The sequence below is a fragment of the Niastella vici genome, from assembly GCF_002077945.1.
In the GTDB taxonomy this organism is placed as follows: Bacteria; Bacteroidota; Bacteroidia; order Chitinophagales; family Chitinophagaceae; genus Niastella; species Niastella vici.
On sequence record NZ_LVYD01000047.1, the window covers coordinates 1 to 57671 of the forward strand.

The 57671-nt window shown below is 44.3% G+C and carries 48 protein-coding genes (1 of these 48 running past the window's edge); 35 read left to right on the forward strand and 13 right to left on the reverse strand.

The window, feature by feature from the left end:
• Nucleotides 1-354: hypothetical protein (locus tag A3860_RS17685; RefSeq protein WP_245843561.1), on the reverse strand; the 354-nt coding region annotated here is incomplete at its 3' end.
• 235 nt (nucleotides 355-589) lie between these two features.
• Nucleotides 590-775 (reverse strand): hypothetical protein, encoded by a 186-nt coding sequence (locus tag A3860_RS17690; protein ID WP_081148070.1) that lies wholly within the window; start codon nucleotides 773-775, stop codon nucleotides 590-592.
• A gap of 76 nt (nucleotides 776-851) precedes the next feature.
• On the opposite strand from A3860_RS17690, the gene paaA reads away from it, so the two are divergent.
• From paaA to A3860_RS17720, 6 genes are all read left to right on the forward strand, one after another.
• On the forward strand, nucleotides 852-1823 hold the full coding sequence (paaA, locus tag A3860_RS17695) for a 1,2-phenylacetyl-CoA epoxidase subunit PaaA (RefSeq protein WP_245843562.1): 972 nt from the start codon (nucleotides 852-854) through the stop codon (nucleotides 1821-1823).
• Between the two features lie 41 nt (nucleotides 1824-1864).
• On the forward strand, nucleotides 1865-2254 hold the full coding sequence (gene paaB, locus A3860_RS17700; protein ID WP_081148072.1) for a 1,2-phenylacetyl-CoA epoxidase subunit PaaB: 390 nt from the start codon (nucleotides 1865-1867) through the stop codon (nucleotides 2252-2254).
• Nucleotides 2255-2271: 17 nt separating this feature from the next.
• Nucleotides 2272-3039 (forward strand): 1,2-phenylacetyl-CoA epoxidase subunit PaaC, encoded by a 768-nt coding sequence (gene paaC, locus A3860_RS17705; protein WP_081148073.1) that lies wholly within the window; start codon nucleotides 2272-2274, stop codon nucleotides 3037-3039.
• Nucleotides 3040-3126: 87 nt separating this feature from the next.
• Nucleotides 3127-3642, forward strand: a complete 516-nt coding sequence (gene paaD, locus A3860_RS17710) for a 1,2-phenylacetyl-CoA epoxidase subunit PaaD (protein WP_081148074.1) — start codon at nucleotides 3127-3129, stop codon at nucleotides 3640-3642.
• Nucleotides 3643-3686: 44 nt separating this feature from the next.
• Nucleotides 3687-4463 (forward strand): enoyl-CoA hydratase-related protein, encoded by a 777-nt coding sequence (locus A3860_RS17715; protein ID WP_081148075.1) that lies wholly within the window; start codon nucleotides 3687-3689, stop codon nucleotides 4461-4463.
• Nucleotides 4464-4481: 18 nt separating this feature from the next.
• Nucleotides 4482-4907, forward strand: a complete 426-nt coding sequence (locus A3860_RS17720; protein ID WP_081148076.1) for a hotdog fold thioesterase — start codon at nucleotides 4482-4484, stop codon at nucleotides 4905-4907.
• A gap of 22 nt (nucleotides 4908-4929) precedes the next feature.
• Here the strand turns inward: A3860_RS17720 and A3860_RS17725 are convergent, their stop codons facing one another.
• A complete protein-coding gene (locus tag A3860_RS17725) occupies nucleotides 4930-5937 on the reverse strand; it encodes an aldo/keto reductase (protein WP_081148077.1) in 1008 nt (335 codons plus the stop codon).
• 192 nt (nucleotides 5938-6129) lie between these two features.
• On the opposite strand from A3860_RS17725, the gene A3860_RS17730 reads away from it, so the two are divergent.
• The 5 genes from A3860_RS17730 (at nucleotide 6130) to A3860_RS17750 (ending at nucleotide 13084) form a co-directional block, all read left to right on the forward strand.
• Complete coding sequence (locus A3860_RS17730) at nucleotides 6130-6726, forward strand: acyltransferase (protein WP_081148078.1); 597 nt, start codon at nucleotides 6130-6132, stop codon at nucleotides 6724-6726.
• A 27-nt stretch (nucleotides 6727-6753) separates the two neighbouring features.
• On the forward strand, nucleotides 6754-7767 hold the full coding sequence (gene obgE, locus A3860_RS17735) for a GTPase ObgE (protein ID WP_081148079.1): 1014 nt from the start codon (nucleotides 6754-6756) through the stop codon (nucleotides 7765-7767).
• A gap of 139 nt (nucleotides 7768-7906) precedes the next feature.
• Nucleotides 7907-10183: a patatin-like phospholipase domain-containing protein gene (locus A3860_RS17740; RefSeq protein WP_081148080.1), complete on the forward strand. Its 2277-nt coding sequence runs from the start codon at nucleotides 7907-7909 to the stop codon at nucleotides 10181-10183.
• Between the two features lie 110 nt (nucleotides 10184-10293).
• Nucleotides 10294-12459, forward strand: coding sequence for a S46 family peptidase (locus tag A3860_RS17745; protein ID WP_081148081.1), 2166 nt, complete (start codon nucleotides 10294-10296; stop codon nucleotides 12457-12459).
• 151 nt (nucleotides 12460-12610) lie between these two features.
• A complete protein-coding gene (locus A3860_RS17750) occupies nucleotides 12611-13084 on the forward strand; it encodes an RDD family protein (protein WP_158085291.1) in 474 nt (157 codons plus the stop codon).
• Between the two features lie 56 nt (nucleotides 13085-13140).
• On the opposite strand, the gene A3860_RS17755 is transcribed toward A3860_RS17750, so the two are convergent.
• The 4 genes from A3860_RS17755 to A3860_RS17770 all read right to left on the reverse strand — a co-directional run bounded on the left by A3860_RS17755 (nucleotide 13141) and on the right by A3860_RS17770 (nucleotide 20005).
• Complete coding sequence (locus A3860_RS17755; protein WP_081148083.1) at nucleotides 13141-14448, reverse strand: NAD(P)/FAD-dependent oxidoreductase; 1308 nt, start codon at nucleotides 14446-14448, stop codon at nucleotides 13141-13143.
• Nucleotides 14449-14716: 268 nt separating this feature from the next.
• Nucleotides 14717-17788: a PAS domain S-box protein gene (locus tag A3860_RS17760; RefSeq protein WP_081148084.1), complete on the reverse strand. Its 3072-nt coding sequence runs from the start codon at nucleotides 17786-17788 to the stop codon at nucleotides 14717-14719.
• Nucleotides 17778-18917: an FIST signal transduction protein gene (locus A3860_RS17765; RefSeq protein ID WP_081148085.1), complete on the reverse strand. Its 1140-nt coding sequence runs from the start codon at nucleotides 18915-18917 to the stop codon at nucleotides 17778-17780. Before A3860_RS17765 ends, A3860_RS17760 begins: the two co-directional genes overlap by 11 nt.
• Before the next feature lie 320 nt (nucleotides 18918-19237).
• Nucleotides 19238-20005, reverse strand: coding sequence for a patatin-like phospholipase family protein (locus tag A3860_RS17770; RefSeq protein ID WP_081148086.1), 768 nt, complete (start codon nucleotides 20003-20005; stop codon nucleotides 19238-19240).
• Between the two features lie 191 nt (nucleotides 20006-20196).
• On the opposite strand from A3860_RS17770, the gene A3860_RS17775 reads away from it, so the two are divergent.
• The 6 genes from A3860_RS17775 (at nucleotide 20197) to A3860_RS17800 (ending at nucleotide 25063) form a co-directional block, all read left to right on the forward strand.
• Entirely contained in the window at nucleotides 20197-20982 is a 786-nt protein-coding gene (locus A3860_RS17775) for a hypothetical protein (protein ID WP_158085292.1), read from the forward strand.
• 940 nt (nucleotides 20983-21922) lie between these two features.
• The gene (locus tag A3860_RS17785) at nucleotides 21923-22558 is read left to right on the forward strand and encodes a DUF6266 family protein (RefSeq protein ID WP_081148089.1); all 636 of its coding nucleotides are present in this window, start codon (nucleotides 21923-21925) and stop codon (nucleotides 22556-22558) included.
• Between the two features lie 777 nt (nucleotides 22559-23335).
• A complete protein-coding gene (locus tag A3860_RS17790) occupies nucleotides 23336-24136 on the forward strand; it encodes a polysaccharide deacetylase family protein (protein WP_081148123.1) in 801 nt (266 codons plus the stop codon).
• 62 nt (nucleotides 24137-24198) lie between these two features.
• Nucleotides 24199-24546 (forward strand): VOC family protein, encoded by a 348-nt coding sequence (locus A3860_RS17795; protein WP_081148090.1) that lies wholly within the window; start codon nucleotides 24199-24201, stop codon nucleotides 24544-24546.
• Nucleotides 24547-24575: 29 nt separating this feature from the next.
• On the forward strand, nucleotides 24576-24713 hold the full coding sequence (locus tag A3860_RS41130; protein ID WP_158085293.1) for a hypothetical protein: 138 nt from the start codon (nucleotides 24576-24578) through the stop codon (nucleotides 24711-24713).
• A gap of 23 nt (nucleotides 24714-24736) precedes the next feature.
• On the forward strand, nucleotides 24737-25063 hold the full coding sequence (locus tag A3860_RS17800) for a lipid A-modifier LpxR family protein (RefSeq protein WP_081148091.1): 327 nt from the start codon (nucleotides 24737-24739) through the stop codon (nucleotides 25061-25063).
• Here A3860_RS17800 and A3860_RS17805 read toward each other — a convergent pair.
• Entirely contained in the window at nucleotides 25060-25578 is a 519-nt protein-coding gene (locus A3860_RS17805; RefSeq protein WP_081148092.1) for a 3'-5' exoribonuclease domain-containing protein, read from the reverse strand. The two genes, A3860_RS17800 and A3860_RS17805, sit on opposite strands and share 4 nt — an antisense overlap.
• Nucleotides 25579-25598: 20 nt before the next feature.
• Nucleotides 25599-26330, reverse strand: a complete 732-nt coding sequence (locus A3860_RS17810) for a protein phosphatase 2C domain-containing protein (protein ID WP_081148093.1) — start codon at nucleotides 26328-26330, stop codon at nucleotides 25599-25601.
• Nucleotides 26331-26430: 100 nt separating this feature from the next.
• Here A3860_RS17810 and A3860_RS17815 point away from each other — a divergent pair, with 100 nt between their 5' ends.
• The 5 genes from A3860_RS17815 to A3860_RS17835 all read left to right on the forward strand — a co-directional run bounded on the left by A3860_RS17815 (nucleotide 26431) and on the right by A3860_RS17835 (nucleotide 34461).
• The gene (locus A3860_RS17815) at nucleotides 26431-27264 is read left to right on the forward strand and encodes a hypothetical protein (protein WP_081148094.1); all 834 of its coding nucleotides are present in this window, start codon (nucleotides 26431-26433) and stop codon (nucleotides 27262-27264) included.
• A gap of 122 nt (nucleotides 27265-27386) precedes the next feature.
• Entirely contained in the window at nucleotides 27387-28253 is an 867-nt protein-coding gene (locus tag A3860_RS17820) for a helix-turn-helix domain-containing protein (RefSeq protein ID WP_081148095.1), read from the forward strand.
• Nucleotides 28254-28356: 103 nt separating this feature from the next.
• Nucleotides 28357-29469 carry an alkene reductase gene (locus A3860_RS17825; RefSeq protein ID WP_081148096.1) on the forward strand — a complete coding sequence of 371 codons (1113 nt, stop codon included), beginning with the start codon at nucleotides 28357-28359 and terminating at the stop codon, nucleotides 29467-29469.
• A gap of 295 nt (nucleotides 29470-29764) precedes the next feature.
• Nucleotides 29765-32893, forward strand: a complete 3129-nt coding sequence (locus A3860_RS17830) for a SusC/RagA family TonB-linked outer membrane protein (protein WP_081148097.1) — start codon at nucleotides 29765-29767, stop codon at nucleotides 32891-32893.
• A 20-nt stretch (nucleotides 32894-32913) separates the two neighbouring features.
• Complete coding sequence (locus A3860_RS17835; protein ID WP_081148098.1) at nucleotides 32914-34461, forward strand: RagB/SusD family nutrient uptake outer membrane protein; 1548 nt, start codon at nucleotides 32914-32916, stop codon at nucleotides 34459-34461.
• Between the two features lie 103 nt (nucleotides 34462-34564).
• Here A3860_RS17835 and A3860_RS17840 read toward each other — a convergent pair whose 3' ends face one another.
• Nucleotides 34565-37519 carry a triple tyrosine motif-containing protein gene (locus A3860_RS17840; RefSeq protein ID WP_081148099.1) on the reverse strand — a complete coding sequence of 985 codons (2955 nt, stop codon included), beginning with the start codon at nucleotides 37517-37519 and terminating at the stop codon, nucleotides 34565-34567.
• Nucleotides 37520-37761: 242 nt separating this feature from the next.
• On the opposite strand from A3860_RS17840, the gene A3860_RS17845 reads away from it, so the two are divergent.
• The 6 genes from A3860_RS17845 (at nucleotide 37762) to A3860_RS17870 (ending at nucleotide 50038) form a co-directional block, all read left to right on the forward strand.
• Nucleotides 37762-39462, forward strand: a complete 1701-nt coding sequence (locus tag A3860_RS17845) for a cellulase family glycosylhydrolase (RefSeq protein ID WP_245843564.1) — start codon at nucleotides 37762-37764, stop codon at nucleotides 39460-39462.
• Between the two features lie 356 nt (nucleotides 39463-39818).
• Entirely contained in the window at nucleotides 39819-42941 is a 3123-nt protein-coding gene (locus tag A3860_RS17850) for a SusC/RagA family TonB-linked outer membrane protein (RefSeq protein WP_081148101.1), read from the forward strand.
• A 25-nt stretch (nucleotides 42942-42966) separates the two neighbouring features.
• The gene (locus A3860_RS17855; RefSeq protein ID WP_081148102.1) at nucleotides 42967-44481 is read left to right on the forward strand and encodes a RagB/SusD family nutrient uptake outer membrane protein; all 1515 of its coding nucleotides are present in this window, start codon (nucleotides 42967-42969) and stop codon (nucleotides 44479-44481) included.
• A gap of 126 nt (nucleotides 44482-44607) precedes the next feature.
• Nucleotides 44608-46038, forward strand: a complete 1431-nt coding sequence (locus tag A3860_RS17860) for a glycoside hydrolase family 30 protein (RefSeq protein ID WP_245843565.1) — start codon at nucleotides 44608-44610, stop codon at nucleotides 46036-46038.
• Between the two features lie 17 nt (nucleotides 46039-46055).
• Nucleotides 46056-47510, forward strand: coding sequence for a glycoside hydrolase family 30 protein (locus A3860_RS17865; protein WP_081148104.1), 1455 nt, complete (start codon nucleotides 46056-46058; stop codon nucleotides 47508-47510).
• A gap of 194 nt (nucleotides 47511-47704) precedes the next feature.
• The gene (locus A3860_RS17870; RefSeq protein ID WP_143774161.1) at nucleotides 47705-50038 is read left to right on the forward strand and encodes an ABC transporter permease; all 2334 of its coding nucleotides are present in this window, start codon (nucleotides 47705-47707) and stop codon (nucleotides 50036-50038) included.
• Nucleotides 50039-50065: 27 nt separating this feature from the next.
• Here A3860_RS17870 and A3860_RS17875 read toward each other — a convergent pair whose 3' ends face one another.
• Entirely contained in the window at nucleotides 50066-50950 is an 885-nt protein-coding gene (locus tag A3860_RS17875; RefSeq protein WP_158085294.1) for an XRE family transcriptional regulator, read from the reverse strand.
• A gap of 117 nt (nucleotides 50951-51067) precedes the next feature.
• On the opposite strand from A3860_RS17875, the gene A3860_RS41135 reads away from it, so the two are divergent.
• From A3860_RS41135 to A3860_RS17890, 4 genes are read left to right on the forward strand one after another with little or no spacing between them, the layout of a single operon-like run.
• Nucleotides 51068-51271 (forward strand): hypothetical protein, encoded by a 204-nt coding sequence (locus tag A3860_RS41135; protein WP_158085295.1) that lies wholly within the window; start codon nucleotides 51068-51070, stop codon nucleotides 51269-51271.
• An 11-nt stretch (nucleotides 51272-51282) separates the two neighbouring features.
• Nucleotides 51283-51681 carry a hypothetical protein gene (locus A3860_RS17880; protein WP_143774163.1) on the forward strand — a complete coding sequence of 133 codons (399 nt, stop codon included), beginning with the start codon at nucleotides 51283-51285 and terminating at the stop codon, nucleotides 51679-51681.
• The gene (locus tag A3860_RS17885) at nucleotides 51678-52115 is read left to right on the forward strand and encodes a hypothetical protein (RefSeq protein WP_081148108.1); all 438 of its coding nucleotides are present in this window, start codon (nucleotides 51678-51680) and stop codon (nucleotides 52113-52115) included. Before A3860_RS17880 ends, A3860_RS17885 begins: the two co-directional genes overlap by 4 nt.
• A gap of 49 nt (nucleotides 52116-52164) precedes the next feature.
• On the forward strand, nucleotides 52165-52689 hold the full coding sequence (locus A3860_RS17890) for a host-nuclease inhibitor Gam family protein (RefSeq protein WP_081148109.1): 525 nt from the start codon (nucleotides 52165-52167) through the stop codon (nucleotides 52687-52689).
• Between the two features lie 54 nt (nucleotides 52690-52743).
• Here A3860_RS17890 and A3860_RS17895 read toward each other — a convergent pair whose 3' ends face one another.
• Both A3860_RS17895 and A3860_RS17900 read right to left on the reverse strand, forming a co-directional pair.
• Nucleotides 52744-53817: a class 1 isoprenoid biosynthesis enzyme gene (locus A3860_RS17895; protein ID WP_081148110.1), complete on the reverse strand. Its 1074-nt coding sequence runs from the start codon at nucleotides 53815-53817 to the stop codon at nucleotides 52744-52746.
• 11 nt (nucleotides 53818-53828) lie between these two features.
• Complete coding sequence (locus A3860_RS17900; protein ID WP_081148111.1) at nucleotides 53829-54683, reverse strand: NAD(P)-dependent oxidoreductase; 855 nt, start codon at nucleotides 54681-54683, stop codon at nucleotides 53829-53831.
• Nucleotides 54684-54869: 186 nt separating this feature from the next.
• Between A3860_RS17900 and A3860_RS17905 the strand changes: the two genes are divergently transcribed.
• From A3860_RS17905 to A3860_RS17915, 3 genes are all read left to right on the forward strand, one after another.
• Entirely contained in the window at nucleotides 54870-55148 is a 279-nt protein-coding gene (locus A3860_RS17905; RefSeq protein ID WP_143774164.1) for a hypothetical protein, read from the forward strand.
• Between the two features lie 303 nt (nucleotides 55149-55451).
• The gene (locus tag A3860_RS17910; protein WP_081148113.1) at nucleotides 55452-56120 is read left to right on the forward strand and encodes a hypothetical protein; all 669 of its coding nucleotides are present in this window, start codon (nucleotides 55452-55454) and stop codon (nucleotides 56118-56120) included.
• A 184-nt stretch (nucleotides 56121-56304) separates the two neighbouring features.
• Nucleotides 56305-57671, forward strand: the 5' portion of a protein-coding gene (locus A3860_RS17915) for a hypothetical protein (RefSeq protein ID WP_081148114.1). The gene runs 55 nt beyond the window's last position; 1367 of the gene's 1422 nt are visible here — the first part of the coding sequence; it begins with the start codon at nucleotides 56305-56307; its stop codon lies beyond the right edge, outside the window.

Below are 57671 nucleotides of genomic sequence, written 5' to 3' on the forward strand. Positions count from 1 at the left end.
TGAATATACTTCTGTAGTACCGTTGATCTTTGATTTTACTACTACATTCAAAGCAGCATCACCGAAATCTTCTGTTTTCAACATGAACTTTTTAGTAAGACCAGCACCTTTGAATTTTTCAGTGTACAGTACATTACCATACTCATCGCGGAAGGTAACAGTGTACTCATCTTCTACAGTAGAAGTCAGGTTCAGTTCAAATACAGGTTGATTTTCTTTATTGCCGATGAACTTTAATTCAGTAACGTGTTTTTTGGGACCTTCTTCATTAGCCACTGCTGTGTTAGAGAATGCGAAGGTTAAAGCGATTAAAGCGATAGCGATAAATCCGTAGTTCCTCATTGCCATTTTCATAAATGTGTATTTTATAGATTTTGATATTTCGTTTCTATTTTTTGCTATGGGATCACAATCGTGGCAGGCAGGCAATTCGTACGTCTTTTCGAAGAGAGAAGCAACTTACTTTTTGAAGTAACACCCCCTGGTGTTGTTGTTTGTTGCGTTTCGTAATGCAAACATAAGACGGGTTCCATCGCTGAAAAAATCAACTCAACAGCAGTTATAGGATGCTAAAGGCCTGTATGAAATGTTAAAACCCGCTATCAGCAAGGGTTTTGTAAGGTAATGCCCATGATGCCCAACCCTTTTTCACGTGTCTTAAATGGGCTGCTGGTAATGATTTCTTAACGCTAAAACCGGTTTTAAGCTCATTTTTCCCGCTTTTGGGGCCAGTAATTGGCCTCTTTTGGCGTGCGACGAAGCCGTCTTTTTGCATTGAGCAGGTTGTCAGCAGAATATACTTTAATTTCGGCGCTAACGATTGTTAGCATTTATGGCAAAAAAAGTTATCTTTGATACCACTAAAAATGTTTCCCATGTCGGTGCAGGAATTAGAACAAATCTTTCTGGCTAAAATTGAACAGGAGATCAGGATAGAACCTAAGGACTGGATGCCGGATGCCTACCGCAAAACCCTGATCAGGCAGATCTCGCAGCATGCGCACAGCGAAATTGTAGGCATGTTGCCCGAAGGCAACTGGATCAGCCGGGCGCCCAGCCTGAAACGGAAAGCCATATTACTGGCCAAGGTGCAGGACGAAGCCGGCCATGGCCTTTACCTGTATTCGGCTGCCGAAACGTTGGGCACTACCCGCGAGCAAACCATTAACGACCTGCACAGCGGCAAAGCCAAGTATTCTTCCATCTTTAATTATCCCACGCTTACCTGGGCCGATATTGGCGCCATTGGCTGGCTGGTTGATGGAGCCGCCATCTTAAACCAGGTGATGCTTTGCCGTACCTCGTATGGTCCGTACGCACGCGCTATGGTGCGTATATGTAAGGAAGAGAGTTTTCACCAGCGCCAGGGGTTCGATATACTGATGGTGCTTTCGAAGGGTACACCCGAACAACGCGCCATGTGCCAGGATGCCATTAACCGCTGGTGGTGGCCATCGTTGATGATGTTTGGTCCGCACGATAGTGAATCAACACACAGTGAACAAAGCACCCAATGGAAAATAAAACGCATGAGCAATGACGAGCTGCGTCAGAAGTTTGTTGATATGATCGCCGAACAGGTAAAAGTGTTGAATATGACGCTGCCCGATGAACACCTGAAATGGAATGAAGAAACCAAACATTATGATTTTGGGGGAATTAACTGGACCGAATTCTGGAACGTAGTGAAAGGGAACGGTCCCTGCAATAAGCAACGCCTCGACGCACGGCGCAAGGCCTGGGATGAAGGCGCCTGGGTTCGCGAAGCCGCCAGTGCACATGCCGCCAAACGAAAAATGCGTCAGGAGAAACAAATTGCATAACAGAGCGGATTAGCAAACAAGAATTAATTAAAACGATTGTAATGAATATACGGCTTACAAAATATTATTACGGTGATATACCCGAGGACAAAGGCGGTGGTAGTTTACATACCCAGCGTAAAACCGGCTCGGGTAATGGGCAAGGCGCGGGCGCCGACTGGCCTTTGTGGGAAGTGTTTATCCGCAGCAAACAGGGCATCGATCATAAACATGTAGGCAGTTTGCATGCTGCCGATGCGCAAATGGCTATTGAAAATGCCCGGGATGTGTATACCCGCCGCATGGAAGGTGTAAGCATTTGGGTAGTGGAAAGCAAATACATTCATGCTTCCAACCCCGATGAAGCCGCTTCATTGTATGAACCGGCCAATGACAAAGTATACCGGCATCCTACGTTTTACGATCTGCCCGATGAATTGACCCATATGTAAATTCAATAGAATTGGAAATGACAAAAGACGCAACATATAACTACCTACTTCACCTGGCCGATAATGCACTCATTCTGGCGCAACGCAACAGTGAATGGTGTGGGCATGGGCCGGTGCTGGAACAGGATATCGCCATCACCAATATTTCGCTCGATCTTATTGGGCAATCAAGAAGTTTATATCAATACGCTGCTGAGCTGATCAATGAAGGAACCGGCGCAGCAACAGAAGATACCTTGGCTTATTTGCGCGATACGCGTGACTTCAAAAATTGCCTGCTGGTTGAACAACCCAATGGCGATTGGGCGCAAACCATATTGCGGCAATTCTTTTTTAGTACGTATCAGTTCTTTTTATACCAACGGCTACAGCAATCAGGCGACGCACACCTCGCTGCCATTGCAGAAAAATCGTTGAAAGAGGTCACTTATCATGTACGTTGGAGCAGCGAATGGGTGATACGTTTGGGCGATGGTACCGAAGAAAGCCGTAACCGCCTGCTGAATGCACTGGATGAACTGTGGATGTTCACCGGCGAATTATTTGTACCATCTGCGTATGAATCAGAAGCATTTAAAGCCGGTATTGGCGTTGATGTAAGCGCTTTAAAAGCCAACTGGGAACAACGGGTGAATGAGGTATTCGAAGAAGCGACCATCAGCATAGTTTCAACAAGCGCCTGGATGCAAAGCGGTGGCAAAGAAGGCGCACATACCGAACACCTGGGGTTTATACTGGCCGAAATGCAATATATGCAGCGCGTGTATCCCGGTTGTGAATGGTAGGCTTTCGGCTCTTCGGCTTTCCGCCGGCAGGCGAACACGCGCTCATCGCAAGCCCGCTCAGGGTCAATAAATAACGAGGAAAAGGCAATGCATACGACAGACAACATATCAGTGAAGAATATATGGAGCATACTCTCAGCAGTATGTGACCCCGAAGTGCCCGTATTGTCGGTGATTGACCTGGGAATAATAAGAGATGTGAAGATAATACCGGCAAATGGTGAAGAAGGAATTGAAGTGGTGATCACGCCCACTTACTCAGGTTGCCCGGCCATGGATGTCATTCGCATGAACATTCGCATGGAATTATTGCAGCATGGGTATAAAAATGTACAGATCACAACGGTGCTGTCACCTGCCTGGACAACCGACTGGATGACCGATAGCGGTAAACAAAAATTAAAAGACTTCGGCATTGCGCCACCCAATCCCAAACAACAGGTTTGCAATACTCAATTGTTTGCAGAAGACGAAGCGGTTCAATGCCCGCATTGCCAATCGTATAATACGCGACGCATCAGTGAATTTGGGTCAACCGCCTGTAAGGCCTTGTTTCAGTGTAACGACTGCCAGGAACCGTTCGACTATTTTAAATGCCATTAATAACTTTCCAATCATACATTGTTCTGCCTAAATAATCGAATACTATGTTGCCTATTCTTTTTGCCATTGAAGGGGGTATTGCCACTATTACGTTGAACCGGCCCGATAAATTAAATTCTTTTAACCGCGAAATGGCTTTGCTGTTGCAGCAAAAGCTCGATGAGTGTGCTTCTTTACATACTGTTCGCTGTGTGTACATTACCGGCGCCGGAAAAGGATTTTGTGCCGGCCAGGACCTGGCCGAAGTAGTTGACCCGCAAGGACCGGGCATGCAACGGATATTGAGTGAACATTACAATCCCATTATTACCCGCATCCGCAATTTGCCCAAACCTGTGGTAGCTGCCGTTAATGGCGTGGCTGCCGGCGCCGGCGCTAACATTGCACTGGCTTGCGATATAGTAGTAGCCACGCAATCAGCTTCATTCATACAGGCGTTTTCAAAGTTGGGTTTAATACCCGACAGCGGCGGTACGTTTATGTTGCCCCGCCTTATCGGCTGGCAAAAAGCAAGCGCCATTATGATGCTCGGCGATAAGATCCCGGCTCAGCAGGCTGAACAAATGGGAATGATATATAAAGTATTTTCTGATGAAGATTTCGTGGCTGAAAGTAAAAAGATAGCCCTTACCTTATCGCAAATGCCTACAAAAGGCCTCGCTTATACCAAGCATATTCTCAGCTATTCAATGACTAATAATTTGGAGCAGCAATTACTGTTGGAAGATGAATTTCAGCAAAAAGCGGCGAACACCTGGGATTTCAAAGAAGGCATTCAGTCGTTCCTTGAAAAGCGGGCACCGAAGTTTAAAGGCGAATAATACTATTAAATAACAACTATGTCTGCCAGTAAAACAAAAGCCACGGCCATTATTGATGCCATGATGCATAAAGATTATTTCAGCCAGTGGCTGGGCATTGAAAGGCTGGAAGAAACCGATGGGTTTTGCAAACTGAAAATGATCATAAGGCCCGAGATGTGCAATGGTTTTGAAATTGCACATGGCGGCATTAGTTATTCATTCGCCGACAGTGCGCTTGCTTTTGCCTCGAACAGTCATGGCCGCCAGGCCGTTTCGGTAGAAACTTCTATTTCTCATATAAAACCGCTTAAGGCAGGCGATATTATCATTGCCACAGCAGAGGAGAAAAGCCGCAGCAATAAAATTGCTATTTATGAAGTGCGCGTTGAGAAAGAGAATGGGGAGCTGGCAGCGCTTTTCAAAGGCACGGTATTCAGAAAAGAAACCGAATGGAACGTTTGAGGTTCCATCCGGTTCGCAATAATTAATGATCAACCAGCTTTAAAGCCCCGTCGCTATAACGCTGTCCAACATTCGGATATTTGTTAATAACCGCTTCAATATTCTGTAGTTCACCTTTGGTTAAAGTGATATCTACCGCAGCGGCATTTTCTTCGAGGTATTTTCTTTTTTTCGTACCAGGGATGGGAACAATATCATCACCCTGCGCCAGTACCCAGGCCAGCGCCAGTTGAGCGGGCGTGCAACCTTTCTGTTCGGCCAGCACAGCAAATTCACTTACCAATAACTGGTTGTTTTGCCAGTGTTCCGATTCGAACCGCGGCAATGTTCTGCGATAATCATCGCTGGGCAAACTATCCTTATCGGCAACGGTGGCGGTTACCAGTCCACGCGCCAGGGGGCTGTAAGGCACGAAGGTAATACCCAGCTCACGAAGGGTGTTCAGGATCTCCCCTTCCACATCGCGCGTAAGCAAAGAATATTCACTTTGTAAAGCTGTTATCGGATGCACGGCATGCGCCTTTCGAATTGTATTGGCAGAAGCTTCTGATAAGCCGAGGTAGCGTACCTTTCCTTCTTTCACCAGTTCGGCCATTGCCCCTACCATTTCTTCTACAGGCACATTGGGGTCAATGCGATGGGCGTAATACAGATCGATGGTATCGATCTTCAAACGTTGCAGACTTTTTTCAACGGCTGTTTTAATATAGGCTGGTGAGCCGTCGATATAGGTGGCTGGCGTACCGGCGAAATTCGAAGTGGCGCCTTCTCTTTGTCGGAACCCGAATTTGGTAGCGATAAACACCTTGCTTCTATTCGGAACCAGTACTTTGGAGATCAGTTCTTCATTATGCCCCATGCCATACATATCTGCCGTATCCCAGAAATTGATGCCCAGTTCCAGCGCCCGGTTAAGTGTGGCAATCGACTCCTCGTCGTTGCGTGGCCCATAGGCAAAGCTCATGCCCATGCAACCCAACCCGATGGCTGAGAGCTGAATACCCGTATTACCCAGATTTCTGTATTTCATAAAAAATTGTGTTTAGGAAACAAAATTAAACCGGTTGATTATCCGGTGTTTTGTCTTTATCAAACCATTAATTGCGAAATTCAAACAACTGAATAGTAAACACCAGGAAGCAGAAATGGTTTTCTGCGCCGTGGTAAGTCAGGTTATTCCAATAGGAACAACAAAACTATCTTTATAAAAAACTCGGGCCATATGATCTATTCATTTAAAGGCTTTATACCTGTAGTTCATCCCTCTTCTTTTATTCATCCGCAAGCGGCGGTTACCGGCAATGTTATCATTGGTAAAAATGTATATGTGGGGCCGGGCGCTGCCATTCGTGGCGATTGGGGTGCCATTGTGATCGAAGATGGCTGTAATGTGCAGGAAAATTGTACCATTCATATGTTTCCGGGCGTAACAGTGTTGTTGAAAGAAAGCGCGCATATTGGTCATGGTGCAGTGATCCATGGCGCCACCATTGGCAGGAATTGCCTGGTGGGAATGAACAGCGTGATCATGGATAATGTGGAGCTGGGTGACGAATGTATTGTTGGCGCGCTCAGTTTAATAAAAGCCGATGAAAAGGTGCCGGCCCGCAGTTTACTGGTGGGCAATCCGGCAAAGATCATAAAGCAGGTATCAGACGAAATGATACAATGGAAAACCGATGGCACCCGCCTGTACCAGGCATTACCCGGCGAAATGCAGTCGCAATGGACCCCCTGCGAGCCGTTGCCGGAATTACCCCCCGACCGGCCCGCGCAAAGCGCCCTGTATAAAACCTGGAATGATATAAGGAAGGGTTAAGCTATCTTTGCTGCCAATTTTAAAGTAGTGGAAAAGTCAAACTTTGTAGATCAGATCCGGATTTTCTGCCGCAGCGGGCATGGCGGCGCTGGCAGTAAGCACTTTATGCGTACCAAATTCAACCCACAGGCCGGTCCCGATGGCGGCGATGGCGGCCGGGGTGGACATATTATTCTTCGTGGTAATAAGAACATGTGGACGCTGTTACACCTTCGTTATTATAAGAACGTACTGGCCGAGAACGGCCAGGGCGGTAATAAAAACAATATGACCGGGCGCGATGGCAAGGACATTATCATTGAAGTGCCCCTTGGCACTATTGCCTACGATGAGGAAACTGAGGAAAATCAGGCCGAGATCCTGGAGCACGGCCAGGAGATCGTTTGGATAAAAGGCGGCCGTGGTGGTCTTGGAAACGCCCGTTTTGCCACGCCTACCAACCAGGCGCCCGAATATGCCCAACCCGGTGAACCGGGCGAAGAAGGCTGGAAGGTGCTGGAACTGAAAGTGCTGGCCGATGTAGGGCTTGTTGGTTTTCCCAACGCCGGTAAATCGACCCTGCTCTCGGTTATTACGGCAGCTAAACCCAAGATCGCCGATTATGCGTTCACCACTATCAATCCGAATTTAGGCATCGTTGCCTACCGCGATAGCAAAAGCTTTTGCGTGGCCGACCTTCCGGGAATTATTGAAGGGGCTGCCGAAGGCAAAGGATTGGGCCACCGGTTCCTGCGTCATATTGAACGCAACTCGGTATTGTTATTTGTTATTCCCGCCGACAGCAATGATCATAGAAAGGAGTTCAACATCCTGTTGAATGAACTGGAACAATACAATCCGGAGTTGTTGCATAAACAGTTCCTTATTGCCGTCAGCAAAAGCGAAATGCTCGATGAAGAGTTGAGGACCGCTATTGAAAAAGAATTACCCACTGAAATACCGCATGTGTTTATCTCCTCCTTTACACAACAGGGACTTACCGAATTGAAAGATATGTTGTGGAAAGCGCTGAATGAGGGGCAGGAAGTGGCAAGCAAATAGCAACAACCGTTATATAACGGGGTGCCTGAGCCATTTTATTAGGCACCCTTTGTGACAAAACAACACACCCATTACAACTATTAGGGTATTGAAATTGCCGCCGATATAGTTACCTTAGGTTCCCCTAAAACTGTTAACTATGTCGGCTATAACCGTACTATTAACGCGCCTGGCTACCCATATGCGCAATATTTTTCATGCAATATGGGTTTTCTTTCCGGGCATTCTCTTCCTCGTATTAACCCTCGTTTGTTTCTGGAACCTTGCTCAGGGTAAAGACCTGATGGTGCTGGCCACTGAGCATCGGGGCTTCTTCCTGTTGTTTCAGTCGTTTCTTGGCTTTCTGGTGTTGGTAAGCTGGTATGCTACCCGCACAGTTGCCATCGCCAAAAAGCAAAGTCCGCATACAGCGCCGGGTTATTTGCAGGATGGCTACTATAAGCACATGCCCCGTTTTATAGGGTTTTCGCTGTTTACCATAATTATACTGGCCTTTTTACAGACCCCGTTGTTTGGCAGCAGTATTGAAGAAGACAATAAAATATATTATGGTTTGCTGGTCGTTTCCATCCCTTATTATTTTTGGATGAATAAATTCTTCGAGAAACGGTTTAAAGTGATCAGGGTGAACAAACTGTTTTTGATAACCCTGCTGATTGTAATAACCGGTTCAACCCTCATTACGCTTAATATACAACGTTATTCCTGGATGGTCATTGTGATGTTGTTGGTACTGCAGGCATGTTTTATAATTCTGGTAGTTACGCGGCGCGAAGCCATTCAACAACAAAAAAAGGGTCAGAAAAATACAGCTGCGGCAACGGTTACCAGAACAGAACGGCTGGCTGAATTCCTCGGCATTCCCCGGGAAGAAATACGCTTTCATGTTTCATTTTTGTTGATCAGCCTGGTGGCGCTCTCAGTTTATTTGGCCTGCACGCTCGATGTGGCCTTTGCAGTGAGCCTCGGTTCTTTCCCCTTCGTGCTACTGGCCTTTGCTGTATTCATGGGGTTTGGATTTATTCTCACCTTTTTTTCTATTCGCATTGGCATCAATATTCATCTTATTTTTTTGCTCATTGTTTTCGTGTTTGGTCAATGGACAGAACGTCATGATGTGGCTCTCGTTGAAAAGAAACCGGCCATAAAAGAAAGCCTGGCCAATAAGGCCAGCGTGCGGGATTATTTTATTCAATGGGTAAAAGACAGGGATACGCTGATCAGGAAATCGAAAGAATTCCCGGTATACTTTGTATTATCCGATGGCGGCGCTTCGCGTTCAGGGTACTGGGTGGCCTCGGTATTGGGAAAGCTGGAAGATACTTCGCAACACGATTTTTCGAAGCACCTGTTTTGTTTGTCGGGCGCTTCGGGTGGCAGTGTAGGCAATGCCGCCTTTTATACGCTATTGAAAAACGCAGCCGACCAACCAGATAAAAAACTTCCCAACAATCAGCTATTCTATCAGGCCGGGAAAGAATACCTGCGCAGCGACTTCCTTACGTATACACTCAGCCGTATGTTGGGGCATGACTTCTTTGTGGCCATGTTCCCATTCAGTACCCGCGGCGACCGCGCCAAGGCATTAACCGATGCGCTGGAGCAGGCGCCAAAGGATAGCGTATTATTGAAGAACCAGCTGGAGGTGCCTTTTTCAGAACTGGCGGTGTACAAGGACAGTGTGAATACAAAACTGCCCATTCTTTGTGTGAATACTACACGCATGCAGGATGGAGCCCCTTCGGTTATCAGCACTATAGCCATTGACCCGCTTACATTCAATAACCGGGTCGATGTGCTGGCCCGGCTTGCCGATGGCCGCGATATGAAGTTGAGCACGGCAGTTGTACTGGGCGCCAGTTTTCCGTATGTGAGCCCTGCCGGCCGTATTGACTGTTTACGTTTTCTTAGTAAGGGGCCGCAGGAATTTCCCTTTTATTTTGTGGATGGCGGATATGTAGATAATTCCGGCGCCGGCGTGGTGCATGAAATGATCATTAAATTGAGTTCCCTGCGCGATTCCATTTGCAAGTCGAACAGTGATACCGTTTTGCGGAATAATTGCGGGAAGATCAACTTTTACGTAATGCACATCAGCAATGGGCCTGAAGGTGATATATTATTAAAAAAAGTAAATCCATTTGTGAACGACCTGGCGGCTCCGCTGCAAACCCTGATGGGTGCGTACGGCGTACAAACAAGTATCAACGACAGCCGCCTGAAGAGTTACCTGCGGAACCTGTATGGCAATGAACTCCATTATAAACCTATTAACCTTTACCGGCCGAAAGAGCCATTGAAATATTCCATGAACTGGGTTATTTCGCGACGAACGCTGGATAGTATGGACAAGCGGTTGTATTCCCCGGATGTGCGGGCATACATGGTGAAGATCATGCAGGAACTAAAACGATAGATTGCTGCAAGCTCGCCCTGATGGCTGGTCGAACGGGGGGTGGAAATAAGCCTCCTGAGTCATTTATTCATTTTTTTCAATAGGTTTGCCGCCACAAAAGCTATCATAATATGAAGAAAATTCTTTTAACGGTTGCGTTAGCCGTTACCATGGTGCGCAGCTTTGCCGATGAAGGCATGTGGCTGCCACTATTGCTTGGACAACAGGTGTATAACGACATGGTGAAGCGCGGTTTAAAGCTTACCAAGGAACAGTTGTACAGCGTCAACAAGGCCTCTATCAAAGATGCGATCATTATTTTCGGTGGATTTTGCACCGGAGAAATTGTAAGTAGTGAAGGGCTTATTTTTACCAACCACCACTGCGGTTACGATGCCACGGCCAATGCCAGCACAGTAGAACATAACTACCTGAAGAACGGTTTCTGGTCAAAAAGCAAACAGGAAGAAATTCCCTCTGCCGGTTTATATGCAGAGTTCCTGACCAAAATAGAAGACGTTACGGCCGAAGTGTTGGACTCGGCGAAAGGATTGAGCGGGTTGGACCGTGTATCGAAAGTAACAGCAGTTACAGCGGCTATCAATAAGCGCTATTCCGATGAAGCTACCAGTACCATTGCCCGGGTAAGCTCTTTATTCAAAGGTAACCAGTACCTGGTATTTGTTTACCGCCGTTATTCCGACATTCGCCTGGCTGGCGTTCCGCCCGAAAGCATTGGCAAATATGGTGGCGATACTGATAACTGGGAATGGCCACGCCATACCGGCGACTTTTCTATCTTTCGCGTTTATATGAGCAAGGATGGAAAGCCGGCCGAATATTCTCCCGAAAACATTCCTTTAAAACCAAAATATTTCCTGCCGGTTTCTATCAAAGGAATTAAAGATGGGGATTATGCCATGATCTATGGTTACCCCGGTGGTACCAATCGTTACGAAACTTCATACGGCATCAAACAAAAAATTGATATCGACAATCCCACGCTGGTAAAGCTGCGCGATATGCGGTTGAAATATATGTTTGAGCAAATGAAGAACGACCCCGCTATTAAACTGCAACTGGCAGCCGATTATGCCAGCATCGCCAACTACTGGAAATTTTTTGATGGCGAAAGCAAGCAGCTGGTCAAATACAATGTATACGATCAGAAAAAAGCAGCCGAAGCAAAATTCCAGACCTGGGCCAACGGTAAACCTGAATATGAGAACATCTTCAAAGACTGGGGAACTGCATACGATCAATGGCGTCCTTTTTCAAAACACCGCATGTACATCAATGAAGGTATTTTCGGTTCACCCCTGTTGGCCTATGCGGCCTCCTTACAACAGGTTGAAAATGCCATTGTGAAAAAAGGCAGCAGCGCCGATATCAAGAAAGCGCTGGATGCAACCAGGGAAGCAAGAACCGAATTGCTGAAAAGTGAGAACAAGGTATCTGATCAGAATATTGTAGCTGCGGTATTGAAGATGTATTATACCGATATTGATAAAGCGCAGCACCCGATCGGTTTTTATGATGCTATAAAGTCTAATTATGGCGACCTGAGCGATGAGGCTACTTATAAGAAATATGCAGCCAGTATTTTCGCCAACACCATGATACTGGATAATGCAAAATGGGATGCCTTTGCAGCAAATCCCGATGCTACGGTGTTGCAGGCCGACCCGGCTTATGCGGTGGCCAGCGCCTTTTTAAAGAACTGGCAGGGCAAGTTTTTACAGAATTACCAACAGTTCACGCTTAAGAATAATGAATTTGGCCGCCTGTACCTGAAAGGCATCAGGCAAATGGATACAGCGAAAGCCAAAAAAATGTATCCCGATGCCACCTTCACCATGCGCGTAAGTTTTGGAAATGTAAAAAGCTACGCTCCTCGTGACGCTGTTAAATACGACTATGTGACCACCATGAAAGGCATCCTGGAAAAATACCAGCCTGGTGATTATGAGTTTGACCTGCCTGAAAAATTACTGGAACTGGCCAGGAAAAAAGATTTCGGCCAGTACATCGATAAACAACGCAACGACCTGGTGGTTGGTTTCATTACTACCAATGATATCACTGGCGGTAACTCCGGTTCACCGGTGATCGATGGCAGCGGCAACCTCATTGGGCTGGCATTTGATGGCAACTATGAAGCATTGAGCCATAAGATCTCTTTTGATCCTGTTTATAACCGTACCATTTGTGTTGACGTTCGGTACGTGTTATGGTGTATTGATAAGTTGGGCGGCGCTACCAACCTCATCAATGAGTTGAAACTGGTAAAATTATAATCAACATTCTATATAAGTTTAGGGGTGGTTCGCCAATTGGTTGACCACCCTTTTTCTTTTAATGACTTGTTATTTCAAAAAGGGGTTCCCCCGATTATACGCGGGGAATGCATTTCTTTCGTTTATTTTGCACCCTAAAATTCCAATTTCCATGGAACAAAACAACCAGGCCGACTTATTACAGGATATTCAGGATGAAAATTATGTAGACCCCGTTTCAAAGTGGATACGATTAGCCAATTATATTGTTGATCAAATCGTTACGGGTGTAATTGTAAATGCTATTGAGTACGGGTTGGGAATTCTCAATAAGGGAGGAACCTATAACGATCTTATTTTGAGCCAGGACGGTATGTCGACACTTTTGTATAGCTTTCTGATCTCATTTGGCGTAATGTTCACTTATTATACGGTTTTTGAAACTGCTACCAATGGTAGAACTATTGGTAAAATATTGACCGGAACGATCGCTATTAACCAGGATGGCAGTCCGTTTACATTTAAGCAGGCCTTACTGCGCACTTTATGCCGGTTTATTCCTCTTGAGCCAATAGGTGCATTATTTGCTTACATGCCCTGGCACGATAGTATAACAAAAACAGCCGTAGTGAAAAAGACCTGGTAAAATATTATTACCGATAAAAGGAAAGGGCTCCGGTCAACCGGAGCCCTTTTTATTAGTTAGCTTTTAACCTCTATTAACTTTTCTTGTTCTGAATGCACATCCTCTTTGCGCGGCCTGATGATCAACCGCAGCGTGGGGTCATTGGTCATGAACGACCAGAACCAGCTAAAGGCCAGTTTCACTTTATTGCGGAAACCTATCAACGGAATAATGTGGATGAACAACCAGATAAACCAGGCGCCAAAACCTTTGAAGAACAATTTGGGAAGGTCAACCACGGCCTTGTATTTTGAAATAATGGCCATGCTGCCCTTATCGTTATAAGCAAAGGCTTTCATAGGTTTGCCGTTGGCCTGTTTAATGAGGTTATGAGCTAGCAATGTACCCTGTTGAATAGCCACCTGTGCTAATTGCGGGTGGCCGTTGGGAAATTTTTGGTCGGCCGACATAAAACAAAGATCGCCCAGTGCGAAAATGTTTTCGGAGTCCTGCACTTTATTGAATTCATCAACCAGTATTCTTCTGCCCCGGGTAATAACAGCAGCCGGCAAACCAGGCGCCTCGCGGCCGATTACACCAGAAGCCCAGATGAGCACATTGGTAGCAATGGTGCGGCCATCGGCCAGGTACACGGTTTCATCGTGATAATCCTTAACAGCTGTATTATTGATCACATGTACACCCAGTTTTCTTAAAACCCTGGTGGCTTCTTCCTGCGACTTATGGCTCATGGGGCCAAGCAGCGCTTTGCCGGCATCGATGAGGTACAGGTGTGAACGCAGGTCTTTTATTTCGGGATATTCTTTTCGCGCAATATTTCGGCCCAACTCTGCCAGCATACCGGCTAACTCTACGCCCGTTGGACCACCACCACAGATCACAATATTCAAATACTTTTCTTTTTCTTTAAGATCGGTAGTTCGTACTGCTTCTTCCATGTTCAGCAGTAAATGGTTGCGCAGGTTAAGGGCATCATCGATGGTTTTCATGGGCAGCGAATCTGCTTTTACGCGTTCCATGCCAAAGTAATTGCTTTCAGTTCCCATGGCCAGTACCAGGTAATCGTATTCCACTACACCGGTATCGGTTTCAATATTATTCTTTTCAGGATTTACTTTCTTTAAGCTGCCCATGTGAAAGCGCAAATTGGCTTCCTCCTGAAATAACCGGCGAAATGGATAACTGATGTTGGAAGGTTCAATGAAAGCGGTTGCAACCTGGTATAAGAGTGGAGGAAAGAAGTGGTAGTTATTCTTATCTACCAGGGTAATGTGAAAACGTTTGTCTTTTCTAAGCTTTTTGATAAGGTTAATGCCGGCAAATCCACCACCGACAATAACTACTTTTTTAACTGGTTGTTCCATAACTCGTTCTTCTTATTAACATTAATGAACAATTACGCTCCCTTATTGTATATGGGAGCACCTTTTTGCCTGACTAACTTTTTCAGGTTATGGCAAGTGTTTAAAAAAGCAAGGATGGAGAATGATAGACGCAGCAAAGTTCGTTACTATTATTGAAATAGCATAAAAAACATGAACGCGCATGTGGGTGCCTTTATTTCAACCAGTTATCAGTTTGCAGAAACGCAAGCGTGAATGTCACTTTCCCTGTTTGGCAGGGTAAGGAAGCTTAATATTGTAATTCGGGGTAGTCTGTTTTAATTAACGGTATCACTTCATCAATGACCTTTTTAAATGCAAGGATCTGACCGGCCAGGGTGGGGTATTGCTGTTCCTCCCATTGTGCCTTCTCTATTTTTTCAGCAATGCCGGCTGCCGAAAAAATATTCAGGTTGTTGAGAGATGATTTCATCCGGTGCGCCAGGAATTTTACCTGTTTAATATCTTTTTCTTCAAAGGCGCGTTCGAGGTTGGCAGTACCAGTCATGGTTTCGGTGATGAAGACCTGCAGCATTTTAACGATGAATTTTTCATCACCGCGGGTGATCTGTTTCAGTTTGGCCAAATCGTACAAAGGTGTATCTGTAGCTGCGGTTGTTTTGGCCGGGCCAAAATGCGTTTCGCGCCCCAGCCATTTGGCAATAAGGCGAATGAGGTCTTCTTCATCAAAGGGTTTGCTTAAATAATCGTTCATGCCTGCCTGTATGCACTTTTCCATTTCGCCTTTTACGGCATTGGCGGTTAGTGCAATGATGGGAATATTCGATTGTATCTCTTTCCTGATGACGCGCGTTGCTTCCAGTCCGTCCATCACCGGCATTTGAATATCCATTAAAACGATATCATACTGCCTGGCCCTGATGGCGTCAACGGCTTCAACCCCATTCACTGCTTCAGTCATGGTGGCTCCATATTGCTTCAAAATTGTTTCTGCCACCACGCGGTTCATTTCATTATCTTCTACAAGGAGTATTTTTTTGTCGGCCAGAATATGGGCTTCCACATGGCTGTTATCTTTTTTGGGCAGGTCGCTTTCCTGGCCTGTTTCAAAACTTAATTGAATATTTACCTGTGTGCCTTCGCCTTTTTTGCTTTTAACAGTTATGGAGCCGTTCATTAGTTCAACCAGTTGTTTTACGATGCTCATACCGAGGCCGGTTCCGCCATAACTGCGGGCAATGCTGTCATCTTCCTGACTGAATTTATTAAAGAGGTTTTTCAGGTAACCTTCATCCATGCCCTTGCCGGTGTCGCTAATGATGATCTCGAGCTTTTGCCAACCGGGCAGATCTTTATTAAGCAAACACTGCAACGTAACCTGGCCCCGTTTGGTGAATTTTATTGAGTTACTCAACAGGTTCATCAACACCTGGTTAATTCGGAAAGGATCGCCTTTTAATACTTTACAAACGTCAGGGGCTACCGAAACATCGAATTGCAGTCCTTTTTCTTCTGCTTTCATTTTCAGTACCCGGCTTGAATTGGTTACCAGGTCGTGCATATTGAAACCGATCTCTTCAAGAGTGACCCTGCCGGCTTCCAGCTTTGAGAAGTCGAGAATATCGTTGATGATCACCAGCAGGTTTTCGGCCGCCGTGCCAATGATCTCTAAAAAAGATTGTTGTTGTTGATTGAGTGTAGTTTTTTGTAATTGCCTGCTCATACCCAGGATAGCGTTCATAGGGGTTCTTATTTCATGGCTCATATTGGCCAGGAACAGGTCTTTGGCATGAACCGATTTTTCGGCGATCAGTTTGGCTTCTACCAGTTGCCGTTGCAGTATTTTTTGCTCAGTAATATCAAGGTGAATGCCAATGGAGCCAATATGTTGTTGTTTGTCGTTGTACAGCGGGGCGCCGCAAACCAGCCACCAGTTGGTATCGCTGCTTTTTGTTTTAACATTCATTTCATACGCATCTGACAATCCTTTTTGCCGCGAGCTGTTCTTTTCTTCGATCAGATCTTTGTATTCGTCTTTCACAAAAAGGGTTGAAGCGTTTTGGCCGATCAATTCATGTTCTTCATACCCGCTCATGAGGCAAAAGCTCTGGTTCACATACCTGATATTTTCTTCCAGGTCAACCTCAATGAGCCCGAGATTCATGTTGGCGATAATACTTCTGTATTTTTCTTCCTGTTTTTTGAGTTTGACCTCTGAGCGCTTTCTTTCGGTAATGTCGTTATACGTCCATAAATGGCCGCGGTAAATATCATCAATGAATAAGGGAATGTAATTTCTTTCCAGTACCCGGCCATCGGCCATTTTCAGTTCCTCTGTATTGACCGGCGTACGGTTCTTTAAATGATTTTCGGTAGTGGTTCTAAATTCATCGGGATATTTAAAGAGGGGCGTACTGCTTTCATAAAGGTCTGTACACTCTATGCCAACCAGGGTTTCGGGAGAACCGGGATAGCCAAAGAATTCGGTGAATTTTTTATTGGTGAGCACAACATGTCCATTCTCATCTTCGAGCAACACCCCGGTTTGCAGATTTTTTAGCAGGTGCGTTAGCCGGTTGGCGGTTGCCGTTAATTCGCCCTGGATGTCTTTATAATTTTGAATGTCGGTCAGGGTGCCGATGATCGTAATAGGCTTTCCGCTTTTAGATATGCTGATGACGCCGCCGCGGTTCAGGATCCAGCGGGTTTTTCCATCTTTCAGTTTTACGCGGTATTCAACACAATGTTTGGTTATTTCGCCATTCATGTACCGGCGAAATGTTTCTATGGCTATGTGCCGGTCTTCTTCCAGGATCGAATGCCACCAGACCAGGTTCTCTTTTCCTTCAAATACTGTTTGGTCAAGGTCAAGGATCGATTTTTCATTGACGGCAAAGGTCATGGTCTGGGTGGGGAAATGGTATTCCCATACATTGTCGTCGATGGTGGAAAGCGCCAGGCGTAGCCGTTTTTCTGATTGTTGCAGCAGATCATCGGCTTTCTTTTTTTCCTGCAGTTCGTGTTCGAGGTAATTGATAACATCCGACAGGTCGTCTGAATCGTTATACGACAGGTTGTTATTGCCCTTGAATTTATTGATGGTTTCTTTTAATTGCTTGATGGAAGCATGTTTTAGCTTCGCTTCTTTCTTTAATTTTTCATTTATTTGTATATATTCATTCTCGCTGCAGGCAAAGGCATGATTGAACAATTTGCGGTCCCGTTCATATTCTTCATAGGAGTCGTGCACCGCCTGAATAAACCGGGCGAGGTTTTCCTGCAAATAATAATCTTCAGGAAGGTACTTTTTAATTTGCCGTTCAAGCAATTTATTAAAGCTCATGGCGCAATTATAACTCATCAAAAGTGGTTATAGTCATTGTTTGATTATGTAACTCACATTTCGCATTATCATTGAAAGGAGAAATTTCGCCATAGGAGTAAAAGCCGGTAAGCAATGTTTGATTGCCGAATGTGCCGGCCACTGCTTCAACTTCTTCTTCTGTACGTTTTCCTAAAATGATCTTGCGGCCTACGCAACTGATCAATAAAGCCAGCTGAGGTGCGGCAGGCAATTTTTGAAAAGCCTGACCTGCTGCGTTTGTAGCGGCATCAACCAGTTTATCAAAATTGGCTTTCATGAACCGTACTTTTGCTCCATTGGGAATATCACCGGCAAATACCATGCTGCCGGTTTCCTGGTCAATGGAAAGTATGGTCCTTACGATAGGTTCATCTTCTTCATTTATTTTAATGCCCAATGGGAACAGCAGGGCCGATCCGGGCAATTCATCAGCATAAGGGCCAAGATAGGTTTTATACAGGTCGAGCGCTTTTTGACCTTCTATTTCAAACAACTGGTTGGCTACAGATTTGGTAACGGTACGTTCGGGACCAAATATTTCCCAGCCACCCATGGAAGCATGAGAAACAACAAAATGTTTACCGTAAAAAGGAATGGCGACTATGTTGCCGCCAGATGGTTTTTCATTCAGGCCAACTACGGTCGATTGAAAATTTGTACCATCACCGGCAAGACCACCCGTAACCGGTACGCGGTTATTAACCAGTTCGTTGATGCCACGAACCAGTTCGCTGCCATTTACATTACTGCCATCAGAAATAACCAGGATATAGGAAAGGTTGTTAAAATTGATCAGTTTGATCAATGCCTTGCCCGCCTCATAGCTGTTTTCGTAATCGCGGATGTTAACCATTACTGGCTGAATGGAAGTTTTTTCGAGCTCTATGGCAGCGATGGATACAGAGTTATCGTTTACCCGGTTATTGATGATTTCTCCTGCGGTGGAGCAAAGCACAATATCCGCTTCGGGGAATTTCGACTTCAGCTCTTCGTACAAAGGTTGCGTGCTGATTACCTCTTTACCGCCAAAACCCAGTACCAGTTTGGTTTTTGAAAGATCGGCCAGGGCGGTTTCGTTTTGCATTTGCAATTTATTGTCGTCGAATAACAGTAAGGTAGTTTGCATATGGAAAGCGTTTAAGGTTAGTTATAATGAATTCGATTATGCTGGTTATATTGATTAGCGGGAGGATTAAAAAAGCCCTTCAAATAAAACGAAAGGTGAAACATTTTATTCACAAACAAATCAGGGGGGTATAGATTAACCCCTATATAATTTAGGCTAAATTTTTAAAACAGCAACTTTGTTGTTCTACTAAGTTATCCTGAAATAAGCTTTCCGTGAAACATATGTGGTGTAACCGTGAGTTTATTGACAAAAGTCAATAAGGGTGCGGGTTTTAGTTATATGGTTTGAAGGAATACCGGGGGATTTTGATAAGGGTTTTATTGTAGAAGGCTTACCAGTTTGTTTTTATGCTTCATGGCGGCGCGGTAGCCGGCTTCATAAATGAGGTCGGCTTTGTTTACATCGAACATGCCAAATTCGTGCAGGTCGGGTTCAATGAAGAGGCTGAGTTTTTCGACCTTGCTGTACACAATTGGGGCAATGGCCATGTGGAAGCTTTTTTCGATCATGTTCATTTTGCCAAATCGTTTGCCATTGCCGGTACCCCTGGGAATGCTATTGACGTAACAACCAATGAGCACGTCGCATTTCTTTTCGAGCGGTTCAACGGGAAAGTTGTTTAACAGGCCACCATCAACAAGTATATGATCGTCTATTTTAACCGGTTCAAAGATGGCGGGAACCGAGGCCGAAGCGATCACTGCATCAATGAGTTTGCCTTTGGAGAAAGTAATGGTTTCGTTGCTGGCAAAATCGGTAGCGGTTATGTACAGTTTTTTATTGAGGCTTTCAAAGGAGTTGCCGGGAATATAAGTTTGCAAAACCTTACGCAGCACTTTCATGGAAAACAGGCCATCCTTATTCAGCAAAAAGCTCGACCAGCCGAAGTAGGAATTTTTTTTAAGGATATCGCGGATGAGGGCAGGCGAATGGCCGGCAGCGTAAAAAGCACCTACGATGGCGCCGGCGCTAACACCGGAGATAGCGTAGGGTTGAATTCCCAGTTCTTCCAGAACCTGTAACAGTCCCAAATGAGCAAAACCTCTAACCCCGCCGCCACTTAATACAATGCCTGTTTTTATCATTGATCAGTAATTTATAACGGCGGCAAAGTAGGCGCTTTTGACGTTAATTGCAATAGCGGCGTTGATTATTTTGACCTTCGGGATTAATAATTTTTATTAAGGTTGATTTAACATTTTTATGAGGGTTATTCAGGGCTTAAAAAGAAATATACCGGAGGTATTTCCGTTAGCGGGTTATAACGCTTATGACAATGAACAGAACCCTCTTTTACCCTGCAATAATGGCTTTATTGCTGGTTGGTTGCCGGCCCGAGGAAAACCCCGGTCAGTTAAATGCGGTCAATCAGAGCCTGGAGCGTGTCAATAAGACTATTAATGATGAAAACAATTTGATTAGTCAACATTTACTGAACACGCAAGCGGATCCCCAGACAGCTGATATTGTTACAAAATGGGTGCAAAGGGCGGATCGGATAAATCGAAATGCCGATAGCGTACGAGTTATGATAAAAGAGTTGAAAGAGGAATTAATTAGCCAATCAGATAGTTTGAAGAGGGAATATGTTACGGTGATAAGGCAGTTGTATGATGACAATGGAGTGGGAAATCAATTATTGAAGAAGCTGGCTGCATTTAAAGATAGTATTCCGGTAATCATGTATGGTGAGGGAGGAAGGGATAGCTCGGTTGCACAAGGGCGCGTAAGTAGATATCTTAATACTTTGCTTGATTCTATTCCGTTGTTGCCGGGTTATGTGGATAGTTTATCGGCCGATCAAAGGATACAATATGGTAAGAAATGGTTGAATGAAAACTTTGGCCGAAGTTCTTCATTAATGGCGATGATCATGCTAAATAAGATAGAGAATGATTTGTTGCTAACCCAAAAAATCTTGATTGAGTACTGCAATATGAAAGTTGCTTCCTCTTTTTGCGGTTATAATGTCTTTCATGTAATAACATCTTTGAGTAGTAGTTATGTTAAACGAGGACAAGAAATCGAGGGGAAAATTAAAATTGAACAACCTGCTTCATAAAAAGGACCGCCTCAAATTTCTTTCTATATGGATTCAAAAAGATACAACAAGGAAATCGCCTTTATAATAATTTTTTTTAATTCGAAGCTAAGTCGTAAATTAGATGTACAACACTATCGGACAGACGCATTGCGCATTGCAGACGTTCGATTAGGGTTGAGACAATTAACTGTGTTCTCTGCATCCGGTTCATGAGATCGTTCATAGGTGATAGTTGACATTATTTATTATGAATGATGGCAAAAGTGCCAACACCCACTCATAGGCTAATAGTTGATGTAAAAGCGGTATCAAGACTCACTCATCTGTCGATGCGCGCTTCCCGCGACTTCCTAACCGATATTCGTAAAAAGTTAGGTAAAGCCAAACGTGAGTGGATTACTTTAAGGGAATTTTGCGAGATGACACCTTTTAAAATAGAAGATGTCATACCGTATTTGGAGTGATGAAGGAGGTCATGACGACCTCCTTTTTTGTTCCCATACACCCAAAAATTTTCCCTGCACTCCATGCAACGGGAATCCGATGTCGATCCGGTCTTGTTCCGGTATTACTACTTACTTTGTTCGGACTTTCTTCGCATTTCTCCTGAGTGCACCCGAACATTCCCCCGGAAGATCCGAACAACATCCGAACAACGTCCGGCACAATACCTTCCTCATACCGGCACTATCCCGAAAAAACACCCCATTTCCCCATGGCCATTCAAGACGCTTGTAGACTACTGTAGACATATACAGGGAACTGTAGGCGCACATAGAACAACCTGGAACAAGATAGAACAAGATAGAACATGTTGGGATAGGATAGGCATGCCAGTGATTTATTCTACAAAAATCCATCTTACTTTTATATCGCACAAGGCAACTGATCAAATACCGGTTATGATCATTCGTCAGGTGCAGGTTCTTTTTTTATTAACACTTAAAATCGATTCTTTATGGGCAAAATGAAAAACGGTATCCTGGATGCATTTTCAGGAACCATCGGAAGAGTGGTTGGTACATCCTGGCGCGGAGTGGCTGTAATGCGCAGCAAGGCACATTCCCGCAAAAATGCCAATACTCCAAAACAGCAGGAACAAAAAGCAAAGTTTAAAGTTGCTGCTGACTTTACACAAACCATACATGATCTGTTGATTCTTGGTTTCAGGGATCAGGCTGTTCAGATGACGGGGGCAAACTATGGTTTGTCGCTGATATTAACAGAAGCCATCGACGGCACCTATCCCGATTTCAAGATCGCCTATGATCGTGTTAAGATCAGCAAGGGCTTATTGCTTAACGTAGAAGGGTTGGCAGTAACTTCCCCCAAGGCCGGCGCTATCCTTTTCACCTGGACTGGCACCGATGAAAATAACAGGGAAAAACCAACTGACGTGGCAATTCTCGTTGCTCACTGCCCCGATCTGAACAGAACAGTGTTTAAATCGATAGGCAGTCGTGACAGCATGTCTGGAGAACTCCCGGTACCTAAATTCGCTGGTAAAGTGGCGCACACCTGGATCACTTTTGTGTCGGCCAACGGCAAGTTCATTGCCAACAGCGAGTACATCGGCACCGTAAACGTTAGCTAACGAGAAACGTTCCCGTATCACTAAGAAAACCACTTGCTGGTTAAATCCCGGCTATTAAGCCCGATGCGTATCGGGAAGGGCAAAGCGCCCACCTACATTAAAATGCTACCCCGAGGGCCCCGGGGGCGCATTTTTAAAAACGGCATACCATTCCTTCAAATGCTGTATGTAAAGAGGTACTGCGATTAGTTTATCTCCCGTATTAATTTTTGCAACAAGCCCTAAGTATGCGTGTCGGAAAAAAATATTTCTGCATCAAAAAAAGTAAACCGATAGCAAAACTTTTTTTCTGCTACAGAAAGAAAATAATTGATGCATGAAAAATTTTAGGTCAAAAAAAAATTAAGAGACGTGCTTTTCAAATTTTTGTTATAAGAAATACTTTCAACCCCAATGGCTGAATCCAATTCTTCAATCGATAAGGATTCCTTATGAACTATTTCGGTTTCATTTAGCTGCAAATGTTTCCGGGAACGATTGCACAGAAAAAAAGCCCTGATCCTGCCCGTTTTATTTTATCTGTTCCTAAATTTAGGAACTATATTTTCAGAGCTACTCTAACGATTGCTACTTATGTTCAGCCATTTTAATTTGTACCCGCTTTTTTCCTATCTTACCTTTTTCCCAATCTATTATTACTGACAGCCAGGCATCAGGCCCGGCATTGGAAAAATTGATCAGGGCAGTAATGCATTTAGCTTAAATTTACGAGCGGCGTAGTTGCGGGCTGTTGAGCGGCCGAAAGCTATGCTTTTAATTTATTATAATATAACCAACATGGCAACTATAAAGGCCACAGCTATAATGCTGTTATGTATTGCACTTTCCTTTTCAACAATTGCACAAACCAGTAATCCCTGGAAGGGAAAAAAATGCGCAGTAGTGTTAACTTATGACGATGGCCTGGATGTGCACCTTACCAACGCAATTCCCGCCCTCGATTCATTGGGACTGAAAGCAACCTTTTATATTGCCAATTATAACGGAAAATTGCAGTCGCAGATACCCGGTTGGCGTGCAGCTGCGGCCAAAGGACATGAGCTGGCGAATCACACCATTTTCCATCCCTGTGAAGGAGGGCGCGCGGGACGGGAATTTGTCACGGCCGATTATGATCTGAACAATTATTCCATGCGACGGATAACGAATGAGATCCGCGCCATGAACGCCGTGCTGTTTGCCATTGACGGAAAAACCAACCGAACCTTTGCATTTCCCTGCGGTGATAACAAAGTGCACGATACTGCCTATATCGATTCTTTACATAAAGAGTTTATAGCCGCCCGCGGTGTGGTGGGCACCATCCCTACTATCGACAAAGTAAATCTGTACGACTTCCCTGCTTATGGCGTTCTCAATCATTCTGGTGATGCCATGATCGAATGGGTAAAGGAAGCCCAGGCAAAGCAAGGGTTGTTAGTTATCTTGTTTCATGGCGTTGGCGGCGAGCATGATCTCAATGTTTCTCTGCAGGCGCATAGTCAGCTCCTGCATTATTTGAAACAACATGAAAAGGAGATCTGGGTAGCTCCACTGGTTGAAGTGGCAGCGTTTGTGAAGGAGAGACAGGGAAAATAATGGGTATTGGTTTAAATAAATCTTTTTAAAGATATTTATGCCAAAATTAATTAATTCTTCAAATGCAACTCCATCTCCTCGTTATACGCACACCAGACATGCCAAAACTGGCAGATTTTTATTCGCATCTCGGTTTAACTTTCGAATATCACAAACACGGAAAATCTCCTTACCATTATTCTGCAACAATAGGTTCAACTACTTTGGAAATTTACCCATTATCAAAAGATCAAACAGAAGCCGATAAAGATTTAAGATTGGGGTTTGCTGTAGACAATTTTGAAAGCACCATTCAGGTATTAAGAGAAAAGAATGCAGAATTTTTATCGGAACCGCTGCAAACGGAATATGGCTTTATGACTATTGTTAAAGACCCCGATGGAAGGAAGATAGAATTATATAAAAAGTAGGTTCCTCTCGTTCTGTAACCATAACTTATATGTACACAAAAATCTACTGGATCCACAATTTTGCCAATGGTGCAAAATTGGGTATCATGCCCCGCCCACGTGGGGACGACTGGCTGGAAGAAGAGATCATCAAACTAAAAAAACAACATATTGGGCTAACGAGGTAACGCCTGAGGAGCCTAATTCATCAATGGGAGTTGCAACAACTCCTTATAATGAGAAGAAGAAAACTTTTGAACTATATACTTTCGGTTCTTTACGCCCACAGTTTACATTGTATAATGCCCTCTTAAACGGACAATTCAGAAAAAGTGCGCACACCATTGACTTTCATGATATGCGTCACCTGATTCTTGAATTTGATGGCGGGGTTGCTGTTAGTATTCCCATTCAGAAAAGAAACTTGCTGGAGTTCAAGCTGCGGCTTAGCGGAAGATCACCGGAGTTTAAGCTACCAAAAAGACTGCCCAGATGGCACTACTGGGGCGGACTGGAACTTTCATTTTCCCATTACTAAAGTTTGATCTTTAGTCCATACTCCCCTTTCAATGTCAATAAGGCTTCGGCATTTCCCTTAGCATCATCAACCGGGTTGTGCGTATGTTTTGTTCTGCGAAGATGTTTGAAATTCTGAAAGGTGTCTTTTACCAGACCTTTATACAGGCTGCCTAAATTCTGGGAACTAAATCCAAACGGATTGGTCCCGGTGAAATGATGAAAATACCAGCAGATAAACATCCAGTCGAAACCGTTATTGTCACTGATAAAAACCGGCCTGTCTTTGGCTACTTTTTTTATCCAGTTGGCAAAGTCGTTCATGACTGTTGCCGCATCATCGAATGCAAGGGTTTCTTCCCGCGAAAAGCCTGAAACGGCCAACGCCTCAGGAATATATTTTTCAGAGATAGGTTTCAGCTTTGCATAAAAGGTTTTATTCAGCTGTTCATCTACCAGTACAGCGCCAAAACAGATCATGGAATAATCTCCCGGAATAGGCCCATCGCTTTCTATATCTACCATGATATAGGCCATAAAATGTGTTTGTTTCTAAGTTAAAAAATAATTCTAATGATCGCCAGGTCGTCACCTGGCTTTAATCCCCAATTGGTTTGAATGTCATAAAGCTTCCGGTTCAACATATTGCTATTATTGCTCCCTGCTGTATCAGCAAGCAGAAATTCTAAAACATCACCATGTTCTTCATAGGGTTTGCTATCAAATTTTTTAAAAGTAAATATACCATCAGTTGCCAGGCTAAAGTCTTGCAGGTCCTGCGCAAAGATCCTTTGTTGTTGTTTCCCATACCAGCTATCAAAGTCCTCATGAAGGTGATACCCTAAATAATCTGGTTTATTGTCCTGTTCAAATTCAAACAGCCGGTTATTAATACAGATCAACCCATCACCTATGCATAGGAATTCACCTGTGCGTTGGTTGGTATCAATAATACCGATCAACAAGGTATTCAACACTTCTTCCCTTTCTAACTGAAGTATATTTTGGGCACTCCGCAATTCCTCAAATAACTGCTTTGTTATCCTTTCCAGTATAAGCTGTAAACCCACGGATTCTTTTGAAAAGAATTCTTTATAGCTGTATTCTTTGGAAATTTTTCTTAGCAATTTACCGGTTAAAGTAGCCGCGAAGTAGCTCTCCGTCCCCATTGTGCAGCCGTCAATTACAGCACACAGGAGCTTATGTTTTCCAATTTCTGCAGTGATTAAATAGTCTTCGCAATGGTTGGTGTGAAGCTCACCGATTTGTAGCGTAGTATAGATCCTCATTCAGAAATACGCGACAAAATTAATAAAAATTGACAAACCCCAAACTCTCGGTCCCTTTTCTTTCGATTTTCTTTAATTTCAGGAAAACCTTATTTGTTCCATGAGAAAATTATATAATAAAACAACCTGGTTTTTAATCTTCCTGTTCTTTCCCGTTCTTGGCTACTCGCAATTCCCTGTCAGAAAATATATTGCCGGTGAAACCTATAAGTATAAATTAACTACAGATACCTGGCAGAACGATAAATACACAGGTGAAGCTGTCTCCATTTCTGAACACCGTGTTATTAATGATGGTGGCGCATTTGCCGAAGAAATAAAATGGTTAAATAAAACGGCTAAAGATGCTTCCGATACCATTCGGGTTATTAGCATAGCACGCATGGTCCCGGCTTACCGCATCTCGTTGGCCCCTGAGGGTAAGGTGCTGTTGCCTAAACTATTTATTCCGGAAATGGTGGGCGAAATAACAGACCTGAATACGTTTTTTGTCGCCATTTCGCCAGCATTGAATGCGCAGAAATTGACAGCTGAAAACCGCGATTTCAAAAACGCTGGCTTACAGCAGGGACATTTTGCCGATAGTATCAGCATTTTATATGGTACGGATTGTATTCAGGTTTCCCAACATTTACTCAGCTCAAATAAAAAGTATACCACTATCAGGACCAATTTTACACCGCCCGATTCCTTTTGCCTGTCACCCTTGCTCGATACCGTGACAAAGAAGTTGTATGACCTGCCGAATAATTTTCAAATGATCAGAAAAGGAAACGGTGATAAAGTGAATTTTTTCTGGGGCATTGAGTCCTTTACCATTACTTCAAAGCTTGATAACAAAACAGGGGCTATCCAGGAAGCCAGTATGGAGAATATATTGACCCTTCAAATGCGCTACAATGCTTCCTCCGATCTTAAAACATACGCCGTGTAAATGCCGGTAAAAATTAAAAGAGTGGTGAAGCTGGAGTTAATGACTGAATAGCTTTCATTATCTGTCTAAATGTAACGAGGGCTGGCTTCTGCCAAAATACAAAACTTCTGTAATTTTATCCCATGAAACAGAAAATGCTTCAACGGTCTTTTGAGCTGTATGTGGCAGATATGGAAGCCTGGTATGAACGCCCTCTGATCTATCATTTCTTTGAGATTGTTCAAATTCTTGATGGTGAAGGCGTGCGTGTGGTGAACGATAACCGTTTTCCTTACAGCAAAGGCAGCATCTTTCTGTTCACCCCACTCGATTGCCGGGGTTTCGAAATGACCACACCTACCCGTTTCTGCTCCATCAGGTTTTCTGAAGTGTTCCTTGGCAAATGCAAAAATGTAGCGGAGCGTGAACGGATCTCACAATGGCTTCATCAGCTCGAACACATCTTCTATCATCATAATCGGTTTGAACGTGTACTCATAAAACATATAACCGACTGCCAGTTGATCTCCACGCTCATTGGTAATATGATACACGAATACGAAGCCCAGCAGCCTTATTATGAAGAGAACCTGCAACATTTTATTGCCCTCGTGCTGAATATTCTGGCTCGCAATGTAGCTGAAACTAAGGTCAATGTTCCTGCTGAACCGCAACCGGAACCACTCATTAATCGCATGCTGCTGCATGTGCATGAAAACATCAATAATCCCGGTAAACTGCGCATCAGTTACCTCGCCAGCGAGTTTAACCTGTCGGCTAATTATGTGGGTGAATATTTCAGAAAACTTACCGGTGAAAGCCTGCAGCAATATATTACACAATATAAAATGCAACTGGTTCAACACCGCCTGGCCAACAGCTCCCTCACTGTGAGCCAAATCGCCAATGAACTGGGCTTTACCGACGAAAGCCATTTGAACCGCCAATTCAGAAAACACAGCGGGGTTAGCCCCGTCGAATACCGGAAGAATGCCAAACAACGGGCATAGCTCCTTCTTTCTACCCAACCTTGAATTATACAGAACAAACCTTTCTTTGTCACTGTTCGGGCGTGGCAGCTGCTGCTAATTTTGGTGTCAAATATTGTCACTCATGCAACCAAATAAGTTATTGTCTCCTTTAGTTTCGAACAACCTCACTTTAAATAACCGGGTAGTGATGGCGCCTATGAGCCGTCGCCGTGCAGTATATAATATACCGGCTGCTTCAACTGCTTTATACTATGCGCAACGTGCCAGCGCCGGTTTGATCATTGCTGAAAATACTGGCGTAAGCCCCAATGGGGTTGGCTACCTGCACGTGCCTGGTATTTATAACGAAGTGCAAAAGCAAGCTTGGAGAAATGTAGTAGATGCAGTTCATGCACGGGGTGGAAAAATATTCATCCAGCTGGTGCACGCCGGCCGTATTGGTCATCCGTTGATCTTTGATACAGAGGCGCCGCTGGTAGCGCCTTCGGCCGTGCAGGCCAGAGGCGAAGTTCGTATTCCGGGTGATATTCATGTACCCCTGCCCCAGCCGGAAGCGCTCACTACCGCCGGTGCAAATGCCTTGATCGATGCACATATTCAGGCTGCTGTCAATGCTGTAGAAATAGGTTTTGATGGTGTAGAGATCCATGGCGCTCATGGGTTCCTGCCTGAACAGTTTTTAAATCCTCACACCAACCGAAGAACCGACGAATACGGCGGCAGTATAGAAAGCAGAGGCCGCTTTTTGCTGCAGATCATGAAAGGAGTGGCAGCTGCTATTGGCAAAGAAAAAACTGGTGTCCGATTGTCGCCTTTTGCGCACATCAATGACCTGCCTGCTTTTGATGAAGAAACGGCTACCTATAAATATATCATCGATGCCCTGCAAAAACTCGATATCCTTTATATCCATCTCTCGGCAGTGGTGGCAAATGATAAATCTTCTATTCCTACTGAATTCCTGCAATACGTTCGTAAGCGTTTTGATAATCTCCTGATATTGGCTGGTGGTCATACCGCTGCTTCTGCTGAAGCCCTGGTGCAACAGGGCCTGGTTGATCTGATTGCTTTTGGTAAACCTTTCATTGCCAACCCCGATCTGGTTGAACGCTTTCAGCACAATAAAGAATTGGCCATACCTGATCCCGAAACATTTTACCAGGGTGGCGATACCGGTTACATCGATTACCCCGCCCTATATTCGAATTCGCGTTCTGCCTGTTCCGCTTTATAAGATTCTTTTACACGAAGGAATATCAATACCCTTATAATTATACTACCCAATGGGGATGGATCATTCCATTCCCATTTTTCGTTGATGCCTAGCTGCCATTATTTTCAATTTATCCTGGTTATGAGCGCGGCACCTTAATGATAATATTGTTTACTAAAAAGATAATTCCAGAAAAAACGACGGATTAAATCGGCGGTAGCTTTATTGTACAAACCTTACAGCTTAGTAAACTCATCTTGTTAACCAAGGCCGGCTCTTTCTTTACAGAAAGCAGCTGTAGCCAATTATTGCTTTTATGAAAAAGAATTTTGATTGCGGAATAAAACCCGCCGGCCGTTTTATTTTTTCATTACTTATCTTTTTTACTGTTTTCCAATGCATAATTCCGGGCACCGCGCATGCACAATCTATTATTGTAAACGGTACCATTAAAGATGATAAGGGTAGTCCGTTGGAAGGCGCTGTGGTAAGAGTGAAAGGTGCTGCCAAATCAGTAGTGGCAGATAACAATGGGCGTTACTCGATTGCTGTGCCAGGGCCCGAAGCTGTGCTGGTGTTTTCTTTTGTCGGCTACAAGGGAGTGGAAGAAACGGTTGGCCAGCGGAAACAAATTGATATTTCCATGGAATCAACCGGTGGCAAGCTCGACGATATTGTAGTTGTTGGCTACGGAACACAGAAGAAAAAAGATCTCACCGGCGCCGTTGCCACAGTAGGCAGTGCTGAACTGAATAAGCGTGTGGCCACGGACCCCACGCAATTATTGCAGGGAAAACTGCCAGGCCTTTCCTTAACACAAGGCACAGGTGAAGCAGGCAACGAAAACTTTGTGTTGCGCATTAGAGGATTGGGTACTAACAGTTCGGCCGGAAGCAGTCCGCTAATTATTGTCGATGGTTTACCGGGAAGCCTTACCAACCTCGATCCGCAGAATATTGAATCAATTACCTTGTTAAAGGATGCCGCTTCGGCCGCTATTTATGGTACCCGGGCGGCCAATGGTGTTATTCTGGTAACCACCAAACAAGGTATCAATGGAAAATTCCAGTTAAGCTATGATTTGAACGTTGGTATCACCAGGCCAACTGCGTTGCCAAATAACCTGGTCTATAATTCAGAACTTTACATGGAGATGTATAACCAGGCCGCCATCAACTCAGGCATTACAAACCGGTATACCCAGGCGCAGATCGATGCGTATAAAAACCCGTCTGATCCCAATTTATATCCTAACGTGAACTGGCTCGATATTGTAATGCGCACCGTCACTACACAAACGCATCATATAGGAATGACGGGCGGCCGCAATGGTACTACCTACAATATCGGCTTGGGCTATGTAGATCAACCCGACATCATGATCGGTTTTTCATACAAAAAATATAACCTCCAGTTCAACCTCAATTCAAAAATAAACGACTGGGCTACCATCGGCGGTAGTATGACGTTCAACTATGGTAAAAGGCTGTATGCATCGCGCGGCAGCCAGGACCAGTTTTTATCGACCCTGTCGCAGGAACCTATGACCGGCCCCACCTTGCCCGATGGCAGTGGCCGCTATGTAAATTCGGTATATCCCAATGTACAGGGACCTAATAAAAACCCTGTGGCCATTGCTGAAAATGCATTGGTAAATAACATGGATTATTATTTCCAAAACAACATATATATAAACATTCGCTTGTTGAAGGGATTAGAGTGGAGAACAAGTGGCGGCTTCAACTACGATTTTCAGAAAACAAAAGACTATAAACCGGTCATTTACCAGTATAACTGGTTTGCCGGTCCCAATGATGCATTTGAACGTGCACTCGATGTAAATGGACAGGGCATGACGGTAACCGATAATAATTATATTTACCCGGTTGGTTATACGCAGTTAACATACAGCAAAGAGATCGGTAATCATAATTTCAAAGCGTTAGCCGGTACACAGGCTGAATACAATAAAACGGAAGTATTGGTTGGCAGTCGTAATACGCCTTATTCTACCAATGAATTGGAAGAGTTGAGTGCAGGCCCATTGGGTTCCCAGTTGGCAAGCGGTACAACATTTGAATGGTCGTTGCGTTCATATTATGGCCGGTTGAATTATGATTACGATGGCAAATATCTGTTTGAGGCCAATGCCCGTTACGATGCTTCTTCCCGCTTTCCGCCAGAAAATAAATGGGCTTTCTTCCCCTCTTTGTCGGCCGGCTGGGTGATCTCCCGCGAAAAATTCATGGAAACTATTCCCTGGATGAATTTATTAAAGCTTCGTGGGTCATGGGGAAGATTAGGTAATCAGAACATTACAAATTATCCTTATCAGCTGGTATATTCGAATTTGAACGCTTACAATAGTGGCATTCAATACGCGTACTCCTTCTCTGGTAGCTCGTTGAACTCAGGGGCAGCAATAAACGCATTGACAGATAGAAATATTCACTGGGAAAATACCCGCGTTGTTGACTTTGGTTTTGATGTAACCGTGTTTAAGTCCCTGAACGTAACGTTCGATTGGTACAATAAATTCACCTACGATATTCTGGCTACACCAGCCATACCGGCCTATGTGGGTCTTAGCGCGCCTACCATTAATAACGGGCAAATGCGGAATACTGGTTTTGAAGCATCGGCACAATATACGGGTAAAGCAGGCGAGGTGAACTACTCAGTAGGCGGTACTTTTCAGGCCAATAAAAATACGCTCGTAAAATATGGCGCTCAGCAGGTCAATACCGGCAACAACACCATTAACATGGAAGGTAAGCCTTACGGTAGTTTTTATATGTATAAATATGCCGGCATTTTCCAAAGTACTGATGAAGTTAATAAATCGCCTAAACAACAGTTCAATCCCAGGCCGGGCTTTTTAAAGTTTGAAGATGTGGTTCAGGATGGGGTAATAGATGCGAAAGACCGGGTGATAGTACCCGGTGTGTTTCCCAAATTCGATTATTCCTTCAATGCCAGCGCTTCCTGGAAAAATTTTGATATGACCATTTTCCTGTACGGTTCGTACGGACAAAAAATATATTCGAACGGCTGGGGGGTACAGCCTTTCAACCAGGGTTCACCCCCAACTTATGATTGGTTAAATGCCTGGACGCCTTCGAACCCAAGTACTACTATGCCCCTGATATATATAACAGGCCAGAGCGATGCCAGCAACAATATAAGTACTGCCTCTACCTATTATTTAAAAGACGGTTCCTTTTTACGGATCAAAAACCTGCAGGTAGGCTATACATTGCCGCAAAACATTGTAAAGCGTATTGCGATGAACAGCTTGCGGGTGTTTGCCTCCGGCGACAATTTGGCCACCTTTACCAAATTCAAAGGGCTTGATCCGGAACGGGTTCCCAGCAGCAGCAACACCCGGTATGTGGTGCATCCGCAGAACCAGGTATTTTCTTTTGGTGTAAAAGCTGTTTTTTAAAAATTTAAATTCTCCCGACAATGAAATATTTCATTCGATATAGTGCGCTCTTTGTTAGTGTATTGATATTAATAGTAAGCTGTAAAAAAGATTTTTTAGATAAGAATCCGCCAGATCAACTTTCCAGTGATAAGTTCTGGAAAACGCAAGCCGATGCCGATATAGCGCTTACCGCTATTTACAGTTATTTGATCCAGGGATATAATTACACCAATGCAAACAATACCGGTCAGGGCTGGGGTTCAGGTACGCCCTATTGGGAAACGCTTACTGATAATGCTGTCAGCAGTGCGTTTCAGAACGTAGCCAATGGCGCTATAGAAGCTACAACAGGTACCATTCAGTCTGATGCATACAACACTTCCTATAAAGCAATACAGGCATGTAATATTTTTCTGGCCAATATCGGTAATGTGCCCTTGCAAACAGCTGCCATGAATCATTATTTGGGTGAAGTACGATTCATTCGCGGGTATTACTATTTCTTACTGGCACAATTATATGGCGATGTGGTATACTACACCCGGCCAATTGGTAACGCTTCAGCAGATCCTGAAAGTTACCAGTTGGGAAGAATGCCAAAAGCGCAGGTGATCGATTCTGTAATAAGCGATTTCAATTTCGCAGTGAATAATCTTGCCGATACTGCGTACACCGGCCATGTGGTAAAAGGAACTGCCTTAGGTTACCTGGCAAAACTATATATAACGCAGGGGAACTGGCAAATGGCTGCCACCACAGCGAAGACTATTATGAATAGTAACAAGTTCAGCCTGTTTACCGGTGGTTACCGCGGTTTATTTCTGAAACCTTCGCAAATCAATAATCCCGAGATCCTGTTCTCGGGTCGTTACCAGGTACCCAATGCGTACAGTCCGGCCGATTACCTGTATACTTACAGTGCCAGCTTTCAGCCGTTGAAATACCTGGTTGATGATTATGAATGCACCGATGGTTTCCCCATCACTTCTTCTCCCTTATATGATAAGAACGCGCCTTATAATAATAGAGACCCACGCCTGCTGGCTACCGTATTAACGCCCGGGGTATTGTATAAAGGCGGCATTCCATTTGTGCCTACCCAGATAGCCGCTCAATCTGGCTTCCTGAATAAAAAAGGGGTCGATAGTACCCGCGCCACCGTGATTGGCACCCAAAGTGATCAGGACTGGGTGTATTTACGATATGCTGAAATTTTATTATTATATGCAGAAGCCCAGAATGAGTTGACTGGCCCCGATGCTACAGTATATAGTGCAATAAACTCAATAAGGGCAAGGCCTGGCGTAAACATGCCGGCATTGCCGGCAGGTTTGTCGCAGGCTGATATGCGCACCCGCATTCGACATGAAAGAAGAATTGAACTGGCGCTGGAGGGTCAACGGTATTTCGATTTGAAGCGATGGAAGACCGACAGAACCGTTATCCCTACCATCAAAGACCCAACAGCTAGTAATAACAGAACATTCCCCTTGCGCGATACCTTATGGCCGATACCGCAAATGGAAATGGATGTAGCCAATTCGTACGGAAATACAAATTTTAAACAAACGCCGGGATGGCAATAAGACACAGAAGTAGGAAATAAGAAGTAGGAAGTAAGATGAACCCCCATTTTCGGATTTCCTACTTCCTACCTCCTATTTCATACCCATATTTTTTGACGTTGCTCTAATCTATCTCTGAATGAAAGTTCAATAAGAAATTAACCAGGTTCACTTCAGGTTGAATACCTAATTTCTTGCGCAAGCGGTGACGGCCTAATTCAACCCCTTTAATAGTAATGTTCATGATCTGCGCTATTTCCTTACTGGTCAAATTCAATCGTAAATAAGCGCACAGTTTCAGGTCACTGGCCGTAAGGTATGGATAGGTGCTCTTTAAAGATACCAGGAAGTTGCTGTGCACCTTATCGAAATGCACGGCAAATTGCTCCCAGTTCTTTTTCATTTTATCATCGCCCAACATGCGCAGGATCTTTTTATAATCATCCGTATCCTTATCAATATCACTTGATTTTTTCATGCGCACAAATTCTTCCTTCACTTTCATGAGCATCTCCCCTTTTTGCACCAGGTTAAAAGTGGTGGATGCCAGTTCTGTATTTTTTACCTGTATTTCCGATTGCAGTTTTTCGTTTTGTAAACGGATGATCTCTTTTTCATTGCGTTCCAGCTTCAACTGGTGCAGGTACGTAAGTTGTTTTTGTTCTTCCTGATGTTTCTCTATTTCCAGCTGGTGTAAATATTCCATACGCCGGCGTTCTTCATCGTGCTTTTGCTGTTGCAATATGAATTTTTTCTTTTGCCACATGTATATAGCATATACAAACAGCATCGCCAGCAGGGTATATATACTATAGGCCCAGGTAGTGCGGTACCAGGGCGCCAGTATGGTGAACCGGTAAACAGCTACTTTCGATTCCTGCCCTTCATGCGTTCTTGCTTTTACCCGGAAAGTATACGTGCCAGGTGAAAGATAAGTGTAATCTTTCTCATTTTTCTTTGTCCAGGCCGACCAGCTATTTTCGAAATCTTCCAGGTAATAAGCATATTCAATACTCGATTGTTTGCCATACAGCGGGGAAGAATAATCGAAGTGGATCGAGTTCCAGGCATATTGTATATTCGGAACTTCTTCATTCGTTAACCGCGGCTGCTCGCCTTCTTTATTATAATAACCGCCAAAAATGATGCTGTCGCGTTTATTTACAATGTGTACATCACTTATTTGTATGGGTATCTCTTCTTTGAATTGTTTGTACTGATCATAATTTACCAGGTAAAAACCTTCTTCAGCCGCAATAAAAATATTGTTGTTGTTAAAGGGGTAAATGTATTCCAGGCCGTTCCCGGTTATTTTGCCATTGAGCTCAGGAAAATAAATGATCTGCGGTTGCCTGCCGCTCAGGTCTACCACACCCAGTTGCCTGTCATGAACAAACCAGATATTTCCATTGCTGTCTTCTTTCATGTACCGGATGGGCGCTTTAGGCAATAACTTTTGCAACAGCGTGCTGGGCTCAAAGTCGCCGCTCTTTTCATTGTATTCGAATATTCCTTTGTCATTACTAAGAACAACGCGGCTCTTTACTTTAAAAATATGGTTGTTATTAGGGGAGAGAATATGCTTTGTGTCTTTATAGGCAACGTTGGTGGGCTTTACCCCGTCATTCAGCGTAATTTTGTATAAGCCTTTATACGGATGCGCTGCCCAGGCAATGTTGTTGTCAAGTGCTACAAACCGCGCCGATTCAAAATGCGAATGTATTTCCGGGTTAGTGAAGTGGCCGTTTATAAAATTGTAAAAGTTCAGTCCGTTATAGGTTCCAGCCACTATAACCGGTGAGGGCGCCACATTGCTTAAGGGAAGAAATGTCCAGAAGCCTGAACTACTGTCGATCTTTTTGGCAGCGCCGTTCTCAATAATAAAAAAGCCATCATTATGCCCCATCGCCAGTTGACCATTTAATTCACTCAGGTTCCAAACCTGTCCCTTGGGACCTCGTATCAACTCAAATTTGCTTTTTATAAAACCAATATCGGGTTCATTGGCCAGGCCCGCCTGGTACACACCGTTGGAAGTGCCGATGTATAAATTGTTCTTATAAATAATTGCGGCTTTACCGGCGCTGTGTTCCTGGTAATCGGGGTAAATATGTTTGATGGCATTGTTGTAGGCAATAAAGTCGATCCCGTTATCGAGTCCCAGCCAGATATTTTTCTTGCGGTCAATAAATACACAGAGGATATTATTGCTTTGCAGTCCGTCGAGTTTGGAAAGCCGTTGTACCAGCTCCCCTTTTTCATTAATGATAAAACACCCCGCCAGGTTCGTGATAATAGCGATCTGGTCTTTATTGATCACGGCGGCGCTGTAGGGATTTTTTTCATCGATCAGCCGCATATCGGGGGTTTCGAAAGGAGTAATGGTTTCACCATTTAAGATATAGGAGCCATGATGTTTGGTGAGCAGCAGCGAGCTGTCGCCGGTAAGCGGAACGATGGCCGTGATCTCAGCCTTCTCGGGAAAATAATCGGCTTTGGAAAAGGGCACCCAGGTACCGTTTTGAAATTGCAGCAATCCCTTTTGCCAGGCTTTGCTGATGAGTGTGTGATGATGTAAGCCCAGAAAGCTCCAGGCTGCGTTGCCGAAAACGGTAATCTTATCATTTTGCAGTTGGAAGATCTTGCGGTAAGCGCGAAAGAAAACCTCATTGCCAACCGGAACAACATCCCAGATGTCGGTAAAATCCTTTTCATTTTCCGGGATCAGGTCGTTCAGCGATCTGTATTGAAGCCTGCCATTCTTCCCCGGTTCAAAAAATCCAATTTCGCCCTGCGAGCCAATGTAGATGCGGCCGTCGTTCCCGATGGCCACCGAGCGCACCCCCGTACCGCCGGGCAGGGTGTATTTTTTCCAGAAACTTCCGTCGAAACTCAGCAGGCCTTCATCGTTGGCCGCGTACATAATCCCTTTTTTATCCTGCACGATCTTCCAGTTTTGGGTACCGGCATTATAAACCTGTTTGGGATAGTTGACGATCTCGGGCAGCGCAATGGTGTTTTGGGCAAACCCTTTAAGCATACTAAGGCAGCATATGGTAAGCAATAATCTTCTCATCATGACAGCAATTGAGGGCGATAGAATACTAAGTTAGGTAATAACATGATAACAAAAAGGGAGTGGATGGGGCATTAATGGGGTAAAGTTGCTGTTATTTAAGCATTTATGTTCTTTATGATGTGGTATTGATGTGGTGCCGGATAGCAAATTTTTTGGGCAGAATTCTAATTTAGTAGCAAAATCAAACGGAACGCCCCATGCGACACCCCCGACTAACGAGTTTGCTCTTACTCCTTATTATAATGGTACCCCCACAAACCAATGCCCAGGGTTTTTTACGGGCCAGCGGCAAACAGCTGGTTAATGAGAAGAACGAAAATGTTTTGCTGCGGGGTGTTGGATTGGGCGGCTGGATGCTTCAGGAAGGCTACATGTTGCAGGTGAACGGCCCCGGCATGCAGCACATGATCCGCGCACGAATTGCCGAACTGATAGGTGAAGACAGCACCCGTGCTTTTTACAATTCCTGGCTGGCCAACCATACCCGCAGGATCGACATCGACTCCATGAAAGCCTGGGGATTTAATTCGGTACGCCTGCCCATGCATTACAATTTATATACGCTGCCGGTTGACAAAGAACCCGAACCGGGAAAACAAACCTGGCTCGAAAAAGGCTTTCAACTGACCGACAGCCTGCTGGCCTGGTGTAAAGCCAACCACATGTACCTCATTCTGGACCTGCACGCTGCACCTGGCGGACAAGGAAACGACAACAATATTTCTGACCGCGACCCTTCAAAACCATCGCTTTGGGATAGCGAGGCCAACCGGCAAAAGACGATCGCTTTATGGAAAAAACTGGCCGAACGCTATGCCAATGAACCCAACATAGGCGGTTACGATATTTTGAATGAACCCAACTGGGGATTTGAAGATCCTGCCAATGATAAAAATGGGTTGAAGGAAAGCGGCAACCAGCCACTCAGGCAATTGATGATGGATATTACCACTGCCATTCGCTCGGTTGACAAAAAACACCTCATCATAATAGAAGGAAATGGCTGGGGTAATAATTATAATGGTGTACTGCCGCCGTGGGATAATAATATGGCGTTGAGCTTTCATAAGTACTGGAACTTTAATAACACCGCAGCTATTCAACACATACTCGACACACGCAATACCTACAATGTGCCGGTGTGGTTAGGTGAAACCGGCGAAAACTCGAATGTATGGTTTACTGAAGCTGTTCGTTTACTCGAAACCAATAACATTGGCTGGGCCTGGTGGCCGTTGAAAAAATTAGGGAATAACAATCCCATGCAGGTGAAAACGAATAAGGAATATGAAAAGGTACTTGCGTTTTGGAGTGGTAATGCACCAAAGCCCTCAGCGGCAGAGGCGTGTAAAGGGTTGATGGAACTCGCAGCTGCTACCAGGTTGGAAAATACGATCATAAAACGGGATGTGCTTGACGCACTTTTCAGACAGCCTTATTCGCAGGCCACCATTCCGTTTAAAGCTAATGTGATCAGAAGCGGCAGCGTGGTAAAAGCAGTTGATTATGATCTGGGCAGAAATGGCGCCGCCTATTTTGACACCGATTCTGCCGATTACCACATCTCAAATGGTAAAAGGGGTGGGAACCGTGGCCGGGTATACCGGAATGATGGGGTAGATATAGCCGTAGACCCCTCTATAGCAGATGGTTATATTGTTACCAATACAGAACCTGGCGAATGGTTACAATACACCATCAATGTAGTAAAGGCCGGCCACTATCACATTAAATTGAATTATAATCTGGAAAAAGAAAACGCAAAGTTTTCTTTACAGATAAACAACAGCGAAACAAAAAAACTGACCGTACCAAAAGCAACCGGTTGGCAATCGCTGGAAATAAAAGATATAACCCTGAAAGAAGGTTCAAATAATATTAGGATATATATTGACTCAGGAGAAATGAGTCTCCGCGAAATGCAGTTTACAGCGATTGAGTAATACAGTTGGTTAAAGCTTGAAAAAGGCCTTCCCGGTTTGCCGGGAGGGCCTTTGTCGTCCTGAGCGTAGTCGAAGGATGAGCTGAAACAAAGGATGAGCTGAGTCGAAGGATGAACTGAACGGAAGGATGAGGGGCTTGCCCTGAGCGTAGTCGAAAGGTGAGCAAAGTCGAAGGGTCGAAGGAAGCGATTGAATTGATCTATCCCATGATGGGGTAAAGAGGGGGTGAAAACCACGCCTGACAGCATACATCCCCTATTTGATGGGGTATTGATGGGGCGCCTTATTAGGCCAGGGCTTGTCAACATTCTACTTTAGATTCTGATTTGAATTATTAACTAACAACTGACTTGCGTATGAAAATTCTGCGAATTGTTCTCGTAGTGCTGGTATTGCAGGCCCTCTTCTTTCCTGCAATAGCACAGGATATTGTAGTAACTGGTAAGGTGAGCGGCAAAACCGGTGAGCCTTTGATAGGTGCTACAGTATCAGTAAAAGGAACGAATGAAGCCGCAACAACCGATCACAGCGGCAACTTCACCATTCATGTTCCCAATCGGAAAGCTTTATTGGTCATTTCTTATGTGGGCATGGCCAACAAGGAATTATCTATTCCTGAAAATGGTACGCTGAGCGTACAACTCGATGAAGTAGGGGCAGTGGGCCTCGATGAAGTAGTGGTGATAGGGTATGGAACCCAAACCAAAAAGGTGGTTACAGGCGCCATCTCCAGTGTAAAAGCGAAAGACCTGGAAAATGTACCCAGCAACCGTATTGAACAAACCCTGCAGGGAAGAGTGGCTGGTGTAACCATTGCACAAAACAACGGTCAGCCGGGCTCTGCCTCCACCATCAGGGTACGGGGTATGACCACTTTTGGCGAAGGCGGTAACAATCCGTTATGGGTAGTTGACAACGTGGTGGTTGATCAGGGCGGCATTGGTTACCTGAACCAAAGCGATATTGAATCAATTGAAGTATTGAAAGATGCCGCTTCCGCTGCTATTTACGGAACGCGGGCCGCTACCGGTGTAATTCTGGTAACAACTAAAAAAGGCAAAAGCGGCAAACTATCGGTGAACTATAATGGGTTTTATGGTATTTCCCGGGCCAACAAAAAGCTCGACCTGTTAAATGCTACCCAGTACGCCACTATTATAAATGAGAAATCAGTAAATGGTGGTGGCGCCAATGTGTTTGCTGATCCCGCGGCACTGGGCGCAGGCACCGATTGGCAGGATGCTATTTTTAATGATAAGGCTTCCCGCTTTTCGCATGAAATGAGCCTGAGCGGTGGTAATGAAAGATCAACATTTTATTTGTCGTTCGGTTACCAGGACCAGGAAGGTATTGTTGCCGGACCGATCTCAAACTATACGCGCAAGAACCTGCGTATTAATTCTACCCATAAATTTCTCGATATCTTCACCTTCGGGGAAAACGTAGGGTATTCGCATCAGAAATCGGTTGGTCTCGGTAATACCAACAGCGAATTCGGTGGTCCTTTATCATCTGCCATCAACCTCGATCCCATAACACCACTGGTAATTACAGATCCGGCCATTGCTAACGCCAACCCATACAGCAACAACCCGGTGATAAAAGATCCTAATGGAAATCCTTACGGTATTTCGTCACTGGTGGGGCAGGAAATGAGTAACCCCGCAGCTTATATTCAAACCAAATTGGGACAATATGGCTGGTCCGACGATTTTGTGGGCAGCACCTATTTAGAAGCAGCGCTTGGAAAACATATTAAATTAAGATCAAGCCTCGGTGGTAAATTATCTTATTGGGGCGGCCAGGGTTTCACCCCTTATTATTATTTGAGCGCAACAGTGAAAACCTCCCAGAATAATTTCAATAAATCGAATAACAACAGCCTCAACTGGAATGTTGAAAATACGTTGACGTACACCAACAGCATCGATAAACATAATTTCACGGTGTTGCTGGGCCAGGGTTCGTATGTAGAGAATATTGGCGGTGGTTCAAGTGTAACCCTGTTCAATTTGCCCATCACCAGTTATAAAGATGCGTCATTCAACTTTGATATACCACAGGCAAACCGCAATTCAACATCGTCTGATCTTACCCAACATAAATTATCATCGCTGTTCACCCGCGTGAATTATAACTACGATGAAAAATACCTGTTCACCGGTATCCTCCGCCGCGATGGTTCATCAAGATTTGGTTTGAATCATAAATATGGTGTATTCCCCTCCTTCTCATTAGGTTGGAATGTTTCGAATGAAGCGTTCTGGCCGGGCAATCAGGTGGTTGACAGGCTGAAACTCCGCGGCGGTTACGGTGTGGTGGGTAACGATGCCATCAGGGACTTTGGTTACCTGTCGGTTGTTTCAGGTGGTTTCAATTATACCCTGGGCAATGCAGATAATATTACCACTGGCTATGCGCCACAATCGCTCGACAACCCCGATCTGCGTTGGGAAGAAACATCACAAACAAACATTGGTTTAGAAGCGCAATTGATCAAATCGCTGACCCTGAATGTTGACTACTTTATTAAGAAGACCTCAGGCATTTTGCGTCCTGTTACCATTCCCGGTTATGTAGGCGTATCTACCTCACCGGTAGCAAATATTGCCGACATGGAAAACCGTGGTATCGATGTTGAATTAGGATATCATAAAAGCTTTGGCGATTTTAACCTGGGTGTGAACGCCAATTTCTCTTACCTGAAAAATAAAGTTACCTACGTTGCATCAGATGCTGATTTTATTACCGGTGATGCCAGCTTTCAAACCATGGGCGCCATAACCCGCACCCAGAAAGGCCAGTCGTACAACTCCTTTTTTGGTTTTCAAACGGCAGGAATTTTCCAAAACCAGGCTGAGATCGATGCCTATAAAAATAAGAACGGTGATTTAATGCAGCCCAAAGCCAAACCTGGCGATTTCAAATGGGTAGATATCAATGGCGATGGCAAGATCACCAATGATAACCTCGATAAAACTTTCCTCGGCAGCAGCATTCCCAAATACACATATGGTTTCACGGTGAATGGCAGTTACAAAGATTTCGACCTCATGGTCTTTGTACAGGGTACGGCCGGCAGCAAAATATTCCAGGGATTGCGCCGCCTCGATATTGGCAATGCCAATTACCAAACTAAAGTGCTGGGCCGCTGGACCGGCGAAGGTTCAACCAACGATTATCCGCGCCTCACTACAAAGGATGATAATGGCAACTTCACCAACATGTCTAATTTCTATCTCGAAAGTGGCAGTTATGCCCGCGTTAAACTGGTACAGTTGGGCTATACGTTGCCTTCAAAACTGGTTAATAGAATTAAGGCCAGCAGGCTGCGGTTTTATTTAACCTCCGAGAACCTGTTCACCATAACAAAGTATACTGGTTATGATCCTGAAATTGGCGGTGCCGTATTGGGAGTTGACAGGGGTGTTTACCCACAGGCCCGTTCATTTATTGGCGGTGTTCAGTTGCAATTCTAATTATTCAACAATCTAATTACCTGTTATGCGAAACATAAAAATAAATTACCTCATAATAGCAGCTCTCATTATAAACTTCGGGGCATCATGTAAGAAAAGCTTTGTTGATGTAACGCCCCAGGGACAATTCCTGTCTGATTTTTATTATGCCAACCAGGACCAGGCCTACTCTGCCCTGATCGCAGTGTATGATCCGCTCCGTAAAAATGCAGGTGGCTTTGAAAATATGCTCGCCCTCATGAACTCAGGTTCCGACGATCATTATACTGGTGGCGGCGGTGCAACAGATGGCACACAACTGCAGGCTTTCAGCAACTATACCATGACCTCGAACCTCATGGCCAGCAGTTACTGGAACGATCCATACCAGGGTATTTTCAGGGCCAACGTGCTCCTGAAAAAACTGCCCGGTGTACCAATGGATGATAATTTGAAAGCCCGCTTCGGTGCAGAATCAAAAGCCTTACGCGCCTTTTATTATTTCAACCTCGTGCGCATGTTCAAAAATGTTCCGCTGTTGCTGGAACCGTTAAATACTTCAAATATGTACCAGGTTGAACAGGCCAAACCCGAAGATGTATATGCGCAAATAGAAAAAGACCTTACAGATGCGATTGGGGTGTTGCCCACAACCGTTGCCAGCTCAACAGAATCAGGCCGGTTTACCAAAGGCGCAGCCAAAGCATTGTTGGGAAAAGTATACCTGTATGAGAAAAAGAATGCACAGGCGGCACAACAACTGGCTGATGTAAATGGACCCACACCCGGCGCAACAAGTTCGTACGGGTATAAGCTGTTGGCTAATTTCAGCGATCTGTGGGTTGTTACCAACAAATTTAACAGCGAGTCTATTCTGGAAGAAACACATAGTGCTGCCGGTAACTCCGATTGGGGCTTCTGGGGTAGTGGTCGCGATGAAGGCAACACCGTAAACGTAATGGTTGGGCCCAGAAGTTATGAAAGAATAGATGCCAGTGCGCCAGACCTGCCATCTGGTTGGAGCTTTATGGTATTCACGCAGGACTTTTTTAATTTCATAAAGAATGACCCCCGCAAAGATGCCACCCTCCTCGATCTGAATGTGCTGCAAACTGCCGGCAAAATAAAATACATCGCGGGTTACATGAATACAGGTTATTTCCTGAATAAATTCCTGCCCCGCAAGCCAGATGTATCAAAAGGCGGTGGCGCTTCAGAGCTCAACTATCGCCAGAACACCTATATCATTCGCCTTGCCGATACTTATTTAATGGAAGCCGAAGCATTGGGTGGAACCGGAGCGAGGGCGCAGGCTTTACTAGATGCCGTTAGGGCTCGCGTGGGATTGACCTCTGTACCTGTTTCCATGGCTGCTATTAAAAATGAACGCCGCGCCGAACTCGCCGGTGAAGGCCACCGCTGGTTCGACCTCGTAAGATGGGGCGATGCGCCTGCCGTTTTGGGAAGCCGCGGTTTCGTAGCAGGAAAACACGAAGTATTCCCCATTCCGTTCAGGGAATTGCAGGGAACCAAACTTCAACAAAATAAAGATTACAACTAGGTTATAGGTGAAAGACCAGTTGGGTGCATCTTGAGCAATGTGCATGCGTTGCCTCAAGTGCACCTGACAGGTTTATAGTAACAACTTATTACAATGAAGTCATTAAAAAGAAACTACCTATTTGTTATGTTCAATAGTGTTGGATTCTGGTTGGTGTGGATGATGCTGACCGGCAGTTGCAAAAAAAATAAAGTTACCGAAAGCCAGCCACCACCTCCAACGCCGCCGGTAGCAACAGATGTTCAGTTTTATTTAACACAGGGCGATCAGTTCGTGCTGTTCAAAAAGCAAAACACCGCACTGAATTTTTCGAGTACAGGCAACGCCAGTAATACCATTGTAGTTGACACCACGCAAACATTTCAATCGATCGATGGCTTTGGCTATACTTTAACCGGCGGAAGCGCTTCTTTATTAAATTCACTGCCTGCCGCTACCCTTGACCCATTATTAAAAGAACTCTTTTTGTGGGACAGCACAAATATTGGTGTCAGTTATTTACGCATCAGTATCGGCGCTTCTGACCTCAGCGCAACTACTTTCACTTATGATGATGTGCCTTCAGGCCAAACCGATATTAACCTCACCCAGTTCAGCATCGATAAAGAAAGGCAGGACCTGATACCCATCCTTAAAAAGATCGTTGCACTGAATCCCGCTATAAAGATATTAGGCTCGCCCTGGTCGGCCCCGGTTTGGATGAAGAGCAATGGCAGCTTTGTAGGCGGTGGCCTGAAACCGGAATATTATGCAACCTATGCGAATTATTTTGTGAAGTACATCCAGGCTATGAAAGCAGAAGGCATCACCATCGATGCCATTACCCCACAAAACGAACCATTGCATGGTGGTAATAATCCCAGTATGGTGATGCAGGCCACCGAACAGGCAACGTTCATAAAAAATAATTTGGGGCCCGCATTTGCTGCAGCAGGTATTAACACCAAGATCATTGCCTGGGATCACAATTGCGACAATCCTGGCTACCCGATAACCGTTTTAAATGATGCGGCCGCCAAACCTTTTGTAGATGGTTCGGCTTTTCACCTGTATAATGGCAGCATCACAGCCCTTTCACAAGTGCACAATGCTTACCCCGACAAGAATGTTTATTTCACTGAACAATGGGTAGGAGGACCCGGCAATTTCCCCACCGATCTGCAATGGCATGTGGAGAACCTCATTATTGGCGCTACCCGTAACTGGAGCCGGAATGTGCTGGAATGGAACCTGGCGTCGGATCCCGGATATAATCCACATACAGCAGGCGGTTGTACAACCTGTTTAGGAGCGATCACCATTGGTTCGGGCGTAACCAGAAATGTATCGTATTATATTATTGCGCATGCTTCCAAATTTGTTCGCCCCGGTTCGGTACGTATTGCCTCAGACAATGCAGGAAATATCGTTACCGTGGCCTTTAAAAACCCCGAAGGAAAAAAAGTGTTGATCGCCCTGAATAAAGGAACGAACACGGAATCGTTCAACATTAAATTTAACGGCAAAATAGTGACTACCAATCTGAGTGCTGGTGCGGTAGGAACCTATGTATGGTAAATCGTAAAACTGATAAAATGACGAAAATTCCTGTCCCGTTTTTAATACTCGTTACCCTGGTTATTAATACGCAGGCCCGGCAAAAAAGTACCAATGCGAAAGCAACTTATAAAACGGTTACGGTTTATACCACTGCAGAGAAAACAGATTACAGGCTTACAAAAACAGCCACACTCAACCTCACTCCTTTTGGCCAGCCATTGGAAACACAGCCTTGCGTGTTTCTGGATGCTACCAGAAAATTTCAAACCATTGTGGGTATTGGCGGCGCCATTACCGATGCCAGCGCTGAAACCTTTGCCAAACTGCCCGCTGCCGGTCAGGATGAATTGATAAATGCGTACTTCAATACAGAAAAAGGCATTGGTTATTCGTTGATACGAACGAATATGAACAGCTGCGATTTTTCGAGTGACAGCTATGCGTACGTTGCCGATAATGATGTGGCCTTGAAAACATTCAATATTGCGCACGATGAAACGTACCGCATTCCCATGATAAAACGGGCAATGGCAACAGCAGGCGGCCGGGTACCATTGTTCATTAGTCCATGGAGCCCGCCCGCCTGGATGAAAGATAACAACAGCCTGTTACAGGGCGGAAAATTAAAAGAACCATACAAACAAAGCTGGGCGAATTATTATGTGAAATATATAAAAGCTTATGAGGCCAAAGGTATTCCCGTATGGGGGCTTACGGTGCAAAACGAACCCATGGCAAAACAGCGGTGGGAGTCGTGCCTATTTACTGCAGAAGAAGAACGGGATTTTATAAAGAAATACCTGGGCCCCACGTTGCAACAACAGGGCTTGGCCAGTAAAAAACTGATTGCCTGGGACCATAATCGCGATCTGTTGTACCAGCGCGCTACCACCATATTAAATGATCCGGCTGCAGCAAAATATGTTTGGGGAATAGGCTATCACTGGTATGAAACCTGGACAGGCAGCGCCATGCAATTTGAAAACCTGAAAAGAGTACACGAAACATTTCCCGACCGTAACCTGATCTTTACCGAAGGATGTGTGGAGAAATTTGATCTGAACCGCATACAGGAATGGTCGATCGGAGAACGTTATGGTTTTTCTATGGTCAACGATTTTAATAGCGGCACCGTAGCCTGGACCGACTGGAATATTCTGCTTGATGAAACCGGTGGGCCCAACCATGTAGGCAATTTTTGTTTTGCCCCTGTACATGCCGATACAAAAACGGGAAAATTGATCTATACGAATGCGTATTATTATCTGGGTCATTTCTCGAAGTTCATTAAAGCAGGCGCCCGCCGCATCGGCACAGCAGCGAGCCGCGATAAACTGTCAACCACCGCATTTATGAATCCCGATGGCAGGCTGGTGGTAATTGTCTTAAACTTATCGAACGACGAGCTGCCATATAAGGTATGGCTGCAGGGAACTGCGGCTGAGCTCACCAGTTTACCCCATTCTATCGCTACGTTGATTATTGAATGATCATACTTCCTTGAATAATCATACATTTCTTTTTAAAAAGTGAACACCTGCTGTAACATTACCGAACACCTGAGTTTCTAACAGCAACTGTAAGTTGTTGGTTAGTAGTAGGTAGAAAATCTGGCATTTTTTAGGTTACAAATGCCTGGCAGGTAGTGATCTGGCTGCGGTTCAAACAGGATAAAAAGAAATGTATGATTAAAAACTACTTTTTAATAGCTGTCCGGAATCTTTTTAAAAATCCCTTATTTTCTTTTATCAATATTTCAGGGCTGGCATTAGGAATGGCCGGTGCAGGTATACTCTTGTTGAATATTCAATATGAATTCAGTGTTGATCAGTTTCATGAAAAGAAAGACAGGGTATTCAAGGTATATAACAAAATCGTATCGAATGGCCGGCTCCAATGCTATGACCTTACATCGGCTCCATTAGGCCCGGCGTTGAAAAATGATTTCCCGAACATAAAGCAAATGACCCGGGTGGTGAGTACGGGAAAATTATTTAATTATAAGGATAAAAAATTTGAGGCCCAGGGTTCTTATGCCGATGAAGCCTTTCTCAACATGTTTAGCTTCCCGTTAGTAAGCGGGAACAGGCAAACTGCATTAAAAGATCAGCATTCGATAATTCTTACACAACAACTGGCAAAAAAGATCTTTGGCGATGAAGACCCTGTAAATAAGGTCATCAGGCTCGATAGTGCCGATAACCGAACTGTTACGGGTGTGTTGAAAGACATACCGTTGAACAGCTCCTTGAAATTTGATTACCTGCTGCCCTGGTATGATAATAAAAGTAAGTGGGATAATTATTATGCTACTACCTATGTTGAATTAGCAAGTGCCGGTGAGGTAAACAGTGTTAACAAACAGATAAGTGATGTGATCAGCAGGCATAGCAAAAATGAAGAAGGCACCCAGATCTTTTTGCATCCGGTAAGTAAAATGCATATACAACATCACTTTGATGAAAAGGGCAGGCCTGAAACCGAATCAGATATTTATTTTCTTTCCGTACTGGCGGCTGTGATGTTAATGATCGGTTGTATAAATTTCATGAACCTGAGCACCGCACGCAGCGGCAAAAGAGCAAAAGAAGTAGGAGTACGAAAAATAATGGGTGCCATAAAACAATCATTGATACTACAGTTTATAACTGAATCAACCCTGATCACCTGTATTGCAGGCAGTATAGCCCTCCTTATAGTTCAGCTGGCCTGGCCTGTATTTAGCATAATGGCAAAAATACCAGTGAATATTCCCTGGCAATCGCCGGCTTTCTGGCTGTCAATATTGGCCTTTATTCTTTTTACCGGGTTATTGGCTGGTAGTTACCCGGCTTTTTATTTATCGGCCTTTAAACCGGTAAAGGTGTTGAAAGGTATATTTAACAATAAGAGCACACTGTTAACTCCACGCCGCATATTGGTAGTGGTACAATTTATAATTGCCATTTCACTCATCAACTTTGCCATCATCTTTCGCAAGCAGGCAAATTTTACCGAGAACCGCGATCCGGGATTTATGAGAGCCGGTTTGCTGTTTCATTCCATAACCAACGATCTGCGTAGGAATTATGCAGTTGTTGAGCAGGAGCTAATGAATACCGGAATGGTTGAGGCCGTTTGTAAAACCAATATGCCGTTGACAAGAGCCGGCATCTGGATAAGTGGATTTGAATGGGCTGGTGGCGAAAACAGTAAAAGCATAAACTTCAGTGTGTTTACTACAACGGGAAATTTTGTAAATACAAATGGGCTTACTTTATTAAAAGGAAGAGATATTGATTATAATACTTTTCATACAGATACCGCTTCCGTCGTAATTAATGAAAGCGCCAGTAAGGAATTAGGTTTCGCCAACCCGGTAGGCCAGACAATAAAAGACGGAAATTTTAACTGGAAGATAGTAGGGGTGGTAAAGGATTTTTATCAGAGCAATCCTGGTGATCTTGTACGGCCCGCCATGATACAATATGGCCGAAGTGATGGTATAATTAATATAAGAATGAAAACCGGCAGCGCGTCGGTGCAAAGCATTAAAAAAATTGAAGAAATATTAAAAAGGAATAACCCCGGTTATCTCACCGAGCTGCAATTTGCTGATGTGGATTTTGCCAATACCTTTACACAACGTAAAAATACATCTGGTTTAATAAACACGTTTACTTTCATTGCTATTTTCATTGCCTGCATGGGTCTGTTGGGGCTTACTGTGTATATGACTGAACTTAGAAAGCGGGAAGTTGGCATCCGAAAAGTGCTGGGAGCAAGCGTAGCAAAGGTCACTACATTATTAACAAAAGAGTTTATAAAGTTGGTCGTTATTGCAATGATCATCGCATCACCATTGGCCTGGCTTTTCATGAACTCCTTTCTACAGCAATTTGGTTACAGAACTAACCTGAGTTGGTGGATATTACCGGCATCAGGCGCTGTAGCCCTGCTGATTGCAATTGTTACTATAGGTTTTCAGGCAATAAAAGCGGCGGTTGCCAACCCGGTTAAAACGCTGAGAAGTGAATAGCACGACGCGCGGGCTGGTACAAGAAAACTATTCACCCATTTTCTGTTTCAGCGTGGCGAGTTCCGCTTCAATGTTTACGAGACGTTTATAAATTTCACCGGGGCCGGGCAGTTGCCTTGTCCAACGTTCAACTACATACCATATTTCGGCCACTTCTTCAACGTCGAGCACGATGGTAGGAAATTCAATGGAACCACCGTGATTGTTATCACTTTTTACAATGATCTTTCCTTCGTGATGACGGTTGATCAGCCGTTTTATCAATACACCCTGCGTACGGGTCACCAGCACATACACCCGGTCGTCACGAACTTCTGAAATATCGGCCCAACGTGCGATCACGCGGTCTGCATCCTGCAAGGTGGGAAACATGGAATGCCCTTCTACTTCAAATATGCGGTAAGTGCCATTGGTATAACCAGGCAAACGATAAGCCGATAAAGATTGAATAAATTGCGGATCACCATAGCCCGACATATAACCAGCCCTGGCTTTTACCGGTACATAAATAATATTCTCTTCACCCTGACTATCTATAGTAATAATTTTTGGCGCCTGGAACCGCCGGTAAGGAAATAGCGTACTGCCTACCACCGAAACGGGCAGGTCATCATCATCAGGTGGTAAAAGGGCAGCGCTACTCTCAGCTACCATACTGGTATCCTTGTTTTCCTCCTGTTCCTTGTATTCAACCAGGTTTCCTTTCGAAAGATCAACACTTAAGAGCTCATCAATCGAAATGTCGAAAAATGAGGCAATTTTTTCTAATGTACCAAGGTCTGGCTCAGAATGGGTTGTCTCGTAATTAGAGAAGGTATTTCGCTTCAAACCCAATGCAGTGGCCACTTCGGCCTGGGTTTGCCCTTTCTTTTTCCTTAAAAAGGCCAGATTCTGTGCAAAAAAAGTTGGCATAGAGTAAATTTTTTGCCTCAAAAATTGGTTATGTCGAAAAATGAGGCATATATTTGCTGTATCGAAAAGCGATACAATATGCATGGGGCTAAAAGTAGGCAAAAAAACAAAGAAAATGTGCTTCGGAGGCGAGATGTGCCCGCTTTGGTGGCAGAAATTCACGGAGTTACCGCCGATCATGTCAGAAAAGTGGTCAGAGGCGATCGGGAGAACCAGGAGATACTGGCAACCTACATGCAAATAATAAAGAACGACAACCTGCTTTTGCAGGCCGTGAAAAATGTGATCCCTGAAAATACCAATACCGACCCTGAAAAATGAAAAGCCCGGTCATGACCCATAATCCAATGCAAAATGATCTGGCGCCTTATCTAAAATCGCTTATCTGCCATATGCTGGGTTGGGACGAACTGCAGTATGGAGATTTTCAGTATCAAAGTGGCTGTTTGTATCTACAATATTATATCTCGAAAGATCCAGCGGCTATCGATGAAGTATTGCAGCACCAGCTGTATTGGAATTGGTGGAAGAGCGAATGGTTCGACAGAGATTATGTTCTTGCCGGCACCCTGCTGAAATGTGATAACCTTTCTATGAATGAGAAGAGAATGTTGTATCAGAAATGGCATGATGCCCGTGTATTGGCCGATGAATGTTCGCCGGTAGGATCAATTATGAGCAATGGTTATAAAACAATGATTAGCGAAATTATAAAATCGGAAGTATTATGAATGTACTCACAAGAAAAGAACTCTCGATCGTAAGCCATGTAATTACACGCGCCCAATTTGAGATTCAACAGCAGGCGGGTATTGATGTAGTATTGGTTCCACGTTACTCGAACAAAATGCTCGAAGATGATCTTCGGCAATTGTTCGAAGCAATGTGCGACTGCTGGAATGTTCAACTATCATGGGTAAGTGATAAAAGCCGTGCAAACGACCGGCCCGTGATGCGGAAGCTGTTGTGGATGGCAGGCAAAAAAAGATTTCCTCACGTCCCTTATTCACTGTTGGCAAACCTTACAGGCGCTACCGACCACGCCGGTGTAATTAAAGGTATCAGAAGCGGATACGACTGGCTGAAGGTGCGTGATGAAAAGATCCTGAAATACTATGAGCCCGTAAAAAGTTATTTCAGTGAACTGGAAGCAGAGCCTGCATAGATCAATTTGCAACAACAACCTATTTAACTAACAAATAAAAGCTAAACGTATGTTCCGTGAAAAAAAGAAAGTGATCAATAATGTTGATTACGACCAGGCCCAGGATGCTTCTGCCCGATATGCTGAAATTTCTGCCCGCCTTGGCTTTATAGAAGCCCAAATGAACGAGCGCATCAATAGTATAAAAGATGAATACGCCGATGAGATCATTCATTTGTCACGTGAAAAAGAAAAGCAATTTGAAGTGTTGGAAGTGTATGCCAAAGAGCAAAAAGACAATTGGGGCCGCCGCAAAAGCCTGGATATGTTACACAGTGTGATCGGCTTTCGTACAGGAACACCCAGGGTTACCAAAGACAAAATGCTTTCCTGGGATAATATACTCGACATGGTGAAAGAAAGATTCCCATCATTGATACGCGTAAAATGCGAGCTCGATAAAGAAGCGATCATTGCCATGCGCGACGATGCAGAATTTCTCGAGCTGCAAAAGCAATGTTATGTAGATGTGGTGCAGAACGAAACATTTTTTGTGGAGACCAAAATGCTGGAATTGCAACGCCAACGCGCCTAGGCTCTATTATATAAGGTTCAGGCTCTGATTAAATATTTTTTTTTAGTGTCATAGCTAGTAAGTAAGCCGTTCTGTTTCCACAGAGGGGCCTTTAATAAGACCTGAAGAAAGATCATAATAATTAGTAAGGCGCCGGATGTGCCCCAGCCATTTCCTCTTTTGCTGAAAACTATCCATATCGCATATCAGGGTCTTCCTGCTCAATGCGCGAAGGGCCGCAATTGAATGAATTTCTGCAGTAACATCTTTCAACTGTTCCAACGACATCCAGCCCATGGCGTGCAAAGAGTGTATGGTTATGGCATAATCCTGTTTGTTTTTTGACGCATAGGGCATTTGCCATATTTTATAATTGATGCTGGCTATTTCAGCCATAAAATGCTGTTGCAACTGCCCAAAGTTCCGGTACAGGTTGGGCAACGTATAAACGCCGTTATGCACATCTTTATACACGTCGAAAGCATCATTGGTCAACTGCATAAGGCCCGCAACGGGATACAGCATCTCCAGTATTTCCTGGCCGGGATAATGATCGAGCACCGCACAAAATAACAATACGGCATAATAGCTTTTGTTATAGGTGATGCGGTACAATTCATTTTCTGTGATTTGCCCGTTTAATTGTTTCAGGGATTCTTTTTGCCAGAAAAAAACTGCCTTCAGTTGCTCAACAAATAATTCGCGTTGCGGTGTAAGCCTTAATATTTCCAGGTATAATTTTATTACAAGCCGGTCTGTATTATTAACGGCCACATATGCTTCCGGGTTTTCAACCAGCGAGGCTATTTGTTCGTGGTCAAGTAATTTGTCATCAAAAAGATCATCGAACAGCGGCCCGAAAACACTAAGTAAAATGATCCGGTGGCGTTCTTCCGCATTCAATTGTTTTCCCGTTAAATGGTACAGGTTCTCGCAAATGAGGTTCAGCCCCAGTTGCCAGTATTTAGTGATCCTTTTTATGTGCTGCGCAGAAAATGTTTGCGCATGCCCGGGCGCTACTTTGTTCAGCAACTCCGGTAGGTGTTGCTGTAAGGATCGTTCCTGTTTCTTCACCAGCCGGTATAAGGCAAGCATCCTGCGCAGGATGCGGTAATTACTTACAGAAGAAGGATGGCTATTTTGATGCATTCCAGGCAAATTTATTGCTCATCTTCCCGTTTTCCAATCACCGTCCAGTCATAATTGCCCAAACCTTTGCTGATAAATTCATCCATCAGGTTGGCGATAGCAGGCATCAGTACCAAATGGTTACCGGTTTGTTGAGTGGCATCAAGAAATAATTGGGTGTCTTTGCGCGCCATATTCAATTCCCAGGAAGGTTGGGTGTGATCGGCACCGGTCATGCGTTTCAAACGGGCCGCTACATGGGCACCGGGATTCCACTCATTGAAGAGAGTGAGCAGGTCTGTTACAGAAATATCAAGTGAATTTGATAAGGTCAGCGTGTCTTTCAATCCCACGGTAAGGCAAACCAGGAAAGCGTTACCGGCGAGTTTCATGGCGGCCGCTTTTCCCACTTCAGTACCAAAATTTAATAGTTTACCAGTCATTTTTGAAAGGGCAGGCGAAAGCGCATTGATTATGGACTCGTCGCCCGATAACAGCATAAATCCGGTTCCATCCAAAGCATTGGCGGGTCCCATAAATACAGGTGCATGCAGATAGGTAAAACCTTTCTCTTTCCAGCGTTGGGTCCTTTTTATGGCGCCTTCCTTTGAAGTGGTGGTATGATCAATGATAATAGCGCCAGGTGTAAGGCCGGGCTCCGCAGCTTTCAAAACCTCATCAACAGCCACATCATCTTTCAGGGTAAGATGTATTTCGGTGGCTCCCTTTACAGCATCGGGTGCCTGAACGAATGCCCGGGCGCCGTCTTTTTCCAGATCCTGCGCTTTTGAAGCGGTGCGGTTCCAAACCTGTACTGATTCTCCCCGTTTAAGCAGGGCCCGAACAAAATTCGACCCTAATAAGCCCATTCCTAAAAATGCTTTCATGATAATGTTTTTGCAAAGATTGGTGATTTTGACTAACTGTGATAAAGGTATTATTTGTATTAAAAAAGTACGGAAAGTATATTCGTATGTCAATAAATGAACTGAAATATGTCAAATATGAACTTTTATATGTAGTTGTTTGACATAATTAATGCAGATTGCGCGCTTTGCCTATTTCTTTGCAATATGGCGAAGGACAAGCGCTACGCGACTGTTAAAAAACTCATCGAAAGCGGCTATATAGAAAGCTTTGCGGGTGTATTGGAAAATATACCCAAGACGAATGTAGCACGTGATCTGGGCATGCATCACCAGACTTTTGCCAAATTAATAAAATCCCCCGAAAAATTTGCTTTTAAAGATGCTATCAGGATTGCCTCACTGATTGATGTGGATGATATGACTATAATAAACCTGATCTACAAGCAGTATGTTATAGAAAAGAAACACAAACGAAAGAAATAGCGCCAGTACGCAAAAAAGATAGTACAGGATACACACAAAGAAAAATAGGTCCCGGTTAATGCCAGGGCCTTTTTTTGTTGCCGCTGATATATTGGAATCTACCGGTATAATTTCTACATTAGCGTTATATTAAACCTCAGATAAGTTGCTGCACAGCAATATGGCGACAGGGTAACAGCCCATGGCTGAAAATTATTTCTTCAGGGCATATTTGTTAAAAATAAAAGTGACGCAACGTTCCCGTTTCAGCAGGCGATCATTGCATAAGACAGGAAAATTAACCCTAACCTTTTAAAAAGCAACATGAAGGAACGTTTTGTCCTGCTTGTAACTATTTGCATCTTTATTTTTCTGGAAGGAAGATCACAACGGGTAATGGAATTTGGAATTAAGCCAACAGAAGCTGCTTTTTTAAACTTTGAGGCAAATGCTGCCATCGGGAATAAAAAAACGCGTTACGGCATCCTGCTATCCTACAGGCCCAGCACCCAGGATTCTGGAAGGGTAAATAGTGGAGGCAGCGGTGCTGCCGGTGGATATGGACATCGCTACTTAAATAAATTATACAAGTCTTATACGATAGGATTTTACCAAAAAACTTACGTCAACAAGGCTTTGGATACATACCTTGAAGCAGATGTCTTTTATCGAAACTGGCGTTTTAAAAACAAGCATGCCTCATTTCAGGATGTAGAGGGGTACAACTTCCAGGGATTGCGTACTGAAAATGTTGATGTTTACTGCCTGAAACTTTTAATTGGACAAACAATTTTTCTTACACCGGCAACCAGGAAGGTCCGGCTGTATCTTGATGTATACGGCGGGCTGGGCTATCGTTACCAGGAAGAAACTTATGAAACCTTTGATGGTTATGTAAATGATGATTACTATAGTTATAAAAAGGATAAATTCAATTATAGACGCATTACACCGCAGGGAGGCGTAAAGTTTGGATTGATGATCTTTAAATAATAGTATGGCAAGCCGTTCTTTCAATAGAGAGCGGCTTTCAAATTATACCTGGGTTGGATACTCGCCTAACCGTCATTTTCTCATTTCATACATCGGTTACTTCAATACAATCAGGCTGCAGGAGTACAAATAAGCGGCTCCTTCTAATTTGCACCCTGATTAATAACCTTTTCAAAACTTATGTATGAAAAAATTTCTGTTGGCGGGTTGTGTGCTGGTCCCCCTCCTTATTAACTCCTGCACCAAGGGCAGGGAAGAGGCGCCTGGTGGTAGCGGTAATGATCCAAATACTAATCCAGGTCAGGAACTTCCTGAAGGTGTGCAACGAAAGGCCGGCTCAATTATACCCGGTACCCTGGTACAGAAAGAGATCGGCACGCAGGGTGGGGAAATTGTATTGGGGAAAGTGAAATTTGTTTTTCCTGCCGGTGCATTGGACAAACCGGTTTCTTTCAAAGTACAACAATTAACAAATACTGCGCCCAATGGCATCGACAGTTTGGCTTACCGCTTTGAAGCAGCAACAGATGTACAAACCGCAAAGCCGGTTAAAATAGTATATACTTTTCCAAAAGATGAGGATGGCAAGCCCTTTATTCCCGGGGGTAGCCTCAATGGTTTGGGTGGCGCGGCCTATCTTAAAACGGAGAATGGCAGCAGCACAGGCGTATATAATAAACTGCCTGGCAAACCTGTAGTTGATGCAAATGCCGGTACAGCCTCGCAGGATTTTACTTTGAAAATTTCCAACGGCAAGCTCGACATTGCGAATTTTCTCAAATATAAATTATGGATCAATCGGCAAAATGGGGATACGGTGAGCAGTACTACAGTTATTTGTAGTGATAAAATTGATTATCGGGTTACCTATCTTGGAATTGATGACATTAACGACGATCTGTTTATACCATTGCCGGGCGAGAAACCGGTTTCAAATGATACAAGAAGTTATATTACCGAAATCTATATTAACGGGGTAGCCATGGGGCTTGGTAAACCATATGGAGAGATCTTGTCTGTTCGTGGTGAAAACTACTTTACCTACCTGGCGCCGGATATAGTGCCCGGTGGCGCCGATAAAACCAGCCTATCCTTTACCATCAGTGTCGACATCACAGCTATCAAAGGCGATGTGTCGAAATATTACCTGGTGTCGCATGTTAAACTGATCAACGAAAACACCATAAAGATCGGAGGTAGAACGGTAGTGAACGTACGTGGCCAGGCCATGAATGAAGCGGGCCGGGATCACATTGACATCGATCTTAGTAATTTTTTATCTGGAGGCGTAATGGCCCAGGCTGGAATAGTTGTCAATGATGTATTTACAGGCACCGGTAACTATGCCATAAACCTTCCGGCCAACTCCCATTGTTTGGCAGAGGCCATAGATGGTAAATACAACTGGAATTCATCTGCCAACGATCCGCAAACGAACGGACTTCATCAATATGGCAGCGGCAGTGTCACCATTACTTCCTACGACAAGATCAGTAAAATTGTCAAGGGAACCTATTCATTCATTCTGGTGCGCGAAGAAATTTCGAGTGT

Coding starts and splice junctions, on each gene's coding strand:
- A3860_RS17690 (WP_081148070.1), bottom strand. CDS start 775: ATGCAAAAAGACGGCTTCGTCGCACGCCAAAAGAGGCCAATTACTGGC.
- paaB (WP_081148072.1), top strand. CDS start 1,865: ATGAATATACGGCTTACAAAATATTATTACGGTGATATACCCGAGGAC.
- paaC (WP_081148073.1), top strand. CDS start 2,272: ATGACAAAAGACGCAACATATAACTACCTACTTCACCTGGCCGATAAT.
- paaD (WP_081148074.1), top strand. CDS start 3,127: ATGCATACGACAGACAACATATCAGTGAAGAATATATGGAGCATACTC.
- A3860_RS17715 (WP_081148075.1), top strand. CDS start 3,687: ATGTTGCCTATTCTTTTTGCCATTGAAGGGGGTATTGCCACTATTACG.
- A3860_RS17720 (WP_081148076.1), top strand. CDS start 4,482: ATGTCTGCCAGTAAAACAAAAGCCACGGCCATTATTGATGCCATGATG.
- A3860_RS17725 (WP_081148077.1), bottom strand. CDS start 5,937: ATGAAATACAGAAATCTGGGTAATACGGGTATTCAGCTCTCAGCCATC.
- A3860_RS17730 (WP_081148078.1), top strand. CDS start 6,130: ATGATCTATTCATTTAAAGGCTTTATACCTGTAGTTCATCCCTCTTCT.
- A3860_RS17740 (WP_081148080.1), top strand. CDS start 7,907: ATGTCGGCTATAACCGTACTATTAACGCGCCTGGCTACCCATATGCGC.
- A3860_RS17745 (WP_081148081.1), top strand. CDS start 10,294: ATGAAGAAAATTCTTTTAACGGTTGCGTTAGCCGTTACCATGGTGCGC.
- A3860_RS17750 (WP_158085291.1), top strand. CDS start 12,611: ATGGAACAAAACAACCAGGCCGACTTATTACAGGATATTCAGGATGAA.
- A3860_RS17755 (WP_081148083.1), bottom strand. CDS start 14,448: ATGGAACAACCAGTTAAAAAAGTAGTTATTGTCGGTGGTGGATTTGCC.
- A3860_RS17760 (WP_081148084.1), bottom strand. CDS start 17,788: ATGAGTTATAATTGCGCCATGAGCTTTAATAAATTGCTTGAACGGCAA.
- A3860_RS17765 (WP_081148085.1), bottom strand. CDS start 18,917: ATGCAAACTACCTTACTGTTATTCGACGACAATAAATTGCAAATGCAA.
- A3860_RS17770 (WP_081148086.1), bottom strand. CDS start 20,005: ATGATAAAAACAGGCATTGTATTAAGTGGCGGCGGGGTTAGAGGTTTT.
- A3860_RS17775 (WP_158085292.1), top strand. CDS start 20,197: ATGAACAGAACCCTCTTTTACCCTGCAATAATGGCTTTATTGCTGGTT.
- A3860_RS17785 (WP_081148089.1), top strand. CDS start 21,923: ATGGGCAAAATGAAAAACGGTATCCTGGATGCATTTTCAGGAACCATC.
- A3860_RS17790 (WP_081148123.1), top strand. CDS start 23,336: ATGGCAACTATAAAGGCCACAGCTATAATGCTGTTATGTATTGCACTT.
- A3860_RS17795 (WP_081148090.1), top strand. CDS start 24,199: ATGCAACTCCATCTCCTCGTTATACGCACACCAGACATGCCAAAACTG.
- A3860_RS41130 (WP_158085293.1), top strand. CDS start 24,576: ATGTACACAAAAATCTACTGGATCCACAATTTTGCCAATGGTGCAAAA.
- A3860_RS17800 (WP_081148091.1), top strand. CDS start 24,737: ATGGGAGTTGCAACAACTCCTTATAATGAGAAGAAGAAAACTTTTGAA.
- A3860_RS17805 (WP_081148092.1), bottom strand. CDS start 25,578: ATGGCCTATATCATGGTAGATATAGAAAGCGATGGGCCTATTCCGGGA.
- A3860_RS17810 (WP_081148093.1), bottom strand. CDS start 26,330: ATGAGGATCTATACTACGCTACAAATCGGTGAGCTTCACACCAACCAT.
- A3860_RS17815 (WP_081148094.1), top strand. CDS start 26,431: ATGAGAAAATTATATAATAAAACAACCTGGTTTTTAATCTTCCTGTTC.
- A3860_RS17820 (WP_081148095.1), top strand. CDS start 27,387: ATGAAACAGAAAATGCTTCAACGGTCTTTTGAGCTGTATGTGGCAGAT.
- A3860_RS17825 (WP_081148096.1), top strand. CDS start 28,357: ATGCAACCAAATAAGTTATTGTCTCCTTTAGTTTCGAACAACCTCACT.
- A3860_RS17830 (WP_081148097.1), top strand. CDS start 29,765: ATGAAAAAGAATTTTGATTGCGGAATAAAACCCGCCGGCCGTTTTATT.
- A3860_RS17835 (WP_081148098.1), top strand. CDS start 32,914: ATGAAATATTTCATTCGATATAGTGCGCTCTTTGTTAGTGTATTGATA.
- A3860_RS17840 (WP_081148099.1), bottom strand. CDS start 37,519: ATGATGAGAAGATTATTGCTTACCATATGCTGCCTTAGTATGCTTAAA.
- A3860_RS17845 (WP_245843564.1), top strand. CDS start 37,762: ATGGTACCCCCACAAACCAATGCCCAGGGTTTTTTACGGGCCAGCGGC.
- A3860_RS17850 (WP_081148101.1), top strand. CDS start 39,819: ATGAAAATTCTGCGAATTGTTCTCGTAGTGCTGGTATTGCAGGCCCTC.
- A3860_RS17855 (WP_081148102.1), top strand. CDS start 42,967: ATGCGAAACATAAAAATAAATTACCTCATAATAGCAGCTCTCATTATA.
- A3860_RS17860 (WP_245843565.1), top strand. CDS start 44,608: ATGTTCAATAGTGTTGGATTCTGGTTGGTGTGGATGATGCTGACCGGC.
- A3860_RS17865 (WP_081148104.1), top strand. CDS start 46,056: ATGACGAAAATTCCTGTCCCGTTTTTAATACTCGTTACCCTGGTTATT.
- A3860_RS17870 (WP_143774161.1), top strand. CDS start 47,705: ATGATTAAAAACTACTTTTTAATAGCTGTCCGGAATCTTTTTAAAAAT.
- A3860_RS17875 (WP_158085294.1), bottom strand. CDS start 50,950: ATGCCAACTTTTTTTGCACAGAATCTGGCCTTTTTAAGGAAAAAGAAA.
- A3860_RS17880 (WP_143774163.1), top strand. CDS start 51,283: ATGACCCATAATCCAATGCAAAATGATCTGGCGCCTTATCTAAAATCG.
- A3860_RS17885 (WP_081148108.1), top strand. CDS start 51,678: ATGAATGTACTCACAAGAAAAGAACTCTCGATCGTAAGCCATGTAATT.
- A3860_RS17890 (WP_081148109.1), top strand. CDS start 52,165: ATGTTCCGTGAAAAAAAGAAAGTGATCAATAATGTTGATTACGACCAG.
- A3860_RS17895 (WP_081148110.1), bottom strand. CDS start 53,817: ATGCATCAAAATAGCCATCCTTCTTCTGTAAGTAATTACCGCATCCTG.
- A3860_RS17900 (WP_081148111.1), bottom strand. CDS start 54,683: ATGAAAGCATTTTTAGGAATGGGCTTATTAGGGTCGAATTTTGTTCGG.
- A3860_RS17905 (WP_143774164.1), top strand. CDS start 54,870: ATGGCGAAGGACAAGCGCTACGCGACTGTTAAAAAACTCATCGAAAGC.
- A3860_RS17910 (WP_081148113.1), top strand. CDS start 55,452: ATGAAGGAACGTTTTGTCCTGCTTGTAACTATTTGCATCTTTATTTTT.